The sequence below is a fragment of the Clostridium disporicum genome, assembly GCF_001405015.1.
Lineage (GTDB): Bacteria > Bacillota > Clostridia > Clostridiales > Clostridiaceae > Clostridium > Clostridium disporicum_B.
Window position 1 is genome coordinate 1 of record NZ_CYZX01000012.1, and the last position, 57,671, is coordinate 57,671.

At 28.2% G+C, this 57,671-nt stretch carries 53 protein-coding genes (1 of these 53 running past the window's edge); 44 read left to right on the plus strand and 9 right to left on the minus strand.

Going from position 1 to position 57,671, the window contains the following annotated elements; all coding sequences use genetic code 11:
- Window positions 1-139: 139 nt before the first annotated feature.
- Complete coding sequence (locus tag ARA56_RS09285; protein WP_055266006.1) at window positions 140-1,513, minus strand: dicarboxylate/amino acid:cation symporter; 1,374 nt, start codon at window positions 1,511-1,513, stop codon at window positions 140-142.
- Between the two features lie 408 nt (window positions 1,514-1,921).
- Here ARA56_RS09285 and ARA56_RS09290 point away from each other — a divergent pair, with 408 nt between their 5' ends.
- The 3 genes from ARA56_RS09290 (at window position 1,922) to ARA56_RS09300 (ending at window position 5,724) form a co-directional block, all read left to right on the plus strand.
- Window positions 1,922-3,595, plus strand: coding sequence for an ABC transporter ATP-binding protein (locus tag ARA56_RS09290; RefSeq protein ID WP_341380551.1), 1,674 nt, complete (start codon window positions 1,922-1,924; stop codon window positions 3,593-3,595).
- Between the two features lie 65 nt (window positions 3,596-3,660).
- Window positions 3,661-5,421 carry an ABC transporter ATP-binding protein gene (locus ARA56_RS09295; protein ID WP_242855914.1) on the plus strand — a complete coding sequence of 587 codons (1,761 nt, stop codon included), beginning with the start codon at window positions 3,661-3,663 and terminating at the stop codon, window positions 5,419-5,421.
- A 114-nt stretch (window positions 5,422-5,535) separates the two neighbouring features.
- Window positions 5,536-5,724: a hypothetical protein gene (locus ARA56_RS09300; protein WP_055266010.1), complete on the plus strand. Its 189-nt coding sequence runs from the start codon at window positions 5,536-5,538 to the stop codon at window positions 5,722-5,724.
- A gap of 79 nt (window positions 5,725-5,803) precedes the next feature.
- On the opposite strand, the gene ARA56_RS09305 is transcribed toward ARA56_RS09300, so the two are convergent.
- On the minus strand, window positions 5,804-7,480 hold the full coding sequence (locus tag ARA56_RS09305; protein WP_055266012.1) for a PTS transporter subunit EIIC: 1,677 nt from the start codon (window positions 7,478-7,480) through the stop codon (window positions 5,804-5,806).
- Window positions 7,481-7,762: 282 nt separating this feature from the next.
- Entirely contained in the window at window positions 7,763-9,088 is a 1,326-nt protein-coding gene (locus ARA56_RS09310; RefSeq protein ID WP_055266014.1) for a metallophosphoesterase, read from the minus strand.
- 145 nt (window positions 9,089-9,233) lie between these two features.
- Here ARA56_RS09310 and ARA56_RS09315 point away from each other — a divergent pair, with 145 nt between their 5' ends.
- From ARA56_RS09315 to sfsA, 4 genes are all read left to right on the plus strand, one after another.
- The gene (locus ARA56_RS09315; protein WP_055266016.1) at window positions 9,234-9,653 is read left to right on the plus strand and encodes a hypothetical protein; all 420 of its coding nucleotides are present in this window, start codon (window positions 9,234-9,236) and stop codon (window positions 9,651-9,653) included.
- Between the two features lie 365 nt (window positions 9,654-10,018).
- Window positions 10,019-10,900: a YitT family protein gene (locus ARA56_RS09320; RefSeq protein WP_055266018.1), complete on the plus strand. Its 882-nt coding sequence runs from the start codon at window positions 10,019-10,021 to the stop codon at window positions 10,898-10,900.
- Between the two features lie 140 nt (window positions 10,901-11,040).
- Window positions 11,041-11,220, plus strand: coding sequence for a hypothetical protein (locus ARA56_RS09325; protein ID WP_055266020.1), 180 nt, complete (start codon window positions 11,041-11,043; stop codon window positions 11,218-11,220).
- Between the two features lie 562 nt (window positions 11,221-11,782).
- On the plus strand, window positions 11,783-12,475 hold the full coding sequence (sfsA, locus tag ARA56_RS09330) for a DNA/RNA nuclease SfsA (protein ID WP_055266022.1): 693 nt from the start codon (window positions 11,783-11,785) through the stop codon (window positions 12,473-12,475).
- Between the two features lie 36 nt (window positions 12,476-12,511).
- Here the strand turns inward: sfsA and ARA56_RS09335 are convergent, their stop codons facing one another.
- The gene (locus ARA56_RS09335) at window positions 12,512-12,856 is read right to left on the minus strand and encodes a hypothetical protein (protein ID WP_055266027.1); all 345 of its coding nucleotides are present in this window, start codon (window positions 12,854-12,856) and stop codon (window positions 12,512-12,514) included.
- Between the two features lies 1 nt (window position 12,857).
- The gene (locus tag ARA56_RS09340; protein WP_055266029.1) at window positions 12,858-14,099 is read right to left on the minus strand and encodes a DUF1576 domain-containing protein; all 1,242 of its coding nucleotides are present in this window, start codon (window positions 14,097-14,099) and stop codon (window positions 12,858-12,860) included.
- Between the two features lie 137 nt (window positions 14,100-14,236).
- On the opposite strand from ARA56_RS09340, the gene ARA56_RS09345 reads away from it, so the two are divergent.
- The 7 genes from ARA56_RS09345 to ARA56_RS09375 all read left to right on the plus strand — a co-directional run bounded on the left by ARA56_RS09345 (window position 14,237) and on the right by ARA56_RS09375 (window position 23,557).
- On the plus strand, window positions 14,237-14,911 hold the full coding sequence (locus ARA56_RS09345; protein ID WP_055266030.1) for a beta/alpha barrel domain-containing protein: 675 nt from the start codon (window positions 14,237-14,239) through the stop codon (window positions 14,909-14,911).
- A gap of 756 nt (window positions 14,912-15,667) precedes the next feature.
- Window positions 15,668-15,889: a DUF3006 domain-containing protein gene (locus tag ARA56_RS09350; RefSeq protein WP_055266031.1), complete on the plus strand. Its 222-nt coding sequence runs from the start codon at window positions 15,668-15,670 to the stop codon at window positions 15,887-15,889.
- A gap of 3 nt (window positions 15,890-15,892) precedes the next feature.
- Entirely contained in the window at window positions 15,893-16,519 is a 627-nt protein-coding gene (lepB, locus tag ARA56_RS09355; protein WP_055266033.1) for a signal peptidase I, read from the plus strand.
- Between the two features lie 22 nt (window positions 16,520-16,541).
- Complete coding sequence (ftsH, locus tag ARA56_RS09360) at window positions 16,542-18,593, plus strand: ATP-dependent zinc metalloprotease FtsH (RefSeq protein ID WP_055266035.1); 2,052 nt, start codon at window positions 16,542-16,544, stop codon at window positions 18,591-18,593.
- 230 nt (window positions 18,594-18,823) lie between these two features.
- Complete coding sequence (locus ARA56_RS09365) at window positions 18,824-20,920, plus strand: HelD family protein (protein ID WP_055266037.1); 2,097 nt, start codon at window positions 18,824-18,826, stop codon at window positions 20,918-20,920.
- A gap of 281 nt (window positions 20,921-21,201) precedes the next feature.
- Window positions 21,202-21,909, plus strand: a complete 708-nt coding sequence (locus tag ARA56_RS09370) for a GntR family transcriptional regulator (RefSeq protein ID WP_207731812.1) — start codon at window positions 21,202-21,204, stop codon at window positions 21,907-21,909.
- Window positions 21,910-22,246: 337 nt separating this feature from the next.
- A complete protein-coding gene (locus ARA56_RS09375; RefSeq protein WP_055266039.1) occupies window positions 22,247-23,557 on the plus strand; it encodes a PTS sugar transporter subunit IIC in 1,311 nt (436 codons plus the stop codon).
- 240 nt (window positions 23,558-23,797) lie between these two features.
- Here ARA56_RS09375 and ARA56_RS09380 read toward each other — a convergent pair whose 3' ends face one another.
- Window positions 23,798-24,880, minus strand: a complete 1,083-nt coding sequence (locus ARA56_RS09380; RefSeq protein ID WP_070205681.1) for a PRK06851 family protein — start codon at window positions 24,878-24,880, stop codon at window positions 23,798-23,800.
- Between the two features lie 318 nt (window positions 24,881-25,198).
- Here ARA56_RS09380 and ARA56_RS09385 point away from each other — a divergent pair, with 318 nt between their 5' ends.
- The 6 genes from ARA56_RS09385 (at window position 25,199) to ARA56_RS16945 (ending at window position 30,782) form a co-directional block, all read left to right on the plus strand.
- Window positions 25,199-26,023, plus strand: a complete 825-nt coding sequence (locus ARA56_RS09385) for a transporter substrate-binding domain-containing protein (protein ID WP_055266042.1) — start codon at window positions 25,199-25,201, stop codon at window positions 26,021-26,023.
- 103 nt (window positions 26,024-26,126) lie between these two features.
- Entirely contained in the window at window positions 26,127-26,789 is a 663-nt protein-coding gene (locus ARA56_RS09390; protein ID WP_055266044.1) for an amino acid ABC transporter permease, read from the plus strand.
- Window positions 26,776-27,498 (plus strand): amino acid ABC transporter ATP-binding protein, encoded by a 723-nt coding sequence (locus ARA56_RS09395; protein ID WP_055266046.1) that lies wholly within the window; start codon window positions 26,776-26,778, stop codon window positions 27,496-27,498. The genes ARA56_RS09390 and ARA56_RS09395 overlap by 14 nt, the downstream gene beginning before the upstream one ends.
- Before the next feature lie 20 nt (window positions 27,499-27,518).
- Window positions 27,519-27,752 (plus strand): hypothetical protein, encoded by a 234-nt coding sequence (locus tag ARA56_RS09400; protein ID WP_055266048.1) that lies wholly within the window; start codon window positions 27,519-27,521, stop codon window positions 27,750-27,752.
- Window positions 27,753-27,822: 70 nt separating this feature from the next.
- Complete coding sequence (locus ARA56_RS09405) at window positions 27,823-30,561, plus strand: tetratricopeptide repeat protein (protein WP_055266050.1); 2,739 nt, start codon at window positions 27,823-27,825, stop codon at window positions 30,559-30,561.
- Window positions 30,562-30,680: 119 nt separating this feature from the next.
- On the plus strand, window positions 30,681-30,782 hold the full coding sequence (locus tag ARA56_RS16945) for a putative holin-like toxin (protein ID WP_231074160.1): 102 nt from the start codon (window positions 30,681-30,683) through the stop codon (window positions 30,780-30,782).
- 298 nt (window positions 30,783-31,080) lie between these two features.
- Here the strand turns inward: ARA56_RS16945 and ARA56_RS09410 are convergent, their stop codons facing one another.
- On the minus strand, window positions 31,081-32,259 hold the full coding sequence (locus ARA56_RS09410; protein WP_055266052.1) for a cation diffusion facilitator family transporter: 1,179 nt from the start codon (window positions 32,257-32,259) through the stop codon (window positions 31,081-31,083).
- Window positions 32,260-32,547: 288 nt separating this feature from the next.
- On the opposite strand from ARA56_RS09410, the gene ARA56_RS09415 reads away from it, so the two are divergent.
- The 4 genes from ARA56_RS09415 (at window position 32,548) to ARA56_RS09430 (ending at window position 35,835) form a co-directional block, all read left to right on the plus strand.
- The gene (locus tag ARA56_RS09415; RefSeq protein WP_055266054.1) at window positions 32,548-33,843 is read left to right on the plus strand and encodes a M18 family aminopeptidase; all 1,296 of its coding nucleotides are present in this window, start codon (window positions 32,548-32,550) and stop codon (window positions 33,841-33,843) included.
- 236 nt (window positions 33,844-34,079) lie between these two features.
- The gene (locus ARA56_RS09420; protein ID WP_172675758.1) at window positions 34,080-34,634 is read left to right on the plus strand and encodes a signal peptidase I; all 555 of its coding nucleotides are present in this window, start codon (window positions 34,080-34,082) and stop codon (window positions 34,632-34,634) included.
- The gene (locus ARA56_RS09425) at window positions 34,618-35,244 is read left to right on the plus strand and encodes a hypothetical protein (protein WP_055266058.1); all 627 of its coding nucleotides are present in this window, start codon (window positions 34,618-34,620) and stop codon (window positions 35,242-35,244) included. The genes ARA56_RS09420 and ARA56_RS09425 overlap by 17 nt, the downstream gene beginning before the upstream one ends.
- A 108-nt stretch (window positions 35,245-35,352) precedes the next feature.
- The gene (locus tag ARA56_RS09430; protein WP_055266060.1) at window positions 35,353-35,835 is read left to right on the plus strand and encodes a hypothetical protein; all 483 of its coding nucleotides are present in this window, start codon (window positions 35,353-35,355) and stop codon (window positions 35,833-35,835) included.
- 84 nt (window positions 35,836-35,919) lie between these two features.
- Here the strand turns inward: ARA56_RS09430 and ARA56_RS09435 are convergent, their stop codons facing one another.
- Both ARA56_RS09435 and ARA56_RS09440 read right to left on the minus strand, forming a co-directional pair.
- Complete coding sequence (locus ARA56_RS09435; protein ID WP_055266062.1) at window positions 35,920-36,312, minus strand: prepilin-type N-terminal cleavage/methylation domain-containing protein; 393 nt, start codon at window positions 36,310-36,312, stop codon at window positions 35,920-35,922.
- A gap of 152 nt (window positions 36,313-36,464) precedes the next feature.
- Window positions 36,465-37,037 (minus strand): hypothetical protein, encoded by a 573-nt coding sequence (locus ARA56_RS09440; RefSeq protein WP_055266064.1) that lies wholly within the window; start codon window positions 37,035-37,037, stop codon window positions 36,465-36,467.
- Window positions 37,038-37,777: 740 nt separating this feature from the next.
- Here ARA56_RS09440 and ARA56_RS09445 point away from each other — a divergent pair.
- The 20 genes from ARA56_RS09445 to ARA56_RS09540 all read left to right on the plus strand — a co-directional run.
- Entirely contained in the window at window positions 37,778-38,929 is a 1,152-nt protein-coding gene (locus ARA56_RS09445; RefSeq protein WP_055266066.1) for an ABC transporter substrate-binding protein, read from the plus strand.
- A 283-nt stretch (window positions 38,930-39,212) separates the two neighbouring features.
- On the plus strand, window positions 39,213-40,088 hold the full coding sequence (locus ARA56_RS09450; protein WP_055266068.1) for a branched-chain amino acid ABC transporter permease: 876 nt from the start codon (window positions 39,213-39,215) through the stop codon (window positions 40,086-40,088).
- Window positions 40,089-40,097: 9 nt separating this feature from the next.
- On the plus strand, window positions 40,098-41,075 hold the full coding sequence (locus ARA56_RS09455; RefSeq protein WP_055266070.1) for a branched-chain amino acid ABC transporter permease: 978 nt from the start codon (window positions 40,098-40,100) through the stop codon (window positions 41,073-41,075).
- 41 nt (window positions 41,076-41,116) lie between these two features.
- A complete protein-coding gene (locus ARA56_RS09460; RefSeq protein ID WP_055266072.1) occupies window positions 41,117-41,869 on the plus strand; it encodes an ABC transporter ATP-binding protein in 753 nt (250 codons plus the stop codon).
- Between the two features lie 217 nt (window positions 41,870-42,086).
- On the plus strand, window positions 42,087-42,800 hold the full coding sequence (locus tag ARA56_RS09465) for an ABC transporter ATP-binding protein (protein WP_055266074.1): 714 nt from the start codon (window positions 42,087-42,089) through the stop codon (window positions 42,798-42,800).
- 617 nt (window positions 42,801-43,417) lie between these two features.
- Window positions 43,418-45,325 carry a polysaccharide biosynthesis protein gene (locus ARA56_RS09470; RefSeq protein WP_055266076.1) on the plus strand — a complete coding sequence of 636 codons (1,908 nt, stop codon included), beginning with the start codon at window positions 43,418-43,420 and terminating at the stop codon, window positions 45,323-45,325.
- A gap of 12 nt (window positions 45,326-45,337) precedes the next feature.
- Window positions 45,338-46,519, plus strand: coding sequence for a DegT/DnrJ/EryC1/StrS family aminotransferase (locus tag ARA56_RS09475; protein ID WP_278336515.1), 1,182 nt, complete (start codon window positions 45,338-45,340; stop codon window positions 46,517-46,519).
- A gap of 3 nt (window positions 46,520-46,522) precedes the next feature.
- The gene (locus ARA56_RS09480; protein WP_055266080.1) at window positions 46,523-47,119 is read left to right on the plus strand and encodes a sugar transferase; all 597 of its coding nucleotides are present in this window, start codon (window positions 46,523-46,525) and stop codon (window positions 47,117-47,119) included.
- A 202-nt stretch (window positions 47,120-47,321) separates the two neighbouring features.
- A complete protein-coding gene (locus ARA56_RS09485; protein WP_055266082.1) occupies window positions 47,322-48,059 on the plus strand; it encodes a YveK family protein in 738 nt (245 codons plus the stop codon).
- Window positions 48,010-48,696, plus strand: coding sequence for a CpsD/CapB family tyrosine-protein kinase (locus ARA56_RS09490; RefSeq protein ID WP_055266084.1), 687 nt, complete (start codon window positions 48,010-48,012; stop codon window positions 48,694-48,696). The genes ARA56_RS09485 and ARA56_RS09490 overlap by 50 nt, the downstream gene beginning before the upstream one ends.
- Before the next feature lie 11 nt (window positions 48,697-48,707).
- Entirely contained in the window at window positions 48,708-49,682 is a 975-nt protein-coding gene (locus ARA56_RS09495; RefSeq protein ID WP_055266191.1) for an ATP-grasp domain-containing protein, read from the plus strand.
- On the plus strand, window positions 49,683-50,366 hold the full coding sequence (locus tag ARA56_RS09500) for an HAD family hydrolase (protein ID WP_055266086.1): 684 nt from the start codon (window positions 49,683-49,685) through the stop codon (window positions 50,364-50,366).
- 18 nt (window positions 50,367-50,384) lie between these two features.
- On the plus strand, window positions 50,385-51,494 hold the full coding sequence (locus ARA56_RS09505; RefSeq protein WP_070205682.1) for a glycosyltransferase family 4 protein: 1,110 nt from the start codon (window positions 50,385-50,387) through the stop codon (window positions 51,492-51,494).
- A 15-nt stretch (window positions 51,495-51,509) separates the two neighbouring features.
- On the plus strand, window positions 51,510-52,331 hold the full coding sequence (locus ARA56_RS09510; RefSeq protein WP_055266088.1) for a glycosyltransferase family 2 protein: 822 nt from the start codon (window positions 51,510-51,512) through the stop codon (window positions 52,329-52,331).
- 18 nt (window positions 52,332-52,349) lie between these two features.
- A complete protein-coding gene (locus ARA56_RS09515; RefSeq protein ID WP_055266090.1) occupies window positions 52,350-53,432 on the plus strand; it encodes an EpsG family protein in 1,083 nt (360 codons plus the stop codon).
- Window positions 53,433-53,447: 15 nt separating this feature from the next.
- On the plus strand, window positions 53,448-54,170 hold the full coding sequence (locus tag ARA56_RS09520) for a glycosyltransferase family 32 protein (RefSeq protein ID WP_055266092.1): 723 nt from the start codon (window positions 53,448-53,450) through the stop codon (window positions 54,168-54,170).
- Window positions 54,167-55,363: a glycosyltransferase gene (locus tag ARA56_RS09525; protein WP_055266094.1), complete on the plus strand. Its 1,197-nt coding sequence runs from the start codon at window positions 54,167-54,169 to the stop codon at window positions 55,361-55,363. The genes ARA56_RS09520 and ARA56_RS09525 overlap by 4 nt, the downstream gene beginning before the upstream one ends.
- A 12-nt stretch (window positions 55,364-55,375) precedes the next feature.
- Window positions 55,376-56,335: a glycosyltransferase family protein gene (locus tag ARA56_RS09530; RefSeq protein WP_055266096.1), complete on the plus strand. Its 960-nt coding sequence runs from the start codon at window positions 55,376-55,378 to the stop codon at window positions 56,333-56,335.
- On the plus strand, window positions 56,323-57,390 hold the full coding sequence (locus tag ARA56_RS09535; protein ID WP_055266098.1) for a polysaccharide deacetylase family protein: 1,068 nt from the start codon (window positions 56,323-56,325) through the stop codon (window positions 57,388-57,390). Before ARA56_RS09530 ends, ARA56_RS09535 begins: the two co-directional genes overlap by 13 nt.
- On the plus strand, window positions 57,353-57,671 hold the beginning of the coding sequence (locus tag ARA56_RS09540) for a glycosyltransferase (protein ID WP_055266100.1). Its footprint extends 692 nt past the window's final position; 319 of the gene's 1,011 nt are visible here — the first part of the coding sequence; the start codon lies at window positions 57,353-57,355; the stop codon falls past the right edge of the window. Before ARA56_RS09535 ends, ARA56_RS09540 begins: the two co-directional genes overlap by 38 nt.

Genomic DNA, 57,671 nt, shown 5'->3' on the forward strand with positions numbered 1-57,671 from the left:
TTATAACCTCCTATTTGTCGTGTCAAAAAACTTGTTCATTTAGAAATAATTTCATATAAATATATGAATAAAAAATAAAAAGACCGTCTACTGAAATGATTTTAAAAATCATTTCAGAGACAGCCCCATTTTTTGGTTATTATGCGTTTTCTAAAACAGCTTCTGTGCTATTATAAATATCTTCATCTAAGGCATTTTCTGATTTAGCTACTACTACTGCTGTTGCAGCATCTCCGACTACATTTAGTGAAGTTACTAGCATTTCTACTGGTCTGTTTATAGCTAATATTAGTGAATATGCAAGTAATGCAGCATCGTTTTGATATCCCATTCCTGTTAATACTGTAAATAGTATTATTGCTCCAGCACCAGGGGCAGCAGGTGTACCTATAGAAGCTATAAGAGCTAATAATGATATTATTGCTATGTTACCAATTGTTATATCATATCCAGCACTTGATGCTATGAATATTGCAGCTATAACTTGCATTATTGCAGTTCCATTCATGTTTATAGTCATTCCTAAAGGTAAAGTGAATGAAGCTATTTCTTCGCTTACTCCTAACTCTTCAACAGTTGTCTTTGTATTTAAAGGTAAAGATGAAGCTGATGAAGAAGTTGAGAATCCAAATAAAGCAACTTTAGAAATTTTCTTAACAAATATAAATGGATTTAATCTAGCAGCTATTAATATAAATAGAGCATATCCAAACACTAAGAATATTAGTAATGCAACTATAACTGTTACTACATAAGCTAAAGCTGGTTTTAAATGTTCAACACCGTATATTGCAAATGTTCTAGTTATAAGAACGAATATAGCTATAGGACCAAACTTAGTTATTACAAATGATAAGAATAAAGTTATTATATTATTTACATCTTCTAATAATTTTTTTAATACTTGAATTTTATCTTCTAATTTATTTAAGCAAAGTCCAGTTACAACTGCTAAGAATACTATTGAAAGTATTCTTCCATTTTGAGTGAATACTGATGCAATGTTATTTGGTATAGTTTGTACTAAAACTAGTAATGGATTGCTTCCTGTTGAACCAGTTTGAGAAGCTATGTTTTCAATACTTACGTTAAAGAATCCTAATTTGTGAGCTGTTATACCAAATATACCAGCAAGTACTAAAGCAAAAACAGATGTCGCTAAGAATCCTAATATAGTCTTATAAGAAATTCTTCCAAGCTTTTTAGTATCGGTAATTCTACACATAGCTAATGCTATTGATGTAAATACCATTGGTACTATTACTAATTGAAGTGAGTTAACAAAAAGTTGACCAAGTATATAGAATATACCTATAGCATCATTAGCACCTTCAACACTTATATCTTGGAATAATATTTTATTTATAGTTTGCCATAATCCAGCATTTCCACTTGCTATTAAGTTTTCTCTTAATAAAAGAAAGCCAGTACCTGCTATTAATCCAATTATAAGAGCTATTGCCATGTGTATAGCTAGTTTATTAGAGTTATTATTTTTAGTTTTTGAGTTCATAATGTCCTCCTAATTTGTATATTTTTATAGGACACCATAAAAAAAGCCTTAATATCCTTTAAGATATTAAGGCAAAACATACTATAGTTTAATTCCACTATATAAAAATAGCATATTAGTAATTAATTTATAAACCGTACTTTTCCTTATTAGTCTCTCTGGACTATCTTAAAGGTATCCTATTGAGAAGAATATATAATATATTGTATGAAATGTCAATTATGTTTATATAAAATATAAGTATACTTTAGCTAAAAATTATATAAATTATTAAATCCATTGATGATTTTAAGTTTATCTGTAAATAAAGTTAAATAATAGAATAATATATTCTATGAGAAATAATAGGAGGGAATATGTAATACGAATATGAATTTTTTAAAAAAATATTTTAAAAAATACTATAAAATGTTTTTTCTAGCTATTGGATGCATTATGCTGGAGGTCTTATGTGACTTACTTCAGCCTACATTAACGTCTACTATAATTGATAAGGGTGTTTCATATAATGATATGAGTGTTGTACTAAAATATGGATTTATTATGATAGGAGTTAGTATTTTTGGAGCATTTATAGCTATTAATAGAAATAAATTTGCAACAACAGTTGCACAAAATTTTGGAGCAGACCTTAGATCAGATGTCTTTAATAAGATACAAAGCTTTGATTTTGATAATATAGATAAATTTGAAAGAGGATCATTAATAACAAGGCTTACAAATGATATAACTAACATACAAAATTTTATATATGGATTGATGAGAATATTTGTTAGAGCACCATTATTAGCTATAGGATGCATAATAATGTCTATAAGATTAGATTTAAAGATGTCTTTAATAGTTTTAACTATAGTGCCTATAGTAGGTGGTCTAATATATATAAATTTAAAATACGGCTATCCGTACTTTCTTAAGGTTCAAAGGGCTATAGATAAGGTAAATGGAGTTATTAGGGAATATTTAAGAGGAGTAAGAGTTGTTAAAGCTTTTAATAGATTTGATTTTGAAGAAGATAGATTTGAAAATGTTAATGAGGATTTAACTTATAAATCAGTTAGTTCAATGAAATTCATGGCAGTATTTAATCCTGTAATTACACTTATAGTAAATATAGCAATAGTTATTATAATATGGAACGGTGCCACAAGAGTAAATATAGGAACTATACAAGTTGGAAAAATAGTTGCTTTTACTAATTATATGACACAACTTCTATTTGCACTAATGTCAACAACAATGATATTTTCAAGTTTAATACGTGCTAAGACTTCAACTGAAAGAATTAACGAAATATTTTTAGAAGAAAATGATATAAAAGAAATAAGCAGTGATATATGTAATTCTTCAGAAATAGGAAATATAAAATTTGAAAAAGTTACATTCTCATATAAGGGCTTAAAAGGAGAACCTATAATTGATAATATATCATTTACATTAGAAAAAGGAATGATCTTAGGTATTGTAGGTTCTACTGGAAGTGGAAAAACTACATTAATAAATTTAATTCCGAGGTTTTATGATGCTAAGTCAGGAAAAATATTAATAGATGGAGTAGATATAAGAAATTATACTTTTGAAGAATTGAGAGATAAGATATCAATAGTTCCTCAGAAGACAGTACTTTTTTCAGGAACTATAAAAGAGAATATAAAATGGGGAAAAGAAGATGCTACAGATGATGAAGTTAGAGAAGTTTGTAAAATAGCAGATGCAGATTCTTTTATTACTAGTTTTAATAAAGGCTATGATTCGATTGTTGGACAAGGTGGATCAAATTTATCAGGTGGGCAAAAACAAAGAATAGCTATAGCAAGAGCTCTTATTAAAAGGCCAGAAATATTAATATTAGATGATTCAACATCAGCATTGGATACGGATACTGAATATAGAATAAGAAAATCATTAAAAGAATATTCAAAAGATATGACAACAATATTAATTGCTCAAAAAATTTCATCTGTAATAAATGCAGATAAGATAATTGTATTAGACCATGGGAAGATTGTAGGAGAAGGTACCCATAATGAATTAATGAGTAATTGTGAAGTTTATCAAGATATTTATAAATCACAACAGTAATGGAGGTGAATATCTTGCAAAATAATAAGGGGTTCGCAGCAGGAACATCAAAAGCTAGTAGGTTTATGAGTAATAATGAAAAACCTAAAAATTTAAAAGAAACATTGGCTAGATTATGGAGACTATTTGGAGATGAAAAAAAGTTATTTTTATTAGTTTTTATATTAATAATAGTAGACACATTAATATTACTTTTAGTTCCTTATTTAATAGGAAAAGCTGTAGATATTATATCAATTGGTATTAATAATGTAGATTTTTCAGTAGTAAAAAAGATAATATATATATTAATAACTATATATATTGTTGATAGTACTATAAACCTTATTCAAGGACTTTCAATGGCTGGTATTTCTCAGAGAATAGTAAAAAATATAAGGAAAAGTTTTTTTGACAAGCTTCAAAAGTTACCTACATCATATTTCGATGCTAATTTAAATGGAGATATTATGAGTAGATTAACTAATGATATAGATAATATAAGTACTACAATATCCTCATCAGTAACGACTCTTATGAGTAGTTCTATAAGTATAGTAGGGTCTTTAGTTATGATGATTGTATTGAGTCCTATTTTGACTATAGCAGGATTAATAACTGCACCTTTAGTTCTTTTATTATCAAAAACAATTGCTAAGAGAACTAAAATATATTTTAAAGAACAACAGGCGGCTTTAGGAAATTTAAATGCACATATTGAAGAAAGTATTTCAGGATTAGAAGTTATTAAAGCTTTTAATCATGAAGAAAATATAAAATCTACATTTGAAGACTTAAATAAAGATTTAAGAATAAAAGGATATAAGGCACAAATATGGACTGGTTATTTAATGCCATTAATAAATGTAATAAATAATTTTGGGTTTGCAATGATAGCTTTATTAGGTGGGATATTAGCAGTTAATAATATGATAACTATAGGAATAATTGCATCATTTATAAGTTATAGTAAACAATTTGTAAGACCTTTAAATGATATAGCTAATATATTTAATACTTTACAATCAGCACTTGCAGGAGCTGAAAGAGTATTTGAAGTATTAGATCAAAAAGAAGAGGTAGAAGATAAGGAAAGTTGTAATGAATTAACAAATGTAAAGGGAGAAGTAGAATTTAAAAATGTAAGCTTTGGATATAATGATGATAATATAGTTTTGCATGATATAAACTTTAAAGTTGAACCAGGAAAATCCTTAGCTATAGTCGGAGCAACAGGTTCAGGAAAAACTACTATAGTAAATTTATTAACTAGGTTTTATGAAATAACAGAAGGGTCTATAACTATTGATGGAGTTGATATACGGGATTACTCAAGGGATAGTTTGAGGAGAAACTTTGGAATAGTTCTTCAAGACACCTATTTATTTTCAGGAACAATAAAAGAAAATATTATGTATGGAAAAGAGGATGCAACAGATTTAGAAATAATATCAGCTGCAAAGATAGCAAATGCACATACATTTATATCAAGATTACCAAATGGATATGATACAGTTCTTTCTGAAGGTGGTAGTAATTTAAGTGCGGGACAAAAACAATTATTAGCTATAGCTAGAGCTGTATTATCAAATCCTTCAATATTAATATTGGATGAAGCAACTAGTAATGTGGATACTAGAACAGAGCTTAGAATTCAACAAGCTATGTTAAGTTTAATGAAAGGCAGAACAAGCTTTATAATAGCGCATAGATTAAGTACAATAAGGGATGCAGATAATATAATGGTTGTAGAGGATGGAAGAATAATTGAATTTGGAAGTCATGAAGAGCTTATAGCTAAAGGTGGAAAGTATTATAACCTATATATGCTTAATAAAATAGGATAATTGTAAAATAGATTTATATAAATGAGATAATAGTCGATAAAGTACTATAAGAAATTTGAACTTATAAAACTTCTAAGGAATAACTTAATATAGAGAATGTTTTTGAGGAAAACTATGGGCAAGGTAATTGATATAACCGATATTTTAGCTTTAAGAAAGGCTGTTAGAATATTAGAGTTATTAGATAAAGATTATGATTATGATGTACTTAAAGCTCATCCTAATATATGTAGAGAAATAATAGTCTTATTTGGAAAAGAGCTAGATAAGCCAGAGAATAGTAAAAATGAATATCTATCATAATTTTATCATTACAATTTTTAAAAATATATAATGATAAAATTATAAATAAAAAAGAGGCTTTACGCCTCTTTTTTATCTATTAGCTAATACCTAATATGTTATTTATTTCATTTTTGTAAGCATCTGCTTTTGCACCGAAGATAGCTTGAATTCCGTTACCAACTTCCATAACACCAGCAGCACCTAAATTCTTTAATTCAGCTTTATCTACTTTAGCTTTATCTTTAACTTCAACTCTTAATCTTGTGATACAAGCATCAACAGATACTATGTTTTCTTCTCCACCTAAAGCAGCTAATACAGCAGGAGCTTTTTCAGCTATTTCACCTTTACCAGTAGATGTAGTAGTAGCTTCTGTCTTTCCACCTTTTTGAGCTTGGAAATCAGCTTTAGTGTAAAGTTTAGTTTCTTCTTCTTCATCTCTACCAGGAGTCTTTAAGTTCATCTTAGTAATCATGAAGTAGAATACGAAGTAGTAAACTACTGCATATATTGCACCAACAACTAATACCCAGATCCAGTTAGTAGGAACACCTGCACCTGCTGGAAGTAAACCGAATAATGAGAAGTCAATTACACCACCAGAGAATGTCATACCTATGAATACATTTAATATATCCATTAACATGAATGATAAACCTGCAAGTACACAGTGTACAACATATAGTACTGGAGCAACGAATAAGAATGTAAATTCTAATGGTTCAGTTATACCAGTTAAGAATGAAGTAACAGCAGCAGCTAATAATAATGATCCAACAACTTTCTTCTTGCTTGGAAGTGCAGCTCTATACATAGCAAATGCAGCAGCAGGAAGACCAAACATCATGAATGGGAATTTACCAGCCATGAATCTTGTAGTACCGCTAACAATATCATTCATAACTGATGCAGAAGCACCTACTAAATCAGTCATGCTTGATAATTGAACGAAATAAGCAGTATTAGCACCAGCAACAGTTTGGAATGATCCGTTTACTAAAACTTGTGCTTCAACGAAAGAACCATACCAGAATGGAGTATAGAATACGTGATGTAAACCAAATGGTATTAATGCTCTTTCAATTAATCCGTAGAAGAATGTTCCAATTGTACCTGCTTCTCTAACAAGGTTAGCAATTACAGATATACCATCTTGAACTAAAGGCCATGCAAATGCTAATACAGCACCAACTAAAGCCATAACTAATGAAGTTATTATTGGAACAAATCTTGATCCTGAGAAAAATCCAAATACTGGTGGGAATTGGATTGTGTGGAATCTATTGTGTAGACTTGCAGCAACTATACCTGTAATAATACCACCGAATACTGACATATTTAATGTGAATATTCCAAGATTAGTAGTTACGTAAGTACCATATTCCCCAACGTTATCAGGAGTTAAAACTCCTAATTGAGTAACACCTAAACCTAAAAGTGTAGAAATAACTTGGTTCATAACTATGAATCCAAATACTGAAGCTAAAGCAGCAGTACCTTTGTCTTTCTTAGCAAGACCAACTGCAACACCAACAGCGAATAATAGTGGTAAGTTACCGAATATTATATCACCTATATTTTTCATAACTGTTAATATAGCAGTAACGGCTGGAATACTAACGAAAGAAATTAGTGGACCATAAACTGCTGGTGGATTTGATAAACCACCGATACCTAATAATGCACCACCAACACCAAGTAATATACCTGCTATTGGAAGAGCAGCGATTGGAAGCATTATTGCTTTACCGATTCTTTGTAAAAATTGCATCATTTTATTATTCCTCCTTAGACAGTATTATTATATCCATTTTACAAAGTTATAATTAACTTTGTATTACACGGCCATAAAAAATAAAAAGGCCTAAATATCTATAAATATACTTTTATACACAAAGAAAACATCATTATTTCTCTGTAAGTAATATTTATACATATTTAAGCCTTGCCTGCATAACCAGTAACACGCTAATTATTTAATTTACGAAAAATATACTATCACAGAGAAAATATTTTGTAAATGTTTTTTTTGAAAAGGTTTTATAATTTTTTAAATTTATAGTTTTATAGTTAAATTTTTATAGTTATTATCTTTATTATTTAAAGCTATATCTACGTAATGTTTAATAAATGGAGATGGACAGCTTTTTAAGAGATTAAATCCTTTTGAAGAAATAATACTATCCCAAGATATTTCTTCAGAATCATCATTATATTTAAGTCTAATATTAGATAGTGTTTCACACATGGCTTTAAGCTCTTCTTCAGTATAATCATCACTATATGATAATCTTTTAAAGTTTTGGTTATAGACAAAGTTTTTAAAAGATTTTTTTGAATTACTCTTAAATGAAGGATCAAAGTTATCCATATTTAGTGTTGCAATTTCATAGGATAGAGATTTATCTTTATTAAATGTAGCTATGCCATACTGTTGAGGATAAATAGCTAAAGAACTACTTGCTATATCAGTTAAAATAGAATTATCTAGAGAAGTACTCTTTATGCTTTGAAAATGAATATGTCCAGTAAAGCATAGATGTATATTATTATTTTTTAAGGTGTTTAAAACCTCGTCACTATTATCTAAAGTAAATCCACTATAGATATAATTGCTATGGTTAATTATATTGTGATGAGATACAGCAATAATTTTTGCATTATTATTTTTAGCTAATTTACCGCAATTATTTATCCAATTTAATGTATCCTTAGAAATACATCCATTAACTTCAGGATAGTTTATGGATAAATTATTGTTATATAAATTATCATCTAGCATGAGTATGTATAATTTATTAGAAGGAGCTACTAAGTAACTTAATGATGATTTATCTTTTGATATAGCATCATTAAAACCAAAGTCCTGATATATGTTTATAAACTCTTCTTTAGAAACAAAATCAGTTTTATATTGATTTTCTTCTTTGAATCCACGGGCATTAGGATTATTTATATCATGATTTCCAGGAATTATGTAAACATCAACTCCAGAAGCTTTTATTTCTGCAAGCTTTGATGATAAATCTAAATGACTTTGCTTTTCACCATTAAGCGTTAAATCACCACTTAAAATTAGAAAATCAGGCTTTCTATTTTTAATTTCATTTGCAAATTCATTAAAGATTTCACAGATGAATTCTAGTTGTTTTCCATCTCCATTTTTATTAAATCTATTAAATGCAATGCCATAATCCGTTAGAGATTTAGATAAATAATGAATATCACTACTAATATAAAAAGTAAGCTCATCAGTAGTATTTATATTATCAGTAAAAGATAATTTTGAAGTATATTGGGTATAAGGGGTAAAAAACATATATATTATGATGATTATAGTAGAAAAAAAGAGCGGAAGATAAAAATTTTTAATATTTTTCATAGTATACTCCTTTTATAAAAAGCATTTATATCTATAATTTCCCAAAGAGAATAGTATTATGAGTGTATTTACAAATAAATAGAATTTTCTATAAAATTTAGTTTATAGTATAATATTGAATATATATAAAGATAGGAGTGAGTGTATGTTATTATTTGAATTAAACAAAGAGGAATCAAGAGCTTTTATGAGATTGGTTTCTGAGTTCGTAACTGTTGATAAGAAAATCAATAAGGAAGAAAAAAGTGTAATAGAAAAATATTTAAATAAATTAAATATGAATAAAGAGGAAATTAATGAAATTTCTCATACAGAAGCTATAGAAATATTAGATAAGTCAGAAGATAAAATAAAGAATATGGTGTACTTTGAATTGTTAGGGGTTGCTTTAATTGATGGAGATTATGAAACTTCAGAAGTCGATTATTTAGAAGAAGTTGCAGATAAATTTAATATTTCTAGAGCAACAAAAATAGCTTTAGCTAATTATTATTTTGATGTTGATAAAATGAAAAATAAATCAGAAGAGGAAGTTAAAGAAAAACTGATAAAAATATTAAATTAAAATAAAATAGTTGTTGCGGTAGTATATGTTTAACTTACCGTAACGACTTTTTTATTTTATGATGAATATAATAAGTTCAATTTATAGTGATAATCTATAAGTTGAAGGGTTGATAAATCCTAACTGAAAATGTAGGTTTCGATTTACTAAATGCAATTGTAAGGAATGAGCTAGTAAATGTGGAATAGAATATAAAAATGAATAAATAAAACAATAAAATGAATAAATAACATCTATAAAAATATAAAATAATCTTTATAATTATTAGAAATTTTGTTATTCTAGTTTATGTTGTTAACAAGATAAGGGGAATAATTATGTAAAAATTAGTTTGTTATTAAATTATAATTTGGAGAGATGAACAAATGAAGAAAGTTGATTTAAAGGCTATTGATTGGAAAGCAATAGTAAAAGAGTATTTTATAATAACTTTAGGTTTAATTTTGGTTGCTGTAGGGATAGAGTATTTTTATGCACCAAATAATCTTGCAGCTGGAGGAATAAGTGGGTTAGGTATAGTAGTTAATCATTTTATACCATTCTTAACACCGAGTGTATTTTGTTTCTTTGTAAATATAGCGTTATTTATTCTAGCATTCTTTTTAATTGGAGGAGACTTTGGAATAAAGACTCTTTATGGAACCTATGGATTAATATTTATAATGTGGGTTATTGAAAAGTTTTTAAACCCAGTAGCATTAACTAATGATTTAATGTTAGCATCGATTTTTGGACCAGCTATAATAGCTTTTGGTATGGCTATAGCTTTTAATGCTAATGCATCAACAGGTGGAACTGATATAATAGCTAAATTACTTAATAAATATACAACATTTAACATAGGAATTTCATTGGCAATAATAGATATATTGGTTACAGTAGCAGCTGCTATCGTATTTGGGGTTGATACAGGTTTTTATGCATTCTTATGTGTAATATTAAATGGGTTTTTAATAGATAAGTTCATTGCTATATTTAATAAGACAAAGCAAGTAACAGTCATAAGCGATAAAAATGATGAGATATCTAAATTTATAATAGAAACTTTAGATAGAAAGTGTACATATTTTAAAGGTTCAAGCGCAAATAGTGGAGAATCTAAGGAAATAATTTATGCAATAGTAAAACAAAAAGAGTTAAATAAATTAAAAGATTTTATAGATAAGATAGATGAAAAAGCATTTATAACAATAGGACAAGTTGATGAAGTAAGGGGTAGTGGTTTCCCAAAATTAGAAGGTATTTAAGCTTTTTATAAATAAAATGTAAACTAATATTTAATAACTTATTAAATATTAGTTATTAATGTCTACTTCCAATAACACTCTATTGAGAGAAGATATAAAGTAATATAAAATGAACCTAGAACATTTAGGAGGGATAAATAATGCAAGCTTTTATAGTAGTAGGACTTTTAGTAGCAGCAGTGTTTGCATCATATAAATTAGCTATAGAAAAACAACAAAATAAAATAATATGGCCCGCAATAACATTATTGATAGGACCTGGAATATTTATAATTCAATACTTAGTATCAGTTTTCAAAAATAATAAAAAATTCGCTTAAAATATGAAAAGAAAAGCTTAAATTTCCACAAAAGCTTTTCTTTTTTTATTAGTTATTAACAGAGGATTTTGAAATGCAAAAAATATTATTAGTAATATTGAAATTTTGTTTAATATTAGAAAAAAATCTAAGAGTTATCCACAATTAGTAGGCTTTGAAATGGAATATTTTCAATAAAAAGGTATAAAAGAACTAAAGTTCTGTTAAAACTGTTGAAAATTATCCACAAAATGTGGATAAACATTAAAAACTGTTGAAAAGTCTATAAAAGATATTGACACAATATATTATGTATAAAAAGTAGACAAACCCAATATAATGGGTGTCGTTGAAAAAACTCATAATTTGTTGCATAATGTAACTTAATAAAAAATATAAATAACAGAGTTATCAACAGAATCAACACTATTGTGGATAAATACTGTGGATAAGCATCCGATTTGTGAATAAATTCATTTGAAAATCTAATAAAAAATAAAAAGTTGTGGATAACTATTGTTAATTCGTAACTTTTTAATGCTATAATTAGACAAAATTAGTATTTACTATGGAGGAGAAATTTATGAATTATAATAAGAGAATTTTAAGAGCTGAATTTATAAATAGGCCTAATAGATTTCATGCAAATGTTATTGTAAATGGAGAAGAGATAAAAGTTCATGTTCCTAATACAGGTCGTTGCAGAGAAATACTTGTACCAGGTTGCACTGTGTATTTAAGAGAGGAAAACAACCCTACAAGGAAGACCCCCTACGATTTAATAGCCGCAATTAAAGGAGATAAGCTTATAAGCATAGATTCTCATATACCTAATAAGGTTGTAGAAGAAGCTCTTAATAATAGAAAGATTGAGAAGTTAGAAGAATACACTAATGTATTAAGAGAAAAAACATTTGGAAAAAGTAGATTTGACTTTAAAATATCGAAAGATAATGGAGAGGAATATTTCCTAGAGGTTAAGGGCGTTACACTAGAGGATGAAGGTTATTGTAGATTTCCTGATGCCCCAACAGAAAGAGGAGCAAGACATCTTTTAGAGTTAGTAGAAGCTAAGAAGCAAGGATATGGTGCAGGAGTTATGTTTTTAATACAAATTGAAGATGTAGAAAAGTTTTCACCAAATGATGAAAGAGATCCTAAGTTTGGTGAAGCACTAAGATTTGCAGCAAGTAATGGAGTAGATATTTTTGCTTATAGCTGTATTGTTACAGAGGATGGAATAGAGATAAATAAACCTATTGAAATAATACTTTAATAAATTAAAAATACTACGAGCTAAGCTCGTAGTATTCTAATTTTCTTCTCTTATTAACTCTACAGTTAATATTTTTCCGTTATATTCAACTTTAGCTGAATCAACCATTACACCGATTAAAGTAAGTTCACATTCTACTTCACTTTCTCCACCTAATTGCCAATAGCATTCTTCAACCTCTTGTTGTCTAGGTCTATTAAGTATAGTATTTAATTGATTTAATTTTTCAGTTGATATATTAGCTACATCTCCAGAAATTAAAAAATGTGATTTAGTTTCATCAGAATTGAAATCTAGATGAATGTTTTTGTTTCCTAACTTTTTAAAGTATGTTACCATCTCATTAATAATTTTAAGGTTTTTTTCAAGTTTAAGTTTCATACTAACTCTCCTTTTTAAATGCTGTTATTAATGGAACAAGAATCATCGCAGTAAATCCAGCAGCAAAACCATTATTATATAAGTTAAGTGCACCGTGAAGATATCCTGTATTACATACTATGCAAACATGTATAAATCCTGCTAAAATTCCATATTTCCAACCAAACATACCTGATATAGGAGCTAAGCAAGTTGAAAATAATATTGCTAGTGTTAAACCAGCTGAAGATATTGGATTAATATGTATCATTGCAGCTATTGTTGCACCAATCATTACTGGAAAGACATTTCTGACGTTTTTACCAAAACATCCAAATCCTACAATAGTAAATATACCACAAATAGATCCACCGTTTATGTCTATACCTAGAGCAAGTATAAATAGAGTTGATAAAATACCTAATATCCCCATATTTATATATACTGTCTCTCCAAATGAAGTATAGAAATCATTAACTAAACGTCCACTTTGCTTTGTAATATTAATCATATTATTTTTAATATCTTTTGATGAAATTAAACCAACTAGTATCAAGTAAATAAATATTATAAACAGGAAGATTAAAAGAGAAGTTTGATTTCCTGTATACCATTCTAATCTACTTTCAAAAGTGATATTGAAAAGTCTAAATATAGACATAAGCATTGTTCCTATTATTCCACAAGCAAAGCCTACATTATATAAATTATAACCGTTATGTGCTTTAACAGAGTTACTAGCTATTGGTGGTAATATAAAGCCAACTAATATTCCTAAAAATATTCCTATTATTAATGAAGGCATTTTAGGAAGATAATCAGTGTAATATAATTGAGTAACTATAGGAGATAAAGAAGTTCCTAATAAAGCTGCTAGAGTATAATTAGAAAATTTCTCTTTCTTATATCTACTAAATAAATACACTCCAAATATTATTGGCCATACATTTAATATATTCTTACCAAGAAATGCGAAGGCTGTAACAACCCATAAAGCCATTATTGTAGATCCATTAGGGACAATATTAGTAAATATAAGCAGTAACAGACATAATAAACTTGTTAATGCTGCATTTATAATACCTCCACCTATTCCCCCTACTTGAATATAATCAGTTATTAATATGTCTGGAGTAAGCAATATATTTTTTAGTCCAGAAAATATTTCAGCAGGAGTATTAACTATAAAACCAAATAAAATCATAAAAATATACAAGAGCATTAAAACTTTATAAGGCTTATAAAAATTTTTTCTTAAGTCCATAAAATTCACCTCTATGAGAGTGTAACAGATGATACTTAAAAAATAAATTAAATTTTTATAAAATATATTTAAATATGTCTACAAAATAGTATAATTAGTGATGATAGTTAACTTTATGGTGAGGAGAAGTGGAAAAAATGGAAAATAAAAGAATAAAGAATGTTCCTGAAATAAAAGGTATATTAAGAAGTCATGTTGTAGAAGTTCCACCATGTATAAGAGATTGTTCAGGAATAAAAATTTTTGGAAAGAGAATAAAATCTTTATTATTTACAACAGATGTTGCAATTATAAGGAATACTAATGCTGATGCAATAATAGCAGTATATCCATTTACTCCACAACCGTTAATAACTCAAGCTTTAGTTATGGCTGCTGATGTTCCAATATTTTGTGGAGTTGGTGGAGGTATAACTCAAGGGAAAAGAGTTGTTAACCTAGCTTTAGATGCAGAGTTTAAAGGAGCTATGGGAGTAGTAGTAAATGCACCAACATCTAATGAAATATTGAGAAAGATAAGAGAAACTATAGATATTCCTGTTATAGTGACAGTTGTATCAGAGTGTGAGGATATAAAAGCAAGAATAGAAGCTGGAGCTACGATACTAAATGTATCAGGTGGAAAAAATACAGCTAAGATAGTAAGAAAGATAAGAGAAGAGTTTCCAGATTTTCCAGTAATGGCAACTGGAGGACCAACTGAAAAGACTATTAAAGAAACAATAGAAGCAGGAGCTAATGCAATCACTTATACGCCACAATCTACAGGGGATGTAATGAGTGAACTTATGGATAAATATAGAGGAGTATAGTCGATAAGCAAGGTAAGAGTTGACTATACCAAGTGAAAGCTTTCTGTAAAAAAGGTAAAAAGTCTGTTAACGTAAAGGTTAAGATTTTTTTGTAGAAAAGAGAAAGAGTTTACTTATAAAGAGAGTAAGCATTTTCTTCGTAAAAATGTAACTTTATTTATTGAAGTTAAATATTTAATTAATATATTTGGATGACAGATGGCTAGTTTTATTAGATTTTAAACTCGTCATTTGTCTTTATTCATTTTATTTCATTAATTAGGAAATAAATTTGAAACATAAATGACATAAATATAATGTAGAATTATTACAGAGTAATTAATATGAGATAATATACTTTCTTTTATAGAGTATTAATTACTACTTAATTTGGTTAAGTAATAGATTTACGTATAAAGTTATGTTATACTGTAATATAACTGAAAATCCAAATTTTAATTTGGTTATTTGAAGTTACTCCTATGAGCGTATGCGAATAGTGAGTTTCGTCCAAAATCCAAATTTCACCCACGGGGTACATGTAATTTGGTTATTTGAAGTTAACTAAGAGACTAAATTTTAATTTAGTAGCTTGCAGTTACACTGTAAGTGTACTCCTATGAGTGCATGTGAATAGTGAGTTTCGGCTAAAATCCAAATTTCATCCATGGGATACACGCAACTTAGCTATTTAAACTATATAGAAAGTATATGTTCATAATAGAATGGGAATAGTTTGGTTTAGATATAAATAATTTAATATAGGGAGTAGTTTATATGGGTAGAGAATTTTATGTTGTAGATAGAATTGAAGAAGCATCTCTTGTATTAGAAAGTTACAATGGGGAAATAATTGTAATAGAAAAATCAAATGTTAATAAGTTGCCTAATGAAGGTGATGTGTTAATAGAGGATAATAATTTCTTTTACATAGATGAAGAGGAAACGGTAAAAAGAAAAGAAAAAATTAAAAATATAACGAAAGGTATATGGGCTTAGATTATGGATGAATTCAATAATAACAATGGATACATACATGAAGAAGGAAAGACTTCTAATGTAGATAATAATATTGAAAATTCAAAGCTAGAAAAGCGTAGTGAGAGAAATGCTAAAAAAAATGAGAAAACAGGTTTCTTTTATGATTGGGTAGTTCCGATACTTATAGCTGTAGTTTTAGCTGTATTAATAAACAAATTTATAGTATTTAAGGTTAAGATACCATCAGAATCTATGGTTCCAACTTTGAATGTAGGGGATAGGCTATTTGTAACTAGAGTATATAATCCTGAAAATTTAGATCGTGGAGATGTAGTAGTTTTCCATTCTGATGAAAAAAATGAAGATATGATAAAGAGATTAATAGGAAAACCAGGAGATCAGATAGTAATAAAAGATGGAATTGTTACCGTAAATGGAGAAACTCTTTATGAGAATTATATTGGAACACCAGATAAATTTAATGGGACATATGAGGTCCCTGAAGGGAAATATTTCTTCTTAGGAGATAATCGTTTCTTCTCAAGTGATTCAAGATATTGGGATAACCCGTATATAGACTCTAGCGATATTATGGGAAAAGCACAATTGAAAGTATATCCATTTGATGATTTTGGTATGATTAAATAATGTTAAATTAGGGAGAAGACATATGAGTGAAAATGGACGAAATAAAAATAATAACAATAATAATGCACCAAAGAAAAAGAATAATAAATTTCTTATAATATATGCAGTTATAGCATTCTTATTCTTGTACTCATTTAGTACAGCAAAAGACATGTTAACAACTACTCAAATATCTTATAATGAATTTATTCAGTTAGTTGAAAATAAGGAAATAGAAAGAGTTAGTACAGAAGGAACCGCCTTAGTAATAGTACCTAAAGATACTAGTGAATATAAAGGTAAAGTTCTTTATACTGGTAATGTAGATAATCCAGAGTTAATAAACTTATTAACTGAAAATGGGGTTGATTTCTACCCAGAAATAGTTAAACAAAATTCAGCTATAATGGATTTCATAATAATAAATGTTTTACCATTTGTGCTAATGTTCTTTATTGTTAGATTCATCTTTAATAAGATGGGTAAAAAAATGGGCGGTGGTCCAATGGGAATGGGTAAAAGTAATGCTAAAATATATATGGAAAATGATATAAAGATTACTTTTGATGATGTTGCAGGTCAAGATGAAGCTAAAGAGTCATTAACAGAAATAATAGACTTTTTAAATAATCCGAAGAGATATACTGAGATAGGAGCAAAATTACCTAAAGGAGCTTTATTAGTAGGGCCTCCAGGAACAGGTAAAACTTTACTTGCGAAAGCTGTTGCAGGAGAAGCTAAGGTTCCATTCTTAACTGTATCAGGCTCAAACTTTGTTGAAATGTTTGTTGGTATGGGGGCAGCTAAGGTTAGAGATTTATTCAAAGAAGCAGAAAAGAATGCTCCTTGTATAATATTCATAGACGAGATAGATTCTATAGGTAAGAGTAGAGATAATCAAATGCAAAGTAATGATGAAAGAGAACAAACTCTTAATCAATTACTAACAGAAATGGACGGATTTGATACTTCTAAAGGTATAGTTATCTTAGGAGCAACAAATAGACCAGAAATATTAGATAAAGCTCTTTTAAGACCAGGTAGATTTGATAGAAGAGTTATTGTTGACAGACCTGACTTAATAGGAAGAAAAGCTATATTAAGAGTTCATTCAAAAGATGTTAAGATGGCACCAGATGTAAACTTAGATGAAATAGCTAAGGGTACTCCAGGAGCTGTAGGGGCTGACCTTGCAAATATAGTTAATGAAGCTGCTTTAAGAGCTGTTAAGCATAAAAGAGATGAAGTAATTCAAGAAGACTTACAAGAAGCTGTTGAAGTTATAATTGCTGGTAAGGAAAAGAAGGATAGAATACTTTCAGCTCAAGAAAGAAAGATAGTAGCATTCCATGAAGTTGGTCATGCGCTTGTTGCTGGACTTTTAGAAGGAACTGATCCAGTTCATAAGATTACTATAGTTCCAAGAACGATGGGAGCTTTAGGTTATACAATGCAATTACCTGAAGAGGAAAAATACCTAGTATCTAAAGAAGAATTATTAAATCAAATAACAGTTATGCTTGGAGGAAGAGCTGCTGAAGAAGAAGTATTTAATCTTATTTCTACAGGAGCATCTAATGATATTGAAAGAGCAAGTCAAACTGCTAGAAGCATGGTAACTGTTTATGGAATGACAGAATCATTTGATATGATGGCATTAGAATCAATTCAAAATAGATACTTAGATGGAAGAGCAGTAAGAAATTGTAGTGAAGAAACTTCAACTTTAGTAGATAAGGAAATATTAAAAATAATAAGAGAATGTCACGAAAAGGCAAGAACTTTATTAAGAGAAAATAGAGATTTATTAGATAAAATTTCTGAATATTTACTAGAAAAAGAAACTATATACGGAGACGAATTTATGAAGTTCGTTCATGAAAAATATCCTGAATTAAAAAAGGATAAAAAAGAAGATAATGAAATCGCAGTAGAAGCAGATAATAATACTTTAGTAGAAGAAATAATTGCTAAAGATGAATTAACTGCTGAAGTAATAGAAGAGCCATCTAATGTAGTTAATGATGATGCTGAAATTGAAGGCACTGAACTTGATGAAGCAACTGTTACTGTAGATGATGAAGAAACAAAATAATTTGTTAACGGAAAAGAGAAATATACGCTAAAGCGTGATAAATATTGGCTTTCGCCAGGAGAAATGTATGCCATTGGCATAGATTAATATTGCCTGACAGCAAGAGATTATAACTCTGCCGTCAGGCATGTTTAACTTAACAGGATAAAAGATAATATCTCTATAATTATGTAAATGTAGTGATATTACATGCTGCCATTTGATAAATAGAGATAAACAGGAGGTTTTTAATGAATAAGTTTGAGTTTTTACAAGAAGAGCAAAATTTAGATTATACTCTTAAGGTATTAAACCATGAAATTCTTAATTATATAGAAAAGAGAAAAGGTATAGCTGAGTATATACTTGAATATAGAAAGAAATTTATAGAAGAACATAGAGATGATGAAGATAAGTTAATTGAGTACTTTGACCATGAAAAGTATGTTAAGGAAGAGTCTTATAAGACTATAGATAAAAAATTAGCAGAGTACACTAAGCTTAAAGAAAATCCTTACTTTGGAAAGGTTTCTTTTGCTGATGATGGTATTCAAGAAACAATTTATATTGGGAGATATGGATTAAATAGAGAAGGTGAGTTTGAACCAGTTGTAGTTGACTGGAGAGCACCTGTATCATCTTTATTTTATAAAGGAACTTTAGGTGAAACTAGTTATAAGTCTCCAAATGGAGAAGTACCAGTAGATATTTTATCTAGAAGACAGATAATGATTAAAAAGGGAGTTCTTCAAGGATTCTTTGATTCAGACGTAGATGTTAAAGATGAGATACTTCAAATGATACTTTCTTCAAATACAGGAGAAAAGCTTAAAGATATAGTAATGAGTATTCAACAGGAACAAGATGAAATTATAAGAGAAGATAGGCAAAAGGTTGTTGTAGTTAATGGGGTTGCAGGTTCAGGAAAGACTACTATAGCTCTTCATAGAGTAGCTTATTTGCTATATAATTTTAGAGAACAATTAGGAGATAAAGTTCTTATCTTAGGACCAAATGATATTTTCATAGACTATATTGGAGAAGTTCTTCCTACTTTAGGGGAAGGTGGAGTAAGACAACAAACATTTGTTAATTTTGCTATGAGTGAAATTGGGCTACAAGAATATGTTGTAGATTTTACTGAGTATTTAGAAAAGGCATTAAGAGGAAATACCGAAGTCATTGATGAGATAAAATATAAATCATCACAAGAGTATATTGACTTTTTAGATAAAAAATGTAGTGAATTTGAAGAAAGTTATTTTAAAATTAAACCAGTAACTTATTTCGGTGAAGAAATAGTAGGAGTAGAAGAAATAAAGGAATTATTTGAAAAGCATTATAAATATATGCCTTTATTTAGAAGAAGTAAAAAAATAGAGAGAGTTCTTATATCCAAGATAAAGGATAAGAGAGATGAAAAAGTAAGGGAGCTTAATGCAGAAGTTAAAGAAAAACTTGCAAGTCTTTCAGAAGATGAACTATTAATTGAACAAAATAATATTGAATTTACTAGAAGAATTAGAGTAAGAGAAATAGTAAGAGAAGTTATGAAAGCAAAGGCTGAATTAGCTGCTTGGATAGATCATAAGAATATCGTGGATATTTATAAAGAGATTATGGATATTGAAACTTTATCTTACTTAGATTTAGCACCGATACTATATCTAATGATTAAGCTTGATGGTAAGAAGTGCAAGAGTGAAATAAAGCATATAGTTATTGATGAGGCTCAAGATTATAACATGCTTCAATTTATAGTTTTAAAAGAACTAACTGGGTGTAGAAGTTATACTATAGTTGGAGATGCAAATCAAAGATTAATTAAAGCTACAGGAGAGGCTGCAATGCTTAACTTAAAATCACTTTTTGGTGGATTTACAAAGTATTTTGAACTTAATAAGAGTTATAGATCAACTTATCAAATTATGCAATATGCAAATAAATTACTTGATGAACATGCTATTGTGCCATTTGTTAGAGAAGGTAAATATGATGTTGAAGAAATTGATATAAAGGATAAGGAAGATTTAATAGATACTTTATTAGAGACTCTTGAATCTTATGAAGATGAAAACTATGAAAATGTGGCTATAATAGTTAAAGGTAAGAAAGAATTGAAAGAAATAGCTCCAGAATTAAAGAAATTTACGAAGATTCTTTCTTTTGATAGAGAGGATTTAATATACAGAGGTGGAAGAGTAATAATTCCATCATATTATGCAAAAGGTTTAGAATTTGATGGAGTTATAGTAGTAAATCTAGATGATGAAACAGATAGCCTAGTTAAATATATTATGTGTACTAGAGCACTTCATAGATTGAATGTAATTAATTTTAAAAAATAATTGAATTGTAAAAAAGGTGTTTCAGTTGATATAAACTTTTTAGTAGTGTTTTTATAGCTATTATTAGAAGGAATTTATCAATATTAAGAAACACCTTTTAAATTTAATATATATCTTAGTTTGTTAAGAGTGAAATATTGTGAAATTTATTTTAAAATATAATGTGAAATACTGTAATTTATAAATTTTGTGGTAATATAGTATTATACAATGATAATAAATATATATACAATTCAATACAATACAAAGTAATCGTTTTAAAAGGAGTTTAGTTAAGAACAATGAAAATTAATGAACCAATATATATTAAAATAGAAAAATATTTAAGGGAGTTAATAGACTCAGAGAAAATAAAACCAGGTGAATTATTACCGTCGGAAAATCAATTAAGTGAAGAATTTAATGTAACTAGAATGACAGTAAGGTCAGCTTTTAATAATTTAGTTAAACAAGGATATATTATTAGAAAAAGAGGAATAGGAAGTATAGTTTTAGGAAATAAAGTTTCTGATAATATGGGAGCGATGGAAAGTTTCACAAAAGAAATGTTGAGAAAAGGATATGAAGTAACAACTAAACTTATAAGTTTACTTGTCATAGAAGCTGATGATACTATAAAAGAGAGATTAAATATAGAAAAAGGCGAAAATGTTTGGGAGATAAAAAGAGTACGATATGCTAATGGCGAACCGGTATCATATATGATAACTTATATGCCTGTGAAGATGTTTCCTAACTTAAAAAAAGATGATTGTATATCTTTGTACAATTATATTAGAGATAATAATTATAATATATATAAAGCAAATCGTACAATTGAAGCTATAATTTCAAATGCAGAGCTTATTAATTTGCTTGAGTTAGATTCTGAAGCTCCGATATTGCATATAGAACAGGTTGGGATATTACAAAATGGAGAAGCTTTTGAATATTCACATACTTATCATTATGGATATAAATTAACATTAAATGCTCTTGTAGAAAGCTAATAAGTTAATATTAAAAATTAAATTTAAAATAGTTTTAAAATATATTAGATTATATATTTTATTTAGATTGATCTATTGGTAAATCTAGATAAAAATGTATAGTTTGGTATATTTTTTTGATTTAAATTAGGAATTAATAACTTATAATAATAAAATTACCAAAATAATTTTTTTGGAAATAAGGAAAAATATTATTTATTAAATAAAGTTTATAAAAAGCACTTGAAATGTCTATACAATTGTTGTAATATATACACGAAGTGTAGAAAACGAATACACATTTAGAAAAATGAATAATACAAGTGAAAATTAAAATTTTAAAAACGGGGTGGATTAAATGGAAAAATTTACGGCGTTTATGGACAAATATATACTTCCATATGCAACTAAATTAGGTGCGCAAAGACATCTAGTAGCAGTAAGAGATGCATTTATAGCTATGATTCCTTTAACTATAATCGGATCTTTTGCAACACTTATTAACAACATGCCTTTCAAGGCTTTATCAAATTTCTTAGCAGAAAATACATTTGGTCAACAAATAAAGACTATAAATGGAGATATTTGGTGGGGAACACTAGCAATAATGGCGCTATTATTAGTTATTGGTGTTGCTTACAATTTAGCTAAATCATATGAAGAAAATGGTTTACAAGCAGCAATGATTGCAACAGCAATATTCTTCTTCTTAGCACCACAAGTTGCTTCAATTACTCCAGAAGGAGCTACAGAAGCAGTAGTTGGTTGGGGATTCATGCAAATTTCTTATTTAGGAACAACAGCATTATTTACAGCAATTATAGTTGGACTTTTAGCAACAGAATTATTTGTTAAATTAGGAAAAGTTAAAGCATTAGTTATCAAAATGCCAGATGCAGTTCCTCCAGCAGTTAGTAGATCATTTGCTAAGCTTATACCAGGTATGTTAACAGTTCTTATATTTGCAGTAATTGGTTTAATAGTAAGAACAGTTGCAGATGGTGCATTCTTAACAGATTTAATAAACAAATATGTAGGAATTCCTCTATCAGGAGTTACAGATTCATTAGGTGGAGCTATTGCAATAACATTATTTATCCATGGATTATGGTTTGTTGGATTACACGGTTCAAACATTGCTTTACCAATAACAAGTACTTTATTAACTAAGTTAGGTGCAGATAATGCACAAATAATGGCAACAGGTTCTAGTGAGCCATTACACACATTAGCAGGTCCTTTCTTCGATGCCTTTGTTCACATGGGTGGAGCAGGATTAATAATAGGTTTATTAGTAGCTATAGCTATAGCAGGTAGAAGCAGAAAAGATATGCTTGCTTTAGGTACAGCACCAGCAATATTCAACATAAATGAACCAGTTATATTTGGATTACCAATAGTTTTAAATCCAATATACGGTATACCATTTATAATAGCACCAGTTGTTACTACTATAGTTTCATATTTATCAATAAAATCAGGTTTAGTAAGTCCAGTAATTGTTGCATCAATGCCATGGACTACACCACCAATAATATCAGGATTCTTAGCTACAGGTCATATTTCAGGTGCAATATTAGCGTTAGTTAATATAATTATATCAATAGTAATTTACTTACCTTTTGTATATGCAGCAGAAAGAATGGAAGCGAAGAAATACGCTGAATAAAAAAGTATTTATTAATAGAAATATTTGAGATATAAAAAAGAAATGCCTTCGGATTATTTTGGCCGAAGGCATTTTTGTATAATAAACAATATTATTGGCAAAGATAAACTATCACTTCAATGGAGTTGACCATAATCTTTGTGTAGAAAATCATCACCTCAGCATAGCGATATTTCCCATTTTGCAAAAGCAAAACCTTTCATCTTACCTCAGGTAATCTTTCACCTTTACGAAGTAAGCTTACTCGTATTTTTCTATTTTTTTAATTACGTTTTCATACATGGTATTAACAACATCAAAATTCATAGCTTTTATATAGAATTCTTCTAAATCATCATGTAGAGCATGAGAATTACTAATTAGAGAAATAGCTTTATCAAGTAATTCATAGAAGATTTTACTATTATATTCTATTTCTGAAGCTTTAGAAGCAAGTGAATTAGGTTTTGTATAGTCTTTTAGATAATAATTTATTCCGGAATAATTTGCTCGGTTAATTTCATTGTTGGTTAAGACACATGTTGATATTTCAGGAATGAATATATGCTCAATACGCTCAGGAATAAATGGATCATACATATATTCAACATAATATCCTTTCTTTTGTCCAGAAGTACCTAAGTATTTTAATATATCTGTTTTTCCCATACCTGGTCCACCAGTCAGAACATATATGTTTTTATATCCATTAGATAAATTATCTGCAAAAGTAATTATACCGTTAGGAGTTATAGCTGTTGCAAAAAGTCTACGCTCTCCACCATAGCCAGATATATCTGTTCTAAAAATATCATTTTTTAATGTTTCTATTAATACAGATATTTTATTAGAATCTAGAGATTCATAATTAAGATTACTCCAATCATCATGAATAGACCTTGCAGCAGCAAGATATCTATAAGCTCTTTTGTAACATTTGCTTATATCTCTGTTTATACATAAAATGTCTCTTTTATGCTTTGACAGCATATCCATATCTAGTGCATCACCCATATTTAATATTTCATCTACAGCTCCTGGAGTTATTGGATCAACTATGTGTGGAGATGTGCCATCAATTAATGCTACACCTAATTCTTTTATTACTATTCCATCTAAAGAATTATTGTCAGAGGAACAATGATGATATTCGATTGTATAGCCTTTGTTAAAAAAATAATCTCCTACTTTTTTCATCAAAGAAGATTTACCTGTGCCAGGGCCACCCTTAAGACATAAAATACGCTTGGCATCATCTTGACTTAGAATATATCTATAAAAAGAGTAAAATCCTTTTGATGTATTGCCTCCAGGAAAAAAGTGTCTCCTTTTCAAATTATCCATTTGATCACTCCTAATAAAATTTTAATAATATATTTTATTCAAGCAACCTATAAATGTAGACTTTAAAGAGAATAAAAAATGAAAATACATATGAATAATTGGTGAAAGTTTATGCATATAGATATAAATACTGTAAAAAAGGTATCTTTAAGAATTGATATAAACAAGCATTTTTACTTGTTTATAGTTATGTAATTAGCTTGAAATTATAAAAAGGGAAAAAATGTTTAAAAAAAACTCTTGCATAAATATGATTTTATGATGTATAATTATGCAAGAGTTAAAAAGACATTTCAGAAATAAAAAGGGGGATTAAATATGAAAAAATCATTAATAAAAAAAATAATGGCAGTTGTTATTGTTGGGGTAATTGGAATTATGGCTGTTGGATGTAGTAGTAAATCTACAGGAGAAGTTAAAGACAAACTTACAGAAATAAAAGAAAGTGGAAAATTAGTTGTAGGTATGAGTGCTGATTATGCACCTTACGAGTATCATGCCTTAATAGATGGTGAAGATAAGATAATTGGATTTGATGTTGATATAGCACAAGCTATAGCTGATGATATTGGAGTAGAATTAGAGCTTAAAGAAATGAACTTTGATTCATTATGTGAGGCTGTTCAATTGGGAAAAATTGATATGACTATATCAGGAATGACTCCTAAACCAGATAGAAAAAAAGCAGTAGATTTTTCAGACATATATTATAAAGCAGAGCAAGCATTTTTAATACAAGCATCTAATAAAGATACTTACAAAACTTTAGCTGATTTAGAAGGTAAAAAAATAGGAGCTCAAATGGGATCTATTCAAGCTGAGATAGCTGAAGGAATTGAAGGAGCAAGTGTGAAACTATTATCTGATGTTAACACTTTAATACTTGAACTTAAAAATGGAAATATTGATGCATTAATTATTGAGGCTCCAGTTGCGAACTTAGCAACAACTACTAACACAGACTTAGTTGTTGGAGAAGAAATAATAGAAGATTCTGAAGGGGGATCAGCTATTGGTATGCCAAAGGATTCACCAGAATTAGTTGAGCAAGTTAATTCAACATTAAAAAAATTAATGGATGAAGGAAAGATAGATGAATTTGTTCAAAAAGCAGTAGAACAAGTTAAAAACCAAGTGGAATAGTAGTTAAGGGTTAACAGAGAAAAGTTAATAGTTTATGATAGTTTAATTAATGACTATTAACTTTTAACTCTTAATTTCTAACTAAGAAAAGTAGGTGGATAGGATGAATTGGGATTTTGATTTTATAACCAATGGACAGATGGTTTATTTTTTTCAAGGGGCAAAGTGGACTTTAACAATATCACTTGCTTCAGTTGTATTAGGGGTAGTATTCGGAACTATATTAACATTTTTAAAACGTTCAAAGATTAAATTATTAAAATTTATAGCATCAGCTTATATAGAAATAGTTAGGGGAACACCGTTACTATTACAAATTTTTATAGTTTATTTCGGTTTGAGTAATGTTCTTAAAATAAATGAATTATTTGCAGTTATAATAGCATTGTCATTAAATTCAGCTGCATATGTTTCTGAGCTTATAAGAGCTGGTATTGAAGCGGTTGATAAAGGACAAATGGAAGCAGCAAGAAGTCTAGGCATGAGTGAAAGTATGGCTATGAGATTGATAGTTATACCACAAGCTATAAAAAATATATTACCTGCTATAGGTAATGAATTTGTTGCAATAATTAAAGAGTCTTCAATGGCTTCAACTTTAGGAGTAGCAGAGCTTATGTATGCAGCAAATGTTGTTAGTACAAGAAGTTTTAATAAGACAGAAACTTTAATAATGTCAGCGGTATTTTATTTTATAATGACATTCTCATTAGGTAGACTTATAAAATACATCGAGAGGAGGTTGAAGGTAAGTGATTCAAATTAAAAATCTTCATAAGAGTTTTAATCAAAATGAAGTACTAAAAGGCATCGATGATAACATAGAAAAAGGCGAAGTAGTTGTAATAATAGGACCTTCAGGTTCAGGAAAAAGTACTTTTTTAAGGTGTTTAAATTTATTAGAAGTTCCTACAAGTGGAGAAATAATATTTGAGGGAACTAATATAACAGATAGAAAGATTGATATAAATAAAATAAGAGAAAAGATGGGAATGGTTTTTCAACAATTTAATTTATTCCCTCATAAGACAGTGTTAGAAAATTTAATTATAGCGCCTGTTATGGTAAAAAAAATAAGTGAAGAAGATGCAAAGAAGAAAGCATATGACTTATTAGGAAAAGTTGGACTAGTAGATAAGGCAGATGCATATCCAGCATCACTTTCAGGTGGGCAAAAGCAAAGAATAGCAATAGCAAGAGCGCTTTGTATGGAGCCAGATGTTATGCTTTTTGATGAACCAACATCAGCGCTAGACCCAGAAATGGTTGGAGAAGTTTTGTCAGTTATGAAAGACCTTGCAAAAGAAGGAATGACTATGGTTGTGGTAACACATGAAATGGGATTTGCAAGGGAAGTTGGAGATAGAATATTGTTCATGGATAATGGAAAGATAGTTGAAGAAGGTTCCCCTCAAGAAATATTTAATAATCCAAAGAATCCAAGAACAATAGACTTTTTATCAAAAATTATTTAAAAAGAGCCGAGAGGCTCTTTTTGTTTTGCTGTGCAAAAAGTGAAAAGTCAGCTTTGCTAGGGGGAAAAGTTTTTCTTAAAGATAAAGGTGAAAGGTCAACTTTGCTGATATTAAAAGTTTTGCTGGTGCAAAAGATAAGAAGTACGTTTTCATTATTGCAAAGCAATGTTTTCACTATGATGCAGTCAGATTTTACCCAGAACATAGTTCAATTTTCACTTGGAAATAGTCCACTTTTCGTTGCTACAAAGTAGACAAATAATCATATATAAACTTGCTTACTAATAAAATAGTAATAGATATTAAGAGTGCTTAGGAGGCAAGATGGAAAATAGACTTAATTTGGATTTTTTGAAGATAGAATTTAGAAAGTTATACACTGAAGTTAATAATATCTTCGATTATAAAGGAAAAGATATAATAATTCATTTTAAGAGTATAGTAGAGTATATTATTTTACTTATTTATGAAAAAAATAAGATTTTGTATGATGATAAAGTAGGGTTAAATGAAAATATAACTAGATTATATAATAAGGGAATACTACCTGGAAAGATTTACAGAAATATTATATTAGTCTTATCACAGATAAATATTTGTTATCAGTGTAAAAATGACGAAGATGAAACTGAATGGTTTGAGGGGTTTATAGAGAAATACAAAGATAGACTATATGAAATATTAGTTTTTGTAGCTGTAAAATGTGGTGAAGAAAATTATTCTCTTATATTAAGCGGATTGAATGAAGATGAAAAAAATATATTTAAACAATATTTAAATAACAAAGAAAGCAATATTATTGACAATAAAGATGAAGAGAAGGGATTAGTTTTATATGAAGATGCGACAAATATAGAAGATATAGATTCTGATGAAGTAAAAGAAAAAGTTTCAAAGTTAGTTGAAGCTGGTGAAAATTATTATTTAGGAAGAGGAGTACAAAAAAATAATAAAGAAGCTTTTAAGAATTTTATAGAAGCAGCTAAATATGATAGCGAAGTAGCAGAAGCTTATCTAGGTTTGTTTTATGAAAGAGGATTGTCTGTTGAAAGAAATTATGATTTAGCTAATAAGTGGTATAGGAGAGCTGCAGCTAAAGGTAATTCTTTTGCTCAATATTCATTAGGATGTTTATATCTAAATGGAACAGGAGTAGCTAGGGATTATCAGAAAGCATTAATATGCTTTGGAAAGAGCTCAGAAAGTGAGTATAGTCCAGCTTATTATCAATTAGGAAGAATGTATTATAACGGATATGGGGTAGACAAGAATTTAGAGTTTGCTTTTAAGTGGTATAAGAAAGCTGCAGAGGAAAATTTGCCAGCGGCGCAACATGCTTTATCGTATATGTATAAAACAGGAGAAGGTTGTGAAAGAAATATAGTTAGAGCATATTATTGGGTAGAAAAGGCAGCAGAAAATGATTATGAAGATGCTTATTATATTGTAGGAAAATCTTATTTAGAAGGAATATGTTATGAAGTAAATTATGAAAAAGCATATTATTACTTAAAAAAGGGATATGAAGCTTATGATACAGATTGTATAGAGTCTTTAGCAGATATGTATTATTCAGGATTATATGTAGATAAGGATGTAACTAAAGCTTTAGATTTATACAATAGAAGTATAGAATGTGGAAATAGAAATATATTCTTTAAAGTAGGCAAAATATATGAAGATGAAAACTTGATTGATGAAGCTATAGAACTATACGATATGGGAAGTAGAGAAGGGGATTTAAAATGTATACAGAGATTAGGAATAATGTATTACAATGGGGAATTAGTAAAGAGAGATACAGAAAAGGCCATAAAATATATAGAGATAGCTGCAGAGAATAAGGCTCCACATGCTATGTATATGCTGGCTATAGCATATCTTAGAGTTAATAAATTTGGAGAAGACACTACAAGGATAGTTAAGAAATTATTAGAAGAGGCTTATGAGCTAAAGTCCCAATTTGCAGCAGAATATTTAGCATTTCTAATGTTAGCAGATAAAAAGGATGGTAAAGATATAAATGAAAAGAAACTACTAGAATATTTGGAGTTTGGGTTTGTTAATGGAGTAGTTGGATCATCTTTTCAATATGGCTATATATACGAAAATGGTATCGTAGTAGAAAAGAATTTAGAAAAAGCTTATTCATATTATAAGATGGCTGCTGATAAAGATTATATAAAAGCTATAGTTAAGCTTGCTTCTTGGTATAAGATAGGTAAGTTTTTACCTCAAGATATAAATGAATCTATAAAATTATATACAAAAGCAGCAGAGCACAACGATATTGAAGCTATAGAAAGTCTTATAGAGATATATGAATTAGGGTTTGGAAATAGTAAAAGTGATATTAAAGCATTAAAATATGTATTTAAACTTATAGAGCTAGATGCATTAAAAGGGAAGTGTAAGCTTGCTTATTATTGTTTAGCCGGGATAGGTGTAGAAAAAGATGAAAAGAGAGCAAATGAGATAATAAAAGAAATAGAGGATATTGATAAAGGAACAGCTAATAATCTTAGATGTATTTTAGCAGAAAAACGATTAATTACTAATATGTCTCAAGATGAAATAATAAACACTTATATGGAAGGAATAGATCTTGGAAATTCAGATTGCTATGGAAACTTAGCATTATATTTATATAATAATAATCTATATAAAGATAAAAAATACGAAGAATACTTTAAATCAGCAATGGCAGGTAAGGATCTTGGAATAAAGAAATGTAACTACGTTTATTTAAAAGATATATTAAAGAAAAAAGAAGAAAATTCGATTGTAACAGAAGAAGAGATGAGAGTTGTAAAAGATTTAAGAGATATGATTGATAAGGGTATGTATGAAGCTATAAATGACTTATTAGAATGGTATGATATCAGAGATAAAACAGATGATAAGAATTACTATGAATTAAAAAAACAAGCTATCTTTTATAATATTACAAGGCCTAAACAAAAGCATAAAAAAAAGCTGTCAAGGCAAGAAACGCTTAATGTAATTACTATAGTTTCAGTATTTATGCTGATTATAATAATGATATATGCAATAGTTAAATAAGGTTTAGAAATTAGATTAAAGTGCAATAATTTAAAAAGTATAACTTAATAGTTGATGTGGGCTACTGGTATCACTTATACATAAATAATGTATTTCCTTTTTATGAGGAGGTGATACTAATGACGAATGAAGCTTTAACTATACTATTACAATGTGGTTTATTTTTTATAGCCTTCTTAGAATTAATAATAGGCTTGATAGATAAATTTACAAAAAAATAGTAGCCCCACCTCACAATTGGACGCTACTAGTTTTTTATAACTATATGTGATACCAGTTGTCTTAAACAACTAAAGTTATATTATAGGAATCTAACATATAACAGTATGTTAGATTCTTTATTTTATGCAAAATTTATATAATTTATTATTATTATTATTATCAAATTTTAATAAAATAAACATAAAATTCAATATCAAATTTAATGTGGCAAATAATTTTTTTTATATATTAATTTTTTTACTTTTTTGAACAAACTTTTAAATTGAACATACTGATTTTTATACCTGAAGAAATTTATTATATTAGTTCTAAATCTACTGTTATTATGCAATTAAATTGCGGGTGTAGCTTTTTAATATCTCGCTCTATAAATTGAGAAAGCTTTTCTTTAGTAAAGCAATCATTTAAATCTATAGGATTTACTACTATATCAAAAATTAAATTTTTAATATCATTTTCTCCAACAACTCTAAAATCATGAAGCGATTTAACTGCTGGATATGTTTTTAATACATCTTCAACAATTTTACGAGCATCAATAATTTCATCAGTGTCCACACAAATAGGATCCATGTGTATTACTAAGTATATATTTAACTTTTTTGAAATCTCTCTTTCAGCAGTATCAATTATATGATGTATAGTCATAACATCAATGTCAGAAGGTATTTCAGCATGAATTGATGCCATAATTCTTCCAGGACCATAGTTGTGTACTACTAAATCATGAATACCATTAATATTTTCATAAGACATTACCATATCTGAGATATTATTAACTAACACTGGATCTGGAGCTTCTCCAAGAAGAGGATTTAAAGTTTCCTTTATAAGTCCATATCCAGAATATATAATAGCACAAGCAACAAATACTCCTATATATCCATCAAGAGGGAATTGAGTAAACTTTGCTAATAAGAATGAAATAACAACTGTACTTGAAGTAAATACATCTCCTAAAGCATCAGTAGCAGCAGCTTTTAAAGCTGAAGAATTTATTTTGTGACCTACAGTTTTATTAAATTTAGAAAGCCACAATTTAAAGAATATAGATACAAGAAGAAGTAAAAATGGTATAACTTCAAATTTTACAATAGAAGGATTAGTTATTCTTTCAAAAGAACTTTTAATAAATTGTAATCCTACTAACATAACTAAAAATGACACTATTAAAGCAGAGATATACTCTATACGACCATGTCCAAAAGGATGCTCTGCATCAGCAGGCTTATTAGCCATTTTAAATCCAATTATAGTTATGATAGAAGAAGCTGCATCAGATAGATTATTAAAGGCATCAGCCATTACAGCTACCGATCCAGCTAAAAGGCCAACGGATAACTTTATTGCAAATAATAATACATTAACTAATATACCTACAGCACCAGCTAAGTTACCGTAAGCATTTCTAACTTTGATATTATCGACTTTTTCATTATCCTTGACGAATGTTTTAATTAGGTAATTTGTTATCATATTAAAAACACCTCAGAAATATTTTTTGCATTAACTAAAATAAATATTAGTTCAAAATCAAAAGCCCTTATTTGGTAATTTGAAACTAACTAAAAGCTTGAGTAATTTGATAGCTAGAAGTTAGATTATAAATATATTTATACTAAATATATTAACAAGGATTCTCTTATATTCTATATCCTAATTTATCCAAAAACAAAAGTCAATAAGCATATCTTATTGAGAAAAATATGAAAATAGGATATATTATAAAGTATACGGCAATAAAGCAAAAAGGGAGAGAATTACATGGAAAAAGTATTAGCAAAAGAACTTATAGAATTTTTATATAATAGTCCATCAGCGTCTCATGGAGTAGAATCTGTAAAAGCTATGTTAAACGTAGCTGGATTTACTGAAATAAAGGAAGCAGATAAATGGAACCTTAAAAAAGGGGATAAACATTATGTTGTAAAAAATGATTCTGCTCTTATAGCTTTTGAAGTTGGAAATGAAAATATAGAAGAGGCAGGATTTAGACTTATAGGAGCACATACAGATGTACCAGGTTTTAGAATAAAGCCAAATCCACAAATGATTTCTGAAAATACATATGTAAAGTTAAACACAGAAGTTTATGGAGGACCAATATTAAGTACTTGGTATGATAGACCATTAGGAATTGCTGGGAAAGTTGCAGTAAAAGGTTCATCTCCATTAAAACCAGAAATAAGATTAGTTAATATAAATAAACCGTTATTAATAATCCCAAGCTTAGCTATACATATGAATAGAGAAGTAAACAATGGTTATAAATATAATGCACAAGTAGATACATTACCTTTATTAGGACTTATAAATGACAAGCTAGAAAGAGAAGACTATTTAATGAACACTTTAGCGCAAGAGCTTAATGTTGATAAGAGTGATATCTTAAACTTTGAACTTGGATTATATGAGTACGAAAAAGGATCATTAATAGGAATGAATGAAGAACTTATATCTTCTGGTAGATTTGATGACTTATGGATGGTATTTGCAGGAGTTAAAGCTTTAATAGATAGTAAGGAAATAGATGCAACTAAAGTTATGGTATGTATAGATAATGAAGAGATAGGAAGCAGAACAGCTCAAGGTGCTGCATCTTCTATACTAAATAATCTTTTAGAAAGAATAATATTAGGATTAGGAAAAGATACAGAAAGCTATTACAGAGCGTTATCAAATTCAATAATGATTTCTGCAGACCTTTCACATGCAGTACATCCAAACTTAGGAGATAAACATGATCCAACAAATAGACCTGTATTAGGAAATGGACCTGTTCTTAAGATAGCTGCATCAGGAAGCTATAGCACAGATAGCTTTAATGGAGCAGTATTTGCATCAGTTTGTGAAGCAGCAAATGTTCCATTCCAAAAATTTGTTAATAGATCAGACGTTAGAGGTGGAAGTACTATAGGACCAATAACATCAGCTTTATTAAATATACCTGTAATTGATATGGGAGCACCAGTTTTAGGAATGCACTCTATAAGAGAGTTAGCAGCTGTTAAAGATAACTACTATACTGTTAAAGCATTTACAGAATTCTTTAGCATTTAATTAAGATGGAACAGTTGAAAAGCAAGGATTAAACTTATAATTTAGGAAATTTTAAGCCAGCAATATGCTGGCTTTATTTTTTGGATAATTTTGATAATTATTAGGAGAGATTAAAACTCTCTTTTTTATTTTACAATAAAAAACAAAAAAAGATAAAAAAGCAAAATAATGATGAATAAAATTGTTTTGATAGGATAGAATCAAGACGTAATTACAAAAAAATGGATAATAATGAGGTGAGTAGTGTATTTAATTTAAGGATAAAAATTAGTAATACAGTATGGAGTTTTGTATTAATATGTGCAATATCATATTTAATATCTTCTTATAATGTTTATAAAGGAGAAGAAGTCATACCTAATATTTTAGGGATGTATGGATTTACAATAAGTACAGGAAGTATGGAACCAACTATTAATGCTGGAGATTATTTAGTAGCAAAAAAAGTAAAGAGTGATGATATTAAAGTAGGAGACATAATAACTTTTGTAGAAGAAAATATAATAATTACTCATAGAGTATCAGGGATTATCAATAATCAGTACGAAGAGATAATGTTTATAACTAAAGGCGATGGAAATAATGTGGAAGATGATATTTCTATAATGAGTGAAAATATTGTTGGTAAATATGTATTTAAAATACCTATGCTTGGATATGTTTTAGATTATTTTAAGTATATGAATCCAATGATAAAAGTAGGAATTTTATTATTAATGTATCTTATTTATTTAAATATAGGTAAAGAAAAAAATATAAAACAGGAGGAACAGTATGAAGAAAATAGATAAAAAGACAGCATCGCTTTTCATAATTTTATTATGTTTTATTATAGGAGGTAGCTTAAGTTTCGAAAGCTTAGCTAGATTTACAAAGAAATTTGAGATAGTAAATAAGAAGGTAAGTGTAGCAACTTTTGAAGTAAGCGCAGATAGTGAATTTGTATCAGAAGCTGAAATTAAGCCTGGAGATGTATTATCGGCAGATACTATAAAATTAAAAAATGATAATGATTATCCAGTTGAATTTACTATTAGTTTAAGTGAAAAGAGTGAAAATAATAATAAAGACAAGTCAACAAGTGAAGGAGCTAAAGACTTAATAAAGTATTTGACATTAACCATAGAGGGGGTGAATCAAACAGAATCAAAAAATCACTATACAACTATAGTAAATCCTAATAATGAAAAGGTTGTTTCAGCTAAAATAGAATGGATTACAGATGATGATATAGAAATATATGAGAATGATATATTAGATAATATTGCTAGATATACTTATGATATTAAAGCTAAACAAGTATTAGTTGATGATACTATACCACCAAGCACAAGTGATGAAAACAAAGAAATAGTATTTTATAAAAGTGATTTCGGAAATACAAGTTATATACATGATTGAAAGATATATGATCAATCTATAGAAAATATTAAAAAAGTTTATATAAAAGATTCTTCTTTAATAGTTGGAACTAGGGCATGGGTTGCATTAGGAAATGAAAATCTTGATTTGAAAAGTCAAAAATTATATTTTGATGCAGAAATAGAGATATTAGATGAGTTAAATAATAGCAAAGGAAATGGATTTAATCTTACAGTTGGTATTAGAGATACATTAAATGAAGACAATAGCAATAATTTTACGTATCAATTTTATAAAGTTAAAGAAGATAATAAAAGTAATATATTCACTAGATTAACTAATAATAATGGTTCAAATCTTCAGAATGTAATGTATCTCAAAGATAATAATGATATAGTTATTGATAGTGAAAAATTAATATTAATAGGAGAAATAGAGCTAAACGGGGATGAAACAATTGTATGTAATCTTATTATAAAAGATTATAATAGTAAGACTATATTATATGAAAAACGGTTATATGGAAGAAAATATTCTGAAAATAATAAGATTTTTATTAATATTAGTGGATTTTGTGGTGGAGAAGGAGTAAAAATTAACTCAATGGAAGTAAAAGCGAAGGAAATATAGATATAAAAAGTTTTTTGTATAAATAATATATAGAATTTTAATAAGAGTTACGAACTAATAATTTAGTAAGTAACTCTTATATTATTATCTAGAATTTATTGTTGTAACTATTCCGTTGGTCATAGTAAAGTCATATTTTTCGGTATTAAGTAAATTTCTGCAATCTTCAATAGTAAATTTTGATGGAATTTTAGTAATTTCGGATAAAGTTACAGGGCTTCCAGATAAACTTACGACTGATTCTATATAATCTTTTTCTGTTAGTGTATTGAATTTTAGATTTAGGTTTTCATAGGCTGTTAATACTCTTTTTGCTTGATCTAAAACTACAACTTTTCTAGCTTCATCCATATAACCCGATAATTTAGGGGTAAAGGCAGCAGCTAATACTGCAACTATAGCTATAACAACTACTAATTCTATTAATGTAAAGGCTCGATTTTTAGAGTGGGGTTTAGATTTTTTATTCTTTATCATGAATATCCTCCAAATATATTTGCTTATCTAAAAATTATGAACATATTTATGGATAAATATTCAAAATTAATTAAATCTGAAGTAATATATTATGAGATTTTAGAGAATAGTCTTTTATTTTAGTAAAAAAATAAGCTACCAATGGCAGCCTATTAAAATTCAAAATCATTTATGCTTTCGATGAATATCTTACCGTCTTTATCTACTACAACTTTAGCAATTACGTCAGAATAAATACTAGGTTTACCTATAGTTACAGACACATTGTATCTTATTTCGTACATTGATTCATATCTAGCATCATTATTTTCTATATTTTTTACTAATGTGATAAGTAAATCAGAATAAGAAACTTTTTCGCCATAAGATATTATCTTATTTATCATGTTTTCAGCACCTTCTGGTGTAAAGTTTTCTTTTATGTAATTCTCAGCTTCAATAGATTGTTCTTCATTAGAGTAATCTTTTGTATATAAGTAGTCCATAATTTCAGTAAATTTTTCTTCTATTTTTTCTTCAGTAATTTCTTCAACAACTACATTTGATTCGACATTTTTATCATCTGAAGAAATTTCATCGTCTTTTTTATAATCTTCTGGTTGTTGTTCGTGTTGTTCTTGATTAGAATTTTGAACATTATTATTATCATTGTTGTTTCCACAACCAACAAATAAAGAGATTGATAATGCTGATATTAAAATTATTGATAAAATCCTTTTTTTCATTACATTTCCTCCAAAGTATAAAATAGGTACAAGGTAATTATAACATAAATAAAAAAAATAATAAAAGTTTAGAATAATAGGACAAAAAAGTGGTTAGAACAATAGTAAGAAGTAGAAAAACTACTTCTAGAACTTTGATTTCACATCATAGAGTTGGGACACAGACCTAATATTATGTTAGGGCATAATTCCATCTTTATATTATTAAATTATTAATAAGCCTTATATATGAGGTGATGGTTCAAAAGTATTCAACACAGATGATGTTGAGCATAATCTCGGAAATCCTTAAAAATATACATACTGCATTAATATAAGGACATCAAAGTTATCTTTTAGATAACAAAAAAGGTTATGAAATATACTTTGTGAGTACAAGTCACGATGGTTAAGGGACTGTTAGTAATTTGATAATCTATAGTTTATAGCTATAAGTATTGTAATGTTAAAATATTACAATGATGAAGCAGAAAACTATAAGTGTGGTCAAAGTTCTTTTATTTTACATAAGAGTAATGAATTTTTTGTAATTGTGAAAACTATATTGACATGGTAAAAAAAGGATGTTAATATATAAAACAAATATTAACTAATTAATAATAAAATAGCTATATTTTGAATACATTATCAAACATATAGGTTTATGATTGATAAAACGTTTTCTTAAATAATGCAATTTTGATAAAAAGTTAATTTGGGGATGAAATTTTGAGAATAATAAAAAAAGGGGGCTAAAAGGTATGAAAAAGAGATTATTAGGGGGAATATTAGCTTTATCTATGCTGACTATGGGGCTAGTTGGCTGCGGAAATGGACAAGGTTCATCTGATGATGCAGATGAAATAGTAATTGGGGCAATAGGACCATTATCTGGTGCAGCATCAACATATGGACAATCAGTTAAGAATGGAGCTCAAGTATTTTTAGATAAGGTTAATGCAAATGGAGGAATCGACGGAAAGCAAGTTGTATTGAAGTTTGAGGATGATGAAGCAGATCCAACTAAATCTATAAATGCTTATGATAAATTAGTAAATCAAGATGGAGTTAAACTTCTATTAGGGCCTGTAACTTCAGGAGCAGCTAATGCAGTTGGACCTAATGCTACAGCTGATGGTGTTCCTATGATAACTCCTTCAGGTACAGAAACTAATCTTACCACAACTGGTGGAGAATATGTATTTAGGACATGCTATATAGATGCGACACAAGGTGAAGTTATATCAAAATATGCTAGCGAAAACCTTGGAGCAAAAACAATGGCTATTCTTTATAATAAGGATTCAGATTACTCAATAGGTATTGCAGAAGCTGCTAAGGCACAATTCGAATCTAATGGAGGAACAGTAGTAGAGTATATATCTTACAATGATGGAGATAAAGATTTCTCAGCTCAATTAACTAATATTAAGAGCTCAAATCCAGAGGTTTTAGTATTACCTGATTATTATAGCGTGGTTCCAGTTATTGCAGACCAAGCTAGAAAGATAGGAATAACTTCACAATTAATGGGTGGAGACGGATGGGATTCACCAGAATTAGTTAAGATAGGTGGAGATGCTGTTGAAGGTGCTGTATTTGTAAATCACTATTCACCAGATGACTCTGACCCAGAAGTTCAAGAATTTGTTAATTCATATAAAGAAAAATACGGAGAAACTCCAGATGCTTTTGCAGCATTAAGCTATAGTACTTTACAACTTTTCGAAGAAGCTATAACTAAAGCAGGTTCAACTGATGGAGAAGCTGTTAAAGATGCATTAAAAAATATAGATGTTGATACAATTTCAGGAAATATAAGATTTGATGAAAATAGAAACCCACAAAAATCAGTATCAATAATAAAGATAGAAAATGGAGAAGCAAAACTTGAAACTAAAGTCAATCCATAAAACTAATATTAATATGAGCCACTTACTTCGGTACTAATTCACTAGCATAAGAGTTTCTATTGTTCCTTACATTAAAAATTGCTAAAGTTTATGAACTCACTACGTTCAGGCAATATAAACATTTTAACGCAATTTTTAATTGCAGGAACAATGAAAATCTAAATACTAGTTCATGATGTACCTGTATAAGCATCTCATATTAATAAAATGTTTAATGAATTATAAAAACAAAGATAAGTTAAATTTAATAAGCTAACAATTAGTTTGAAGGGGGGAAAGAAATATGGCATTTATACAGCAAATTATAAATGGATTATCGTTAGGATCTATTTATGCACTCATAGCTTTGGGATATACCATGGTTTATGGAATTATTAAATTAATAAATTTTGCTCATGGAGATATCTACATGATTGGGGCTTTTGTAGGATTATACTGTGGGACGACTTTAAAGTTATCACTTATTCCAACATTATTGATATCAATGCTTGGGGCAGCATTGGTAGGAGTAATTGTTGAGAAGGTAGCTTACAAGCCATTAAGAAATTCACCAAGAATAACATTATTAATAACAGCGATTGGGGTATCTTTGTTATTACAAAATGGTATGAGGTTATTAATGGGACCTTCACCTAAGGCATTTCCAAAGTTATTAAGCAAGGAAGTAATAAAAATAGGGGCTTTATCTATAGAAACGTCAAAAATATTAATGCTTGCTGTATCAATAGTCTTAGTTCTTCTTCTTCAAATTATTGTATATAAAACTAAGGTGGGTAAGGCAATGAGAGGTGCTTCATATGATATTGAAGCTGCATCATTGATGGGAATAAATGTTAACAACATAATCTCACTTACATTTGCTATAGGATCAGCTCTTGCTGGGGCAGCAGGAGTACTTGTATCCTTAGCATTCACTGTAGTAGAGCCTTATATGGGCACAATTCCAGGATTGAAAGCATTTATTGCAGCTGTTTTAGGGGGGATAGGTAGTATACCAGGAGCATTAGTCGGAGGTTTATTGATAGGAGTAACTGAAACATTGACAAAAGCATATATATCTACCACTTTATCAGATGCAATAGTGTTTGCAATTCTTATAATAATTCTTCTTGTTAAACCAACAGGTTTATTAGGAAAGAAAGTAAATGAGAAAGTGTAGGTGAAGAAGATGAAAAAATATAGAAGTCAAATAATTATGATAATACTAGTATTTGGAGCCTTTTTCATCATTAATTCACTTATTGGAGCAAATATAATAAATAGATATATCACAAGGCTAATGATACTTAGCTGTATTAATATAATTTTAGCAATTTCACTAAACCTGATTACAGGAATAACTGGACAATTAAGCTTAGGAAATGCAGCATTTATGGCAATTGGAGCATATGTTTCAGCATTTTTTTCAGTAAATTTAGGAATGCCATTTGTTGTATCACTTATAGCTGGAGCAATTACAGCAGCAGCTATGTCAATAATTGTAGGAATTCCAACATTAAAATTAAAAGGAGACTATTTTGCAATAACAACTTTAGGAGTATGTGAAATAGTAAGAGTTTTAATAACAAATATGGACATAGTAGGTGGAGCTAGAGGTTTCACTGGAATACCCAAAAAAACTACATTTACAATAGCTTATTTTGCAGTAGTTATTGTAATAGTAGTTGTAGTGAACATAGTAAAATCTACAAAAGGTAGAGCGATGCTTGCAATAAGGGAAAATGAAATTGCAGCAGAGGCTATGGGAGTTAATACAACAAAATATAAAGTAGTAGCATTCTTTATATCAGCATTAATTGCAGGTTTTGCAGGAGGATTATTTTCACATTATACAGCATTTATTCAACCAACAACCTTTAACTTCTTAAAATCTATAGAGATAGTAACCTTTGTAGTACTAGGGGGAATGGGGTCAATAACAGGTTCAGTAATAGCGGCAATAATATTGACAATACTTCCAGAAGCACTAAGAGAATTTGCAGATCTAAGAATGATATTCTACTCAATAACACTAGTTGTATTAATGATATTCAGACCACAAGGTTTACTGGGAACACTAGAAATAACAGACCTAATTGAAAAATTCAAAAATAAAAGAAAAATAAAAAAACAAAACAAAGCAACTACAATAGCAAGTAGTAAGTAATGTTTTATTAATAATTAACCTAACATGAACAAGGAGGGAATATGCTAAAGGCTAACAGACTTACAATTAAATTCGGCGGACTAGTTGCTGTTTCAGATTTTTCTATTGAAATAGGGGACAAAGAAGTCGTAGGACTGATTGGCCCTAATGGAGCAGGAAAAACTACAATATTTAATATGCTAACAGGTGTTTATACACCGACAGAAGGTACTATAAGCTATCTTGGAGAGCAAATAAATGGGCTAAAGCCATATGTTGTTACTTCAAAAAAGTTAGCAAGAACATTTCAAAATATAAGATTATTTGAAAAGATGACGGTTATGGATAACGTAAAGATATCCTATGATTATAGAGTTAAGTATGGTTATTTCGATGCTATATTTAGAACAAAAAAATTTAGAAAAATAGAAAATAAAATGGATGAAGAGGTAAGGGATATATTAGATACCTTTAATCTGCTAGATAAGGCAAATGAAAAGGCAGGTAATCTATCTTATGGGGAACAAAGAAGACTTGAAATAGCGAGAGCACTTGCAACAAATCCAAAGTTACTTCTTTTAGATGAACCTGCGGCAGGTATGAATCCACAAGAAACAATGCAATTATCTGAGTTAATTAAAAGTATAAGAGATAAATTTAATATTTCTATACTGTTGATAGAACATGATATGAAGCTTGTTATGGGGATATGTGATAGGATTTCTGTATTAGATTATGGAAAGAAGATTGCGGAAGGAGCTCCTGAAGAAATTAAGACAGATAAGCGAGTTATTGAAGCATATCTTGGTGCCTGACAGTAAAAAAATGTTTTCTCCCACTTAATATATTAGCTTAATTAATGCTCATGAATATTCTAAAATTCATGAGTGTTAATTAAGATTTATTTATAAAAATTATGGTTAATTAATTTTACATATATAATGAAGCTTTTTTAATATATATTTTAGAAGCAGTAGTTTCAAATTACTAAATTTCTATTTAGTTTGGCTAAGATGAAAGGGGGCGTAACTATTGGGAAAGGTTGTTTTGGAGATTGAGGATCTTAATCTTTATTACGGAGGGATTCATGCTTTAAAGGGGATAAGTCTAAAGGTGCGTGAGGGAGAGATTATTACTCTTATAGGAGCAAATGGTGCAGGTAAAACTTCAACTTTAAGAGCCATATCTTCATTAGAAAAGATTAAATCAGGTGAAGTATATTTTTATGGAGAAAAGATAAATGGAGTTAGTGCAAATAAATTAGTGTCAAAAGGATTAAGCCATGTTCCAGAAGGTAGAAAGATATTTGGTAACCTTACAGTTATGGAGAATCTAGAGCTTGGAGCATATTTAAGAAAAGATAAAGCTCAAGTTAAAAAAGATTACGAGATGGTTTTTGAAAAATTTCCAAGATTAAAGGAAAGAAGAAATCAAAATGCAGGTACACTTTCGGGGGGAGAGCAGCAGATGATGGCTATAGGAAGAGCTTTGATGAGTAGACCTAAAATGCTTTTATTAGATGAACCTTCAATGGGATTAGCTCCTATGGTAGTTAAAGATATATTTGATACTATTGTAGAAATAAATAAATCAGGTACTACTGTATTGCTTGTAGAGCAAAATGCTAATATGGCACTTTCGATAGCTGATAGAGCTTATGTACTTGAGACAGGAACTATAGTTATTGATGGTAAAGCAGATGTATTGCTTAAGGATGATAGGATAAGAGAAGCGTATCTTGGATAACAATATATAATAACCTATTCTGTTTAAACTTCAGGATAGGTTATTTTTATTAATGAAGATTTTAATAAAATATTACTATATAAGCGTATATTAATAGAAAATAATAATTATATTACAATTAAAAAAAATATATACTTTATTAAAAATGATATTATGAAGAAGAGCATTTAAAGTACTAAATAAAATCAGATAAAAAGTCGCAGAAAAGTGGATAAGTTGAATAATATAAGTAGATAGATGACTAAGTCTATCTTTTTTTATTTTAAATATACTCTTAAAATGGAAAATTAAGCTATGAATAGACATTGCACTAAATAAAATAAATATTATCTTAAGAAAAAACACGTATTAGAAAGAAGATTTCATAATAGAAATTTGATTTTATTTAAGTTAACATCAAAAAAATAATAGTTAAATGGAATATATAATTAAATTTATAATTTGTATGAAAAAATTTTTCGATAAAGACATTATTAGAAATATTTCAATAAATAAAACTATAAATATAAAATTTTTCTAGAATAGAAGAGATTAAGGGAGGAAAAAGACGATAAAAACCTCTCTAACTTTGTGTAAATAAATGGTAAAATATAAAATGTAAAGAAGGGGTGAGTTTGATGTTATATGATATTTCTGGAACACTGAGTAGAAAGACAAAGATAATAGTATTGATGATAATAGATATATTTATAATATTTGCATCATATTTATTTAGCTTTTTTATAACACATATTTACTATTATAATAAGTTAACTTTTAAACCAATACTAAAAATACTACCAGTAATAACTATTACATATATAGCTGTACTTTGGATACTTAATATGTATAGGAGTATATGGAGCAAAGCTGGTGTATACGAAGGTGTTAAGTCAGTAATAGCTTGTCTAATATCTGGAGCATTAATTTTAGTAGTAACGAGTGGATTTACTAATTTAATTCCAAGAGAACTTAATTTTATAGCTGGGACATTTATAGTGATATTCTGTACAACAACTAGATTTTCTATACATCTAATTAAAACTTTTACTACTTATGCAATATCATTATTAAGTAGTGGTAAAGAGAATGTGCTTATTATAGGTGCTGGGGTGTGTTCATCAATTCTTATAGATGAGATAAGAAGAGAAAAAGCAAATGAATACAATATTATAGGAATAATAGATGATAGTGTAAACAAAAAGAATACTTATTTAAATGGAATTAAGATATTAGGTAATAGAAATGATATTTTAAAAATAGTTGAAGAAAAAAATATAGATTTAATATTATTTGCTATATCAAAGATACGAAATGATGAAAAGAAAAAAATTATAGATATATGCCAATTAACTAATGCAAGGATAAAGGTTATTCCAGGAATATATGAATTATTAGACAAGGATATTTCAATGAGAGCGATGAGAGATGTTAATCTTAAGGATTTACTTGGAAGAGATGAGGTTAACTTAGATAAAGAAGGCATAAGCGAATATATAGAAGGAAAAACAATATTAGTAACTGGAGGAGGTGGGTCTATAGGGTCTGAACTTTGTAGACAAATTGCAAATTATAATCCAAAGCTTCTACTTATTCTTGATATTTATGAAAACAATGCATATGATCTTCAAAATGAATTAACTATGAAGATGCCATATTTAAATAAAAAGGTAATTATAGCATCAGTAAGAGACAAAGGTAGATTATCACAAATATTTAATAGCTATAAACCAGATATAGTATTTCATGCAGCAGCACATAAACACGTACCACTTATGGAAGATAATCCAACAGAGGCAATAAAAAATAATGTTATAGGTACGTTAAATGTAGCAAAGTGTGCAAGCAAATATAATGCTAAAAAGTTTGTATTAATATCAACAGATAAAGCGGTAAATCCAACAAATGTTATGGGAGCAACAAAAAGATTATGTGAAATGATAATACAAGCTATAGATAAAGAAAGTAAAACAGAATACGTAGCAGTTAGATTTGGTAACGTATTAGGAAGTAATGGTTCGGTAATTCCATTGTTTCAAAGGCAAATTAAAGAGGGTGGACCAGTTACATTAACACATATGAATATTACAAGATATTTCATGCTTATACCAGAGGCAACTCAGCTAGTTATGCAAGCTGGAGCATATGCTAAAGGCGGAGAAATATTCGTTCTGGATATGGGGGAACCAGTAAGAATATATGATTTAGCTAAAAATCTAATAAGATTATCAGGATTAAAGCTGAATAAAGATATAGAAATAAAGGTAACAGGTTTAAGACCAGGAGAAAAACTTTATGAAGAATTACTGATGAATAATGATAACCTAAAAAAAACATCACATAAAAAGATTTTTATAGATAAACCAGAAAAATTTGATTTAAAGGAATTAGTTTCTAAGATAGATGAATTGGTATTTGTAGCAAAAACTGAAGATAGGGAAAAATTAGTCTCTACTTTAAAAGAAATTGTACCAACATATACATCAGCAGAACATTACAATAAAAATAATAATGCTAATAAAGAGGTTGCTTTAGATTATCAGTAGGGGGTAATGGGTGTGGAATTAATAAAGGAAAAAGCTAAACCAAAAATTAATAAAAGAATATTTTTATCATCACCACATATTGGCAAATACGAAAAGAAATTTATAGATGAAGCATTTTTAACTAATTGGATAGCACCATTAGGAGCTAATGTTGAAGGATTTGAAAAAGAGCTTTCAGAGTATGTGGGAATAAGGGGAGGATTAGCGTTATCATCAGGAACAGCAGCACTTCATATGGCTGTAAAGTTATTAGGAGTTACAAAAGGAGATATTGTATTTTGTTCAAGCTTAACATTTGTGGCGAGTTGCAATCCAATAATGTATGAAGGAGCAGAGCCAGTGTTTATAGATTCAGAACCAGAAAGTTTAAATATGTCTCCTGTAGCATTAGAGAATGCATTTAAATATTATGAGGAGTTAGGTAAATTACCAAAAGCTGTTATAGTAGTTCATCTTTATGGACAAAGTGCTGATATGGATCCAATAATGGAGATTTGTAATAGATATAATGTACCAGTTATTGAGGATGCAGCAGAAAGCTTGGGAGCAACATATAAAGGTACTCAAACGGGGACAATTGGTAAATATGGAATATACTCATTTAATGGAAATAAGATAATTACTACTTCTGGTGGAGGAATGCTTGTATCAGATGATACTGATGGACTACTTAAGGCAAAGTTTTGGTCAACTCAAGCAAGAGATAAAGCAAGACATTATCAACATAGTGAGCTTGGATACAATTATAGAATGAGCAATGTTGTAGCAGGAATAGGAAGGGGACAACTAAGAGTTTTAGAAGATAGAATAAAGAAGAAAAAAGAAATATATGAGCTTTATAAATATGGTTTTAGTGAAATAGAAGAGATAAAAATGGCACCGATAAGAGATTATGGAGATTCAAATTACTGGTTAAGCGTTGTTATCTTAGATGAAACTTCAAAGATAAAGCCAATTGACATAATCTTAGCTTTAGAGGAAGAAAATATAGAATCAAGACCAGTTTGGAAGCCAATTCATCTTCAGCCTTATTATGAAGAATACAGATTTTTTAAGCATAATGAAGATTTAGAAATAAGTGTTGCTGAAGATGTATTTAATAGAGGAATATGTTTGCCTTCAGATACAAAAATGACTATAGAAGAACAAGAATACGTAATAGAAATTATAAAAAATTTATTTAGAGAGATATAAGTTATGTTAATTAAAAGAGTATTTGATATTTTAGTCTCAATTTTGTTATTATTTTTTTTATGGCCTTTGATGTTAATTATTTACTTATCAGTAAGAATTAGCTTAGGAAGTCCTGCATTCTTTCTTCAAGAAAGAGTAGGAAAAGATAATAAAGTATTTAAGATAATTAAATTTAGGACTATGAAGGATGCAAAAGATAAGTATGGAAATGACTTGCCAGATTTTGAAAGAGCGACAAGGTTAGGTATATTTTTAAGAGCTACAAGCTTAGATGAACTTCCAGAATTAATAAATGTTATAAAGGGAGAAATGAGTTTAGTAGGACCAAGGCCTCTTTTAAAACAATATTTAGGTGTATATAATGAAGAACAAATAAGAAGACATGAAGTATTACCAGGGGTTACAGGATGGGCTCAAATTAATGGAAGAAACTCATTAACTTGGAATGAAAAGTTTGAGCTTGATGTTTGGTATGTAGATAATAGAACATTTTTATTAGATTTAAAGATACTTTTTCTAACAGTATATAAGGTTTTAAAGAGAGATGGGATAAACCAAGGAGAAGGAGTAACGATGGAATATTTTAATGGAAGGAATTAGTTTAATTCGCAAGTAAAATATTTTTATTGCGGAAAAGATTAAAAGTATCTGTAGCAGATAAAAAGTTAACTTCATAGAGGTGAAGGATTTTATAACGCAAAGAGAAAGAATGGAATAGCTGTGTGGGGGAAAGGGTAATAACTTAACTTTATAAGGTTAATAGGGGAGTAAGTGAGATACTAAGGTTAGGGAGTGATATAAAGTGGACGATAAGTTGTTTGACTTTGAGGAAATATTTTATTTATTTAAGAAAAAGTTTTGGATTATTATTTTGATAACTATAATTACAACAAGTTTTGGAATATATAAGGTGTCTAAATATCAACCATCTTATAGTGCAAGAGCTAAGATTTTTATTGGCAAAAGTACTGAACTTATGAATTTTTACTCTCAACAGGAATTAGAGTATTATTCACAATTTGTGGACTTATTTAGTGAAGTAGCAAAGATTGATGGATTTTTAGATGAGGCATTTGAAAAAAACAATATAGATGTACCATCATCATCTATTGCTTCAAGATTAAGTTTTTCATCAAATTCTTCAAATGTACCTATTTATACAATTTCTTATTCAAGCTATACAGATAAAGACATGGCAAAAATATTAAATGTAGTTTGTGACGAAATGATAAAAAAGGTAAAAGAAATGATGCCTGAAACAGTTCCTTCTGTTCTTAGCAAGGCTACTGTATCAACTATATATCCTGATAAACGTAAATTACCAATAATGGCTTTTGGGGTAGGAATAGTACTATCAATAGGGTTAATTTTAGTAATAGATTATTTAGATGATAGATTAATATCTAAAAAACAGTTAGAGAAGGCATTACCTATACCAGTTATAGGAGAAATACCAACTCATGAAAAAACTTTTATTAAGGAGGATAAACATGTTAGTAGTAAACAAGCTGCCAAGGTCGCTGTCAGCAGAAGCATATAAAGCTTTAAGAACTAATATTAAGTATGCGTCTGTAGATAAAAAATTACAGACAATAGTAGTAACAAGTTCTCAACCAGGTGAAGGTAAATCAACAGTAGCAGGAAATTTAGCATATACATTAAGTAAAGATGGAGCAAGAGTGTTACTTATGGATTGTGATTTAAGAAAACCAACACTTCATAAAAAGTTAGATTTAATTAATGAAAAAGGAGTAACAGATTTTTTGGTTCATAAGTGTGATATTAAGCTTTCCATACATGAAGTTGAAGATAACCTTTTTGTAATGCCTTCAGGCTCAAGAGTTCCAAATCCATCGGAAATATTAGGTTCTAGAGCTATGGAAGAGTTCTTAAATGATTTAAAGAGAGCTTATGATTATATAATACTTGATACACCTCCAGTTATACCTGTAACTGATGGGTTAATATTGGCAGGGAAAGCAGATGGAACAATATTAGTAGCAAGATCAAGAAAAACTCAAGAAAGAATATTAAAACAGAGCTATAGAGATCTTACAAATATTGGAGCTAATATTATAGGTTCAGTTTTAACTGATTTAGAAAATACAAGATATGATAAATATCATGAATATTATGGAACAGGAAGAATGGGATTTAGAAATAGAAAGAGAAAATAATGGGGAATTTTATGAATATAAATATTTTAATTTTAAGTGCAGGTAGAAGGGTAGAATTAGTAAAGTGTTTTAAAGATGCAGCAAATAGTTTGAAAATTAATAGTAATATAATAACAGCAGATATATCAAAAACAGCTCCAGCTATATATTTTGGAGATAAAAATTATATAATTCCTAGAATAGGGGAAGAAAATTACATAGATTCAATTATAGATATATGTAAAGAAGAAGAAATAAAATTAATAGTTCCAACGATAGATACAGAACTATCAATATTATCACAAAATAAAGAGTTAATAGAAGAAATTACAGAAGCTAAAGTCTTAATATCAAGTAGAGAAGTAATTAATATATGTAGAAATAAGATTAATACATCAATGTTTTTTGAAAAAAATGGGTTCGGGATTCCAAGACTTATTAATGATTATAATTTAAGTGCTGGTAATTATAAATTTCCTTTATTTATAAAGCCACTTGATGGAAGCTCAAGTATAAATACTTTTAAGATAAATAATAGATTACAATTAGATTTCTTTATTAAATATGTTAAAAATCCTATAATTCAAGAGTTTATAGAAGGAAAAGAATATACGATAGATGCTTTCATAGATTTTGATGGAAATCCAATAACTATAGTTCCAAGAGAAAGAATAGCTACTAGAAGTGGTGAGATATCTAAAGGAAAGATAGTTAAAGATAGAGATTTAATTGAGGAAATTAAAGAGGTAATAAGTGTATTAAAGCCAATTGGGCATATAACTTTTCAATGTATGAAAACTAGAGAGGGAATTAAGTTTATAGAGATAAATCCAAGGTTTGGAGGGGGAGCACCAATGACTATAAAGGCTGGAGCAAATTCACCAATGAATTTATATAAGCTTTTAATGGGAGAAAAATTAACTTATAACGAAGATTATGAAGATAATATGATTGCTTTAAGGTTTGATGATTCTATATTTATAAATAGTGAAGGACAATTAGTTTAAATGGTTAAAGCTGTAGTATTTGATTTAGATGATACTCTTATTTCAGAAAGACAGTATATAGAAAGTGGTTTTAAAGTAGTAAGTAAGTTTATAGGTGATAAGTATAACTTAGATAACGATATAGTATTTGAATGTATGAATATGCTTTTTGAAGAATCGTCAAAGGAAGTATTTAATAGAGTACTTGATAGTTTTAAGATTAAATATTCTAAAGAAGAATTATTATATCTTATTAAAGTATACAGAGAGCATACTCCGGAAATAGAGTTTTTTGATGATGTTATTCCTACATTAGAAATGTTAAGAGAAAAAGGAATGAAGCTAGGAATAATAACTGATGGTTATAAAGAAACTCAAAGTAGAAAGATAGAAGTATTAAAATGTAAGGAATTATTTGATGAAATAATAATTACAGATGAATTTGGACGAGAATTTTGGAAGCCACATGAAAAATCATATAAGTCAATTGCAGAAAGATTAGGAGTTAAGTTAAATGAGATGATTTATGTTGGAGATAATGTTGCTAAGGATTTTGTAACTGCAAATGAATTAGGAATAGCAACTATAAATGTAAATAGAAAGTCAGGAATGTATAAAATAAATAGAGTAGATAGAAAATTTTTAGCGAAGTATAAGTTAAATAACATATCAGATATATTTGATATGTTATTTAATACAATCTAATACTGAAAGGTTTTTAATATGAAAAAAATATTATATGTTACAACGGTAAGTAGTACAATAAATGTTTTTTTAGTACCTCATATAAAAATGTTAATAGATAAAGGAAATAGAGTTGATATAGCATGTAATTTAGACCAGGAAGTAAGTAAAGAATTATTAGACTATGGTGTTAAATTACATAAAATAGACTTTTCAAGAAATCCAATAAGTACAAATAATATAAAAGCATATAAACAAATATTAGAATTTCAAAAATTAGAAAAATATGATGTAGTTAATGTTCATACGCCAATTGCATCATTTGTCACTAGATTAGCTTTAAGAGATGAAAATGTAAGAATTATCTATACATGTCATGGATTCCATTTTTATAAAGGAGCTCCTTTGCTAAATTGGATTTTGTATTATCCAATGGAGAGAGTAGCATCTAGATGGACAGATACAATAGTTACTATAAACACAGAAGATAAAGAGAGAGCAGAAAAGTTTAAATTAAGAAATGATGGACAAGTAGAGCTTATGCATGGAGTTGGAATAGATCCTAAAGAATATGAGTTAATTGAATTTGATAAAGAAAGATATAGAAAAGAATTAGGATTAAAGCATGATGATTTTGTAATATTAATGATTGCAGAATTAAATAAAAACAAAAATCATATGCAACTTATTAATGCTATGTCATTACTTAAATATAAATATCCTAAAATTAAGGTATTATGTGCAGGTAAAGGGCCTCTTAAAGAAAAATTAGAAAATAAGATTAAAGATTTAGGTTTAGATAAAAATATAGAGTTTTTAGGATTTAGATCAGATATAAAGAAGCTCTTAAATATTTCGGACTGCATAACTTTATTTTCACTTAGAGAAGGATTAGGTAAATGTCTACTTGAGGGGATGATTGCTGGAAAGCCGTTGATAGCTACGGATACAAGAGGGCCAAGAGAACTTATAGAAAATAATAAAAATGGATATTTAGTTCAAGTTCGAGATTATAAAAAAACTGCTGAATATATTGAAAATATTTATTTAGATGAAATAAAGAGAAAAAATTTTTCAAAGAATTCATTAGATAAAATTAACCAATATTGTTTGGAAAATGTGTTAAGAGAAGTAGAAGAATATTGTTAATCAGGAGATGTACGTATGATGGTAAATAATCAAAAAGTATCAATAATAATGGGAATATATAATTGTGAAGATACATTAGCTGAAAGTATAGAGTCAGTAGTAAATCAGACATATGATAATTGGGAGTTAATAATGTGTGATGATTGTTCGAGAGATAAAACATACGATATAGCACAGAAGTATCAGGAAATGTATCCTAATAAAATTAAAGTAATTAAGAATGAAAGAAATATAACACTTGGGCCTACCTTAAATAAATGTTTAAAATATGCTTCAGGAGAATATGTAGCTAGGCATGATGGTGATGATTTATATAAAAAAGATAAATTAGAAAAACAAGTAAAGTTTTTAAATCAAAATAGACAGTATGATTTAGTTGGAACTGGAATGAATGTTTTCGATGAAAATGGATTTTATGGGACAAGAATTCCAAAAGAAAAACCAGTGTCTAAGGATTTAATGAAAGGAAGTACATTTGCACATGCAACTATTATGGCAAGAGATTATGTATATATAGAGTTAAATGGGTATAGCGAGAAAAATAATAGAAGAGGAGTAGAAGATTACGATCTTTGGTTCAGATTTTTCAAGAAAGGTTATATAGGATATAACTTACAAGAGGCTTTATATGACGTAAGAGAAGATAGAGGAGCATATAAGAGAAAAAATATAAAACGAAGATTTAACGAAATAAAAACTATGTTAAGTGGAAGGGCATTATTAGGATTAGATTTAAAATATTCAGTATATATTATTAAGCCCATTATAACTATAATAACTCCAAAGCTTTTATTAAGGATGTATGCAGAGAGGAAAATGAATAAGGTTAGTAAATAAAATACAAAGGGTGAGAATATGACGGTATATCTAGTTAATTTAGTTATCGTAACAATATTTAGTTTGCTGGCTGATATTGTAGTAAAAGATAAATACCATTATGGGAAAAGAAAATATAATTTATTATTTTTATTTATAGCACTTTTATCTTTAATACTTGTTTCAGGATTAAGATACAAAGTAGGAACAGACTTTGCACAATATAGCGAAATATATTCTGTATTCGGAAATCAACCTATTAGTTGGGGAGAGCAAGAGTTTGGATTTGATGCTTTAAATAAAATTTTATATAGAATAAATAAAAATCCACAATTCTTCTTTTTAATAACGTCAATTTTAATTAACTTAGGAATTGTAATTTTTGTAAGAGAATATTCAATAAATTTACCACTATCTATGTATTTTTATATAACTAACTATACATATTATGTAACTATGAATGGTGTTAGACAATATATTGCAGCTGTAATATTAGCGTTAGGATTTAAATTTGTATTAAACAAAGACTTTAAGAGATACGTAATAGTTATTTTGATAGCATCTACTTTTCATGCATCTGCTTTTATTATGATACCAGTATATTTCTTAGCTATTACTGATATAAAATCTATATGGAATAAGGGATTTTCATGCCTTATTGGATTTGCATTTGTATTTTATCAGCCTTTTGTAAATATTATGTTTAAATTTCTAGAAAACTCCTCCTATGCCCATTATCAAAGTGAATTATCTAATTTAGATGATGGAGCTAATATATTAAGAGTTATTGTATGGGCATTACCAATAGTATTATTTGCATTAAGAAAAAAAAGGGCAGAAGAAATGTTTGGTGAAAAATCTAGCATAATATTTAATTTTTGTTTTTATGGGATGTGTTTTATGGCATTAGCATATAGACATAAGTATTTTGCAAGATTAACTATGTATTTTGATATATATTATTTATTGTTATTTCCTATGATTATTAAGTTATTTAATAAAAAGGAAAATAGAATTATAGCATATGGAATGGTAGTTGGATATTTCTTATACTCGACATTCTTATTATTGTCTGGTGATGCATGGATTTATCCATATAAATATAATTTAAATATATTTTAAAATGGGGAGAAAGTGATGAATAAGATACCTAAAATAATACATTATTGCTGGTTTGGAAGAGGAGAAAAACCTGACATAGTTAGAAGGTGTATAGATAGTTGGAAAAAGAATTTAATAGGATACCAGATAAAAGAATGGAATGAAGACTCATTCGATATAAATACTAATGATTTTGTTAGACAAGCTTATGAAAATAAAAAATATGCTTTTGTAAGTGATTATGTAAGGGTATTTGCTCTTTATAATTATGGTGGAATATATTTAGATACTGATGTAGAGGTTATACAGAATTTTGATAAGTATTTAGATAATGAAAGTTTTTGGGGATTTGAAGTTGGAAATTATGTAGCTACAAGCACAATAGGAGCAACTAAAGGAAATAAATTAATAAAAAAATTTTTAGATTCTTATGAAGGAAAGACATTCTTAAATGAAGATGGAAGTTTTAATGTAACTACTAATGTAAAGATTGTAAGTAAGATATTTGAAGACTTAGGAATTAAGCTAAATGGAGAATATCAAAGAATAGAAGGTATAGGAGCAATTTATCCATTAGAGATATTCTCGCCTTATGATTATAGATATTATGAAGATTTAAGAAATAATGATACAGTATGTATTCATCATTATTATAAAAGCTGGTTACCTATATCAGAAAAGATAAAGCAATACTTAAAAAAGAACATTATAAAGATATTTGGTAGTAAGATATTGAAGAAAAAGGAGAGGCTTATATGAAGAAGAGAGTAATTATAGTTGCAGATAGCCTTGAAATAGGAGGTATAGAAAGAAGTTTAATAAGCATGATGGATAATTTTGATTATGATAATTATCAAGTAGATTTAATGCTTTATCAAAAATCAGGAGAGTTATTAGAAAACTTAGATAAGAGAGTAAATTTATTAGAATCTCAAAATAGATGTAAAACTTTTGGAATACCGGTTAAAGAGCTTATTAAAAAAGGAAACTTATTAATGGCGTCTGGAAGAATAATAGCAAATATATTAGCTAAGTGTATTTCTAAAATCAGAAATATAGAGGATATAGGTTATTACCAAACTCAATTAATGTACAAGTTCACTCATTTTTTATTAAAAAGAGAAAAACAGAATTATGATATAGCAATAGGATATGTATGGCCACATGATTATATACTAAAAAAAGTTAATTCAAAAGTGAAAATTGGCTGGATACATACAGATTATTCAACTATAGACATAAATAGAAAAATAGATGAAAAAATGTGGAGCAAACTAGATTATATTATATCTATATCAGATGAATGCACAAGAGCATTTGAAAAAATTTATCCGAACTTAAAAGAAAAAATAATTTTAGTAGAGAATATTACTTCACCTCAATTTATCAATAATAAATCTAAAGAAAAATTAGAGTTAAATATTAATGATAAATATTTTAATATAATATCTGTAGGAAGAATATGTTATCAAAAAGGTTTTGATATAGCTGTACAGGTATTAGCAGAGGTACATTCTAGGGGATATAAGAATATTAGATGGAATATTATTGGATTTGGTCCGGATGAAGAAAAAATTAGAGAATTAATTAAGAAATACAATGTTGAGGATAGCTTCATTTTACATGGTAAAAAAGTTAATCCTTATCCGTATATAGCAAAATGCGATTTATATGTACAACCTTCAAGATATGAAGGTAAGGCAGTAACTATTAATGAAGCAAAAATTTTAGGGAAAGCCATAATAATAACAAATTATTCAACAGCAAGTAGTCAGATAGAAAATATGGTTGATGGAATTATAACAGAATTAGATATAGATAAAATTACAGATAGCATTATTAATTTATATAAAGATAAAGAATTAAGAATAAGTTTAGAAAAAAATTGTAGGAATAAATCATATGAAAATAGTAAAGAATTACTAAAATTGTATAAGGTAATGAATATTTAGATGGGAGAAATTATGGAGTATTCAATTTGTATAAGAACACTTGGAACAGCAGGTGAAAAGTACGAAAAGCTTATAAAAAGTATAGGAAATCTTAATATAAAGCCAAAAGAAGTTATTGTAGTAATTCCTAAAGGGTATGAAATACCAAATATTAAGGCCGATAATCAGAGAATTGTATATTCTGAAAAAGGAATGTTACTTCAAAGAATAGTAGGTTATGAAGAAGCAAAGACAGAATATGTATTATTACTTGATGATGATATTGAATTTGAAGCAAATTTAATTGATGAATTAAATCTTCCGATAATAGAAGGAAAGTGTAGTATTACTTTTCCTATATATAAAGATTTATTATTACAAGGTGGAATAAGAAGTTTTATTTCTGCTGCTACACTATCATCTGTACCAGATAAGAAAAATAAAAATCAATTTGTGAAAATAATGTTATCTGGAGGTTCAAGATATAATAGCAATTTAGATAGTAGCAAAAAGTATTTATATAGTGAAAGTGCTCCAGGAATGTGTGTATTTGCAAGAAGAGAAGCTTTAATTAAAGCTAATTTAAGAGATGAGCTTTGGGTAGATAATGTTGGATATCCATTAAGGGAGGATGCAGCTTTAATATATAAATCTTTTTTAACTAATAATAAAATAATTGGAGTTCAAGGAATTAATATAACTCATTTAGATGGAGGCAGTAGTGAAAATAATAGAAATTTAAAAGCCGCTTATGCAAATACATATAACCAGATTTTATTTTGGAAGAGATTTGTTTATTCTAATAGTAAAAATAAAGTTAATAAATTTAAATCAAATATAGCAATAAGATATTGGGCTGTTGCTACATTTATATATTTAACAATTAAAGTTATTTTAAGTAGAGATATAGAATTATATAAAAAATCAGTTAGTGGTATAAAAAATGGGTTTAGAGATATAAAAAATAAGCAGGAGGAAATATGGCAAGTATAGATACTCTAAAGAAAGTTGCGAAGATAAGCAAGTATATAGGTTTTACTTCTTTTTGCTACTTTTTAAATAGAAATAGGAAAAGAACTATAGCATATCATAATGTCATACCAGATAAGTACTGGGATGATTCTATACATTTAGCACATTCAATGAAAGAGAGTAGCTTTAGAAAGCAAATAAATATAATAAAAAATAGATTCAAAGTCGATTTAGATATATATAATCCTAAAACATTAACATTAACATTTGATGATGGATATTTAAATCAATACACAGTAGCAAGTAAAATATTAGATGAGAATGAGATTACAGGTTACTTTTTTTGTGCAGCTGATTTAATTAACAATGGAAAAACTTTAGATATGGATATGCTGCAATATTGGATAAGCTATGTTCCTTATGGAATTTACAATATTGAAGAACTAGGTTTAAGTTTAAATATAAGAAATGAAGAATCAAGAAAAAGTGAATGGCAAAAGATATCAGATAAATTAGATGAAGGCATTAAATTATGTAATATGAAAAATATATTAGATAATATATACAAGTTTGAAGAATTAAGAAATTATAAGAATCATGAGCAAATGTATAAAATAAGATTTAGTTCAATAGATATGGAAAGCATAAATAAAATGAAAGAAAATGGTCACAAAATAGGGGCACATACAGCAAAACATTTAAAATTATCAGAATTAAGTAAGTTTGAGCTCAGAGAAGATATAAATATTTGCAAATATAATATAGAAAAGATATATAATACAAAAATATTTTGCTATCCATACGGAAGCCAAAAGGATATTTCAGAGGAAGTTATTGAAGAGCTTAAGAAAAATAATTTTACAAATTCATTTGCATATAGCAATGGTCCACTAAGGGGAATGGATTATAATGATTACTTTATGCCAAGGATGTTTATTCCAGATACTGATGATAAAGATTTGATAAATTTTGTTTTGTCAGGAGCAAAACATTTTGTTAGCTTTAGAAAATTATTACCTAAATTAGGAGATGAAGCTTGTGGAAACGAAAGTAAGTATAGTAGTGCCAGTATATAATGCTGAGAATTATATAGCGAAGTGTATTGATTCAATTTTAGATAGTACTCTAAAAGAAATTGAAGTAATTTTAATAAATGATGGATCAAAAGATAGCAGTGGAAAAATTATAGACGAATATGTTAAAAAGGATTCTAGAATTAAAGTTATTCATCAAAAAAATAGTGGTCCAGCAGTTACTAGAAATAAAGGTATTAAAATAGCTAAAGGAAATTATGTTGGATTTGTTGATAGTGATGATACTATAGAGAAAAATATGTTTTATGAATTATATAATTTAG

What these genes read in the sequence shown, in the direction of transcription:
- ARA56_RS09285 (WP_055266006.1), bottom strand. Translation starts at nt 1,513, where the DNA reads ATGAACTCAAAAACTAAAAATAATAACTCTAATAAACTAGCTATACAC.
- ARA56_RS09290 (WP_341380551.1), top strand. Translation starts at nt 1,922, where the DNA reads ATGTTTTTTCTAGCTATTGGATGCATTATGCTGGAGGTCTTATGTGAC.
- ARA56_RS09295 (WP_242855914.1), top strand. Translation starts at nt 3,661, where the DNA reads ATGAGTAATAATGAAAAACCTAAAAATTTAAAAGAAACATTGGCTAGA.
- ARA56_RS09300 (WP_055266010.1), top strand. Translation starts at nt 5,536, where the DNA reads ATGGGCAAGGTAATTGATATAACCGATATTTTAGCTTTAAGAAAGGCT.
- ARA56_RS09305 (WP_055266012.1), bottom strand. Translation starts at nt 7,480, where the DNA reads ATGATGCAATTTTTACAAAGAATCGGTAAAGCAATAATGCTTCCAATC.
- ARA56_RS09310 (WP_055266014.1), bottom strand. Translation starts at nt 9,088, where the DNA reads ATGAAAAATATTAAAAATTTTTATCTTCCGCTCTTTTTTTCTACTATA.
- ARA56_RS09315 (WP_055266016.1), top strand. Translation starts at nt 9,234, where the DNA reads ATGTTATTATTTGAATTAAACAAAGAGGAATCAAGAGCTTTTATGAGA.
- ARA56_RS09320 (WP_055266018.1), top strand. Translation starts at nt 10,019, where the DNA reads ATGAAGAAAGTTGATTTAAAGGCTATTGATTGGAAAGCAATAGTAAAA.
- ARA56_RS09325 (WP_055266020.1), top strand. Translation starts at nt 11,041, where the DNA reads ATGCAAGCTTTTATAGTAGTAGGACTTTTAGTAGCAGCAGTGTTTGCA.
- sfsA (WP_055266022.1), top strand. Translation starts at nt 11,783, where the DNA reads ATGAATTATAATAAGAGAATTTTAAGAGCTGAATTTATAAATAGGCCT.
- ARA56_RS09335 (WP_055266027.1), bottom strand. Translation starts at nt 12,856, where the DNA reads ATGAAACTTAAACTTGAAAAAAACCTTAAAATTATTAATGAGATGGTA.
- ARA56_RS09340 (WP_055266029.1), bottom strand. Translation starts at nt 14,099, where the DNA reads ATGGACTTAAGAAAAAATTTTTATAAGCCTTATAAAGTTTTAATGCTC.
- ARA56_RS09345 (WP_055266030.1), top strand. Translation starts at nt 14,237, where the DNA reads ATGGAAAATAAAAGAATAAAGAATGTTCCTGAAATAAAAGGTATATTA.
- ARA56_RS09350 (WP_055266031.1), top strand. Translation starts at nt 15,668, where the DNA reads ATGGGTAGAGAATTTTATGTTGTAGATAGAATTGAAGAAGCATCTCTT.
- lepB (WP_055266033.1), top strand. Translation starts at nt 15,893, where the DNA reads ATGGATGAATTCAATAATAACAATGGATACATACATGAAGAAGGAAAG.
- ftsH (WP_055266035.1), top strand. Translation starts at nt 16,542, where the DNA reads ATGAGTGAAAATGGACGAAATAAAAATAATAACAATAATAATGCACCA.
- ARA56_RS09365 (WP_055266037.1), top strand. Translation starts at nt 18,824, where the DNA reads ATGAATAAGTTTGAGTTTTTACAAGAAGAGCAAAATTTAGATTATACT.
- ARA56_RS09370 (WP_207731812.1), top strand. Translation starts at nt 21,202, where the DNA reads ATGAAAATTAATGAACCAATATATATTAAAATAGAAAAATATTTAAGG.
- ARA56_RS09375 (WP_055266039.1), top strand. Translation starts at nt 22,247, where the DNA reads ATGGAAAAATTTACGGCGTTTATGGACAAATATATACTTCCATATGCA.
- ARA56_RS09380 (WP_070205681.1), bottom strand. Translation starts at nt 24,880, where the DNA reads ATGGATAATTTGAAAAGGAGACACTTTTTTCCTGGAGGCAATACATCA.
- ARA56_RS09385 (WP_055266042.1), top strand. Translation starts at nt 25,199, where the DNA reads ATGAAAAAATCATTAATAAAAAAAATAATGGCAGTTGTTATTGTTGGG.
- ARA56_RS09390 (WP_055266044.1), top strand. Translation starts at nt 26,127, where the DNA reads ATGAATTGGGATTTTGATTTTATAACCAATGGACAGATGGTTTATTTT.
- ARA56_RS09405 (WP_055266050.1), top strand. Translation starts at nt 27,823, where the DNA reads ATGGAAAATAGACTTAATTTGGATTTTTTGAAGATAGAATTTAGAAAG.
- ARA56_RS16945 (WP_231074160.1), top strand. Translation starts at nt 30,681, where the DNA reads ATGACGAATGAAGCTTTAACTATACTATTACAATGTGGTTTATTTTTT.
- ARA56_RS09410 (WP_055266052.1), bottom strand. Translation starts at nt 32,259, where the DNA reads ATGATAACAAATTACCTAATTAAAACATTCGTCAAGGATAATGAAAAA.
- ARA56_RS09415 (WP_055266054.1), top strand. Translation starts at nt 32,548, where the DNA reads ATGGAAAAAGTATTAGCAAAAGAACTTATAGAATTTTTATATAATAGT.
- ARA56_RS09425 (WP_055266058.1), top strand. Translation starts at nt 34,618, where the DNA reads ATGAAGAAAATAGATAAAAAGACAGCATCGCTTTTCATAATTTTATTA.
- ARA56_RS09435 (WP_055266062.1), bottom strand. Translation starts at nt 36,312, where the DNA reads ATGATAAAGAATAAAAAATCTAAACCCCACTCTAAAAATCGAGCCTTT.
- ARA56_RS09440 (WP_055266064.1), bottom strand. Translation starts at nt 37,037, where the DNA reads ATGAAAAAAAGGATTTTATCAATAATTTTAATATCAGCATTATCAATC.
- ARA56_RS09445 (WP_055266066.1), top strand. Translation starts at nt 37,778, where the DNA reads ATGAAAAAGAGATTATTAGGGGGAATATTAGCTTTATCTATGCTGACT.
- ARA56_RS09450 (WP_055266068.1), top strand. Translation starts at nt 39,213, where the DNA reads ATGGCATTTATACAGCAAATTATAAATGGATTATCGTTAGGATCTATT.
- ARA56_RS09455 (WP_055266070.1), top strand. Translation starts at nt 40,098, where the DNA reads ATGAAAAAATATAGAAGTCAAATAATTATGATAATACTAGTATTTGGA.
- ARA56_RS09460 (WP_055266072.1), top strand. Translation starts at nt 41,117, where the DNA reads ATGCTAAAGGCTAACAGACTTACAATTAAATTCGGCGGACTAGTTGCT.
- ARA56_RS09470 (WP_055266076.1), top strand. Translation starts at nt 43,418, where the DNA reads ATGTTATATGATATTTCTGGAACACTGAGTAGAAAGACAAAGATAATA.
- ARA56_RS09480 (WP_055266080.1), top strand. Translation starts at nt 46,523, where the DNA reads ATGTTAATTAAAAGAGTATTTGATATTTTAGTCTCAATTTTGTTATTA.
- ARA56_RS09490 (WP_055266084.1), top strand. Translation starts at nt 48,010, where the DNA reads ATGTTAGTAGTAAACAAGCTGCCAAGGTCGCTGTCAGCAGAAGCATAT.
- ARA56_RS09495 (WP_055266191.1), top strand. Translation starts at nt 48,708, where the DNA reads ATGAATATAAATATTTTAATTTTAAGTGCAGGTAGAAGGGTAGAATTA.
- ARA56_RS09500 (WP_055266086.1), top strand. Translation starts at nt 49,683, where the DNA reads ATGGTTAAAGCTGTAGTATTTGATTTAGATGATACTCTTATTTCAGAA.
- ARA56_RS09505 (WP_070205682.1), top strand. Translation starts at nt 50,385, where the DNA reads ATGAAAAAAATATTATATGTTACAACGGTAAGTAGTACAATAAATGTT.
- ARA56_RS09510 (WP_055266088.1), top strand. Translation starts at nt 51,510, where the DNA reads ATGATGGTAAATAATCAAAAAGTATCAATAATAATGGGAATATATAAT.
- ARA56_RS09515 (WP_055266090.1), top strand. Translation starts at nt 52,350, where the DNA reads ATGACGGTATATCTAGTTAATTTAGTTATCGTAACAATATTTAGTTTG.
- ARA56_RS09520 (WP_055266092.1), top strand. Translation starts at nt 53,448, where the DNA reads ATGAATAAGATACCTAAAATAATACATTATTGCTGGTTTGGAAGAGGA.
- ARA56_RS09525 (WP_055266094.1), top strand. Translation starts at nt 54,167, where the DNA reads ATGAAGAAGAGAGTAATTATAGTTGCAGATAGCCTTGAAATAGGAGGT.
- ARA56_RS09530 (WP_055266096.1), top strand. Translation starts at nt 55,376, where the DNA reads ATGGAGTATTCAATTTGTATAAGAACACTTGGAACAGCAGGTGAAAAG.
- ARA56_RS09535 (WP_055266098.1), top strand. Translation starts at nt 56,323, where the DNA reads ATGGCAAGTATAGATACTCTAAAGAAAGTTGCGAAGATAAGCAAGTAT.